Annotated in this window: 44 protein-coding genes and 5 pseudogenes; 17 read left to right on the top strand and 32 right to left on the bottom strand. The window is 71.9% G+C overall.

What is annotated here, in order from left to right; all coding sequences use genetic code 11:
• Positions 1–290: 290 nt before the first annotated feature.
• Positions 291–587 (bottom strand): DUF1330 domain-containing protein, encoded by a 297-nt coding sequence (locus ACFC1R_RS27925; protein WP_375943174.1) that lies wholly within the window; start codon positions 585–587, stop codon positions 291–293.
• A gap of 58 nt (positions 588–645) precedes the next feature.
• Positions 646–1,596 (bottom strand): EamA family transporter, encoded by a 951-nt coding sequence (locus tag ACFC1R_RS27930; RefSeq protein WP_375943176.1) that lies wholly within the window; start codon positions 1,594–1,596, stop codon positions 646–648.
• 94 nt (positions 1,597–1,690) lie between these two features.
• On the opposite strand from ACFC1R_RS27930, the gene ACFC1R_RS27935 reads away from it, so the two are divergent.
• On the top strand, positions 1,691–2,209 hold the full coding sequence (locus tag ACFC1R_RS27935) for a MarR family winged helix-turn-helix transcriptional regulator (protein ID WP_375943178.1): 519 nt from the start codon (positions 1,691–1,693) through the stop codon (positions 2,207–2,209).
• A 106-nt stretch (positions 2,210–2,315) separates the two neighbouring features.
• Here ACFC1R_RS27935 and ACFC1R_RS27940 read toward each other — a convergent pair whose 3' ends face one another.
• Positions 2,316–5,108: a SpoIIE family protein phosphatase gene (locus tag ACFC1R_RS27940; RefSeq protein WP_375943180.1), complete on the bottom strand. Its 2,793-nt coding sequence runs from the start codon at positions 5,106–5,108 to the stop codon at positions 2,316–2,318.
• Between the two features lie 403 nt (positions 5,109–5,511).
• Here ACFC1R_RS27940 and ACFC1R_RS27945 point away from each other — a divergent pair, with 403 nt between their 5' ends.
• Both ACFC1R_RS27945 and ACFC1R_RS27950 read left to right on the top strand, forming a co-directional pair.
• Complete coding sequence (locus ACFC1R_RS27945; protein ID WP_375943182.1) at positions 5,512–6,615, top strand: PP2C family protein-serine/threonine phosphatase; 1,104 nt, start codon at positions 5,512–5,514, stop codon at positions 6,613–6,615.
• 324 nt (positions 6,616–6,939) lie between these two features.
• Positions 6,940–8,655: a GAF domain-containing protein gene (locus ACFC1R_RS27950; protein WP_375943184.1), complete on the top strand. Its 1,716-nt coding sequence runs from the start codon at positions 6,940–6,942 to the stop codon at positions 8,653–8,655.
• Positions 8,656–8,865: 210 nt separating this feature from the next.
• On the opposite strand, the gene ACFC1R_RS27955 is transcribed toward ACFC1R_RS27950, so the two are convergent.
• The 11 genes from ACFC1R_RS27955 to ACFC1R_RS28005 form a co-directional block, all read right to left on the bottom strand.
• Positions 8,866–9,555 carry a response regulator gene (locus ACFC1R_RS27955; RefSeq protein ID WP_375943186.1) on the bottom strand — a complete coding sequence of 230 codons (690 nt, stop codon included), beginning with the start codon at positions 9,553–9,555 and terminating at the stop codon, positions 8,866–8,868.
• Positions 9,556–9,894: 339 nt separating this feature from the next.
• A complete protein-coding gene (locus ACFC1R_RS27960) occupies positions 9,895–10,596 on the bottom strand; it encodes a CBS domain-containing protein (protein WP_375943188.1) in 702 nt (233 codons plus the stop codon).
• Between the two features lie 233 nt (positions 10,597–10,829).
• Complete coding sequence (locus ACFC1R_RS27965; protein ID WP_375943190.1) at positions 10,830–11,315, bottom strand: hydrogenase maturation protease; 486 nt, start codon at positions 11,313–11,315, stop codon at positions 10,830–10,832.
• A complete protein-coding gene (locus ACFC1R_RS27970) occupies positions 11,312–12,673 on the bottom strand; it encodes a Ni/Fe hydrogenase subunit alpha (protein WP_375943192.1) in 1,362 nt (453 codons plus the stop codon). The genes ACFC1R_RS27965 and ACFC1R_RS27970 overlap by 4 nt, the downstream gene beginning before the upstream one ends.
• Positions 12,670–13,509 (bottom strand): oxidoreductase, encoded by an 840-nt coding sequence (locus tag ACFC1R_RS27975; protein WP_375943193.1) that lies wholly within the window; start codon positions 13,507–13,509, stop codon positions 12,670–12,672. Before ACFC1R_RS27975 ends, ACFC1R_RS27970 begins: the two co-directional genes overlap by 4 nt.
• A gap of 1 nt (position 13,510) precedes the next feature.
• The gene (locus tag ACFC1R_RS27980; protein WP_375943195.1) at positions 13,511–14,329 is read right to left on the bottom strand and encodes an FAD/NAD(P)-binding protein; all 819 of its coding nucleotides are present in this window, start codon (positions 14,327–14,329) and stop codon (positions 13,511–13,513) included.
• Positions 14,326–14,778 (bottom strand): cyclic nucleotide-binding domain-containing protein, encoded by a 453-nt coding sequence (locus ACFC1R_RS27985; RefSeq protein ID WP_375943197.1) that lies wholly within the window; start codon positions 14,776–14,778, stop codon positions 14,326–14,328. Before ACFC1R_RS27985 ends, ACFC1R_RS27980 begins: the two co-directional genes overlap by 4 nt.
• A complete protein-coding gene (locus tag ACFC1R_RS27990) occupies positions 14,775–15,902 on the bottom strand; it encodes a 4Fe-4S dicluster domain-containing protein (protein ID WP_375943199.1) in 1,128 nt (375 codons plus the stop codon). The genes ACFC1R_RS27985 and ACFC1R_RS27990 overlap by 4 nt, the downstream gene beginning before the upstream one ends.
• 354 nt (positions 15,903–16,256) lie before the next feature.
• Positions 16,257–17,048, bottom strand: coding sequence for an HAD family hydrolase (locus ACFC1R_RS27995; protein ID WP_375943201.1), 792 nt, complete (start codon positions 17,046–17,048; stop codon positions 16,257–16,259).
• Positions 17,045–17,728: a CBS domain-containing protein gene (locus ACFC1R_RS28000; protein ID WP_375943202.1), complete on the bottom strand. Its 684-nt coding sequence runs from the start codon at positions 17,726–17,728 to the stop codon at positions 17,045–17,047. Before ACFC1R_RS28000 ends, ACFC1R_RS27995 begins: the two co-directional genes overlap by 4 nt.
• The gene (locus tag ACFC1R_RS28005; protein ID WP_375943204.1) at positions 17,725–20,472 is read right to left on the bottom strand and encodes a GNAT family N-acetyltransferase; all 2,748 of its coding nucleotides are present in this window, start codon (positions 20,470–20,472) and stop codon (positions 17,725–17,727) included. The genes ACFC1R_RS28000 and ACFC1R_RS28005 overlap by 4 nt, the downstream gene beginning before the upstream one ends.
• Before the next feature lie 373 nt (positions 20,473–20,845).
• On the opposite strand from ACFC1R_RS28005, the gene ACFC1R_RS28010 reads away from it, so the two are divergent.
• A complete protein-coding gene (locus tag ACFC1R_RS28010) occupies positions 20,846–23,224 on the top strand; it encodes a glycoside hydrolase family 65 protein (protein ID WP_375943206.1) in 2,379 nt (792 codons plus the stop codon).
• A gap of 111 nt (positions 23,225–23,335) precedes the next feature.
• Here ACFC1R_RS28010 and ACFC1R_RS28015 read toward each other — a convergent pair whose 3' ends face one another.
• Complete coding sequence (locus ACFC1R_RS28015; RefSeq protein WP_375943208.1) at positions 23,336–23,965, bottom strand: hypothetical protein; 630 nt, start codon at positions 23,963–23,965, stop codon at positions 23,336–23,338.
• 309 nt (positions 23,966–24,274) lie between these two features.
• Here ACFC1R_RS28015 and ACFC1R_RS28020 point away from each other — a divergent pair, with 309 nt between their 5' ends.
• Both ACFC1R_RS28020 and ACFC1R_RS28025 read left to right on the top strand, forming a co-directional pair.
• Positions 24,275–24,523, top strand: coding sequence for a DUF1918 domain-containing protein (locus tag ACFC1R_RS28020; RefSeq protein ID WP_375943209.1), 249 nt, complete (start codon positions 24,275–24,277; stop codon positions 24,521–24,523).
• Positions 24,524–24,647: 124 nt separating this feature from the next.
• Positions 24,648–25,622, top strand: coding sequence for a universal stress protein (locus ACFC1R_RS28025; protein ID WP_375943211.1), 975 nt, complete (start codon positions 24,648–24,650; stop codon positions 25,620–25,622).
• 44 nt (positions 25,623–25,666) lie between these two features.
• On the opposite strand, the gene ACFC1R_RS28030 is transcribed toward ACFC1R_RS28025, so the two are convergent.
• On the bottom strand, positions 25,667–26,056 hold the full coding sequence (locus ACFC1R_RS28030; RefSeq protein WP_375943213.1) for an avidin/streptavidin family protein: 390 nt from the start codon (positions 26,054–26,056) through the stop codon (positions 25,667–25,669).
• A gap of 387 nt (positions 26,057–26,443) precedes the next feature.
• The gene (locus ACFC1R_RS28035; RefSeq protein ID WP_375943215.1) at positions 26,444–26,947 is read right to left on the bottom strand and encodes a carboxymuconolactone decarboxylase family protein; all 504 of its coding nucleotides are present in this window, start codon (positions 26,945–26,947) and stop codon (positions 26,444–26,446) included.
• A 96-nt stretch (positions 26,948–27,043) separates the two neighbouring features.
• Here ACFC1R_RS28035 and ACFC1R_RS28040 point away from each other — a divergent pair, with 96 nt between their 5' ends.
• Positions 27,044–28,021, top strand: coding sequence for a pirin family protein (locus ACFC1R_RS28040; protein ID WP_375943217.1), 978 nt, complete (start codon positions 27,044–27,046; stop codon positions 28,019–28,021).
• 396 nt (positions 28,022–28,417) lie between these two features.
• On the opposite strand, the gene ACFC1R_RS28045 is transcribed toward ACFC1R_RS28040, so the two are convergent.
• Complete coding sequence (locus tag ACFC1R_RS28045) at positions 28,418–29,146, bottom strand: TetR/AcrR family transcriptional regulator (RefSeq protein ID WP_375943219.1); 729 nt, start codon at positions 29,144–29,146, stop codon at positions 28,418–28,420.
• A gap of 89 nt (positions 29,147–29,235) precedes the next feature.
• On the opposite strand from ACFC1R_RS28045, the gene ACFC1R_RS28050 reads away from it, so the two are divergent.
• Positions 29,236–30,096, top strand: coding sequence for an SDR family oxidoreductase (locus ACFC1R_RS28050; protein WP_375943221.1), 861 nt, complete (start codon positions 29,236–29,238; stop codon positions 30,094–30,096).
• A 150-nt stretch (positions 30,097–30,246) separates the two neighbouring features.
• A pseudogene (locus ACFC1R_RS28055) lies at positions 30,247–30,577 on the top strand (helix-turn-helix domain-containing protein); the annotation flags it as partial.
• 48 nt (positions 30,578–30,625) lie between these two features.
• Here ACFC1R_RS28055 and ACFC1R_RS28060 read toward each other — a convergent pair.
• Positions 30,626–31,276, bottom strand: a pseudogene (locus tag ACFC1R_RS28060) (carboxylesterase family protein); the annotation flags it as partial.
• Positions 31,277–31,595: 319 nt separating this feature from the next.
• Between ACFC1R_RS28060 and ACFC1R_RS28065 the strand changes: the two are divergent.
• Both ACFC1R_RS28065 and ACFC1R_RS28070 read left to right on the top strand, forming a co-directional pair.
• Positions 31,596–32,225 carry a hypothetical protein gene (locus ACFC1R_RS28065; protein WP_375943223.1) on the top strand — a complete coding sequence of 210 codons (630 nt, stop codon included), beginning with the start codon at positions 31,596–31,598 and terminating at the stop codon, positions 32,223–32,225.
• A gap of 1,546 nt (positions 32,226–33,771) precedes the next feature.
• The gene (locus ACFC1R_RS28070; RefSeq protein ID WP_375943225.1) at positions 33,772–34,269 is read left to right on the top strand and encodes an adenosine-specific kinase; all 498 of its coding nucleotides are present in this window, start codon (positions 33,772–33,774) and stop codon (positions 34,267–34,269) included.
• A 189-nt stretch (positions 34,270–34,458) separates the two neighbouring features.
• On the opposite strand, the gene ACFC1R_RS28075 is transcribed toward ACFC1R_RS28070, so the two are convergent.
• Genes ACFC1R_RS28075 through ACFC1R_RS28085 form a run of 3 tightly spaced genes read right to left on the bottom strand, consistent with a single transcriptional unit; the run spans position 34,459 to position 37,766 of the window.
• The gene (locus tag ACFC1R_RS28075; protein WP_375943227.1) at positions 34,459–35,895 is read right to left on the bottom strand and encodes an RtcB family protein; all 1,437 of its coding nucleotides are present in this window, start codon (positions 35,893–35,895) and stop codon (positions 34,459–34,461) included.
• Entirely contained in the window at positions 35,892–36,875 is a 984-nt protein-coding gene (locus ACFC1R_RS28080) for a CapA family protein (protein ID WP_375943229.1), read from the bottom strand. Before ACFC1R_RS28080 ends, ACFC1R_RS28075 begins: the two co-directional genes overlap by 4 nt.
• 27 nt (positions 36,876–36,902) lie before the next feature.
• Complete coding sequence (locus ACFC1R_RS28085) at positions 36,903–37,766, bottom strand: archease (RefSeq protein WP_375943231.1); 864 nt, start codon at positions 37,764–37,766, stop codon at positions 36,903–36,905.
• Between the two features lie 94 nt (positions 37,767–37,860).
• On the opposite strand from ACFC1R_RS28085, the gene ACFC1R_RS28090 reads away from it, so the two are divergent.
• Positions 37,861–38,088 (top strand): hypothetical protein, encoded by a 228-nt coding sequence (locus ACFC1R_RS28090; protein ID WP_375943233.1) that lies wholly within the window; start codon positions 37,861–37,863, stop codon positions 38,086–38,088.
• 335 nt (positions 38,089–38,423) lie between these two features.
• Here the strand turns inward: ACFC1R_RS28090 and ACFC1R_RS28095 are convergent.
• The 6 genes and pseudogenes from ACFC1R_RS28095 to ACFC1R_RS28120 form a co-directional block, all read right to left on the bottom strand.
• Positions 38,424–38,642, bottom strand: a pseudogene (locus ACFC1R_RS28095) (DUF4365 domain-containing protein); the annotation flags it as partial.
• Between the two features lie 66 nt (positions 38,643–38,708).
• A complete protein-coding gene (locus tag ACFC1R_RS28100) occupies positions 38,709–39,242 on the bottom strand; it encodes a hypothetical protein (RefSeq protein ID WP_375943235.1) in 534 nt (177 codons plus the stop codon).
• Complete coding sequence (locus ACFC1R_RS28105; protein ID WP_375943237.1) at positions 39,239–40,549, bottom strand: DUF58 domain-containing protein; 1,311 nt, start codon at positions 40,547–40,549, stop codon at positions 39,239–39,241. The genes ACFC1R_RS28100 and ACFC1R_RS28105 overlap by 4 nt, the downstream gene beginning before the upstream one ends.
• A 116-nt stretch (positions 40,550–40,665) precedes the next feature.
• Entirely contained in the window at positions 40,666–41,682 is a 1,017-nt protein-coding gene (locus ACFC1R_RS28110) for an AAA family ATPase (RefSeq protein WP_375943239.1), read from the bottom strand.
• Positions 41,683–41,707: 25 nt separating this feature from the next.
• Positions 41,708–42,073: a hypothetical protein gene (locus tag ACFC1R_RS28115; protein ID WP_375943241.1), complete on the bottom strand. Its 366-nt coding sequence runs from the start codon at positions 42,071–42,073 to the stop codon at positions 41,708–41,710.
• Positions 42,074–42,192: 119 nt separating this feature from the next.
• Positions 42,193–43,209 (bottom strand): DUF4129 domain-containing protein, encoded by a 1,017-nt coding sequence (locus ACFC1R_RS28120; protein ID WP_375943243.1) that lies wholly within the window; start codon positions 43,207–43,209, stop codon positions 42,193–42,195.
• A 298-nt stretch (positions 43,210–43,507) separates the two neighbouring features.
• Between ACFC1R_RS28120 and ACFC1R_RS28125 the strand changes: the two genes are divergently transcribed.
• Both ACFC1R_RS28125 and ACFC1R_RS28130 read left to right on the top strand, forming a co-directional pair.
• The gene (locus ACFC1R_RS28125; RefSeq protein WP_375943245.1) at positions 43,508–44,005 is read left to right on the top strand and encodes a hypothetical protein; all 498 of its coding nucleotides are present in this window, start codon (positions 43,508–43,510) and stop codon (positions 44,003–44,005) included.
• A 30-nt stretch (positions 44,006–44,035) separates the two neighbouring features.
• Positions 44,036–44,533 carry a hypothetical protein gene (locus ACFC1R_RS28130; RefSeq protein WP_375943247.1) on the top strand — a complete coding sequence of 166 codons (498 nt, stop codon included), beginning with the start codon at positions 44,036–44,038 and terminating at the stop codon, positions 44,531–44,533.
• 367 nt (positions 44,534–44,900) lie between these two features.
• On the opposite strand, the gene ACFC1R_RS28135 is transcribed toward ACFC1R_RS28130, so the two are convergent.
• Positions 44,901–45,350 carry a hypothetical protein gene (locus ACFC1R_RS28135; protein WP_375943249.1) on the bottom strand — a complete coding sequence of 150 codons (450 nt, stop codon included), beginning with the start codon at positions 45,348–45,350 and terminating at the stop codon, positions 44,901–44,903.
• A 386-nt stretch (positions 45,351–45,736) separates the two neighbouring features.
• Here ACFC1R_RS28135 and ACFC1R_RS28140 point away from each other — a divergent pair, with 386 nt between their 5' ends.
• Both ACFC1R_RS28140 and ACFC1R_RS28145 read left to right on the top strand, forming a co-directional pair.
• Positions 45,737–48,202 (top strand): helix-turn-helix domain-containing protein, encoded by a 2,466-nt coding sequence (locus ACFC1R_RS28140; RefSeq protein ID WP_375943250.1) that lies wholly within the window; start codon positions 45,737–45,739, stop codon positions 48,200–48,202.
• Positions 48,203–48,468: 266 nt separating this feature from the next.
• Positions 48,469–48,669 (top strand): annotated as a pseudogene (locus ACFC1R_RS28145) (hydroxymethylbilane synthase); the annotation flags it as partial.
• A gap of 29 nt (positions 48,670–48,698) precedes the next feature.
• On the opposite strand, the gene ACFC1R_RS28150 reads toward ACFC1R_RS28145, so the two are convergent.
• The 3 genes and pseudogenes from ACFC1R_RS28150 to ACFC1R_RS28160 all read right to left on the bottom strand — a co-directional run bounded on the left by ACFC1R_RS28150 (position 48,699) and on the right by ACFC1R_RS28160 (position 49,807).
• Positions 48,699–49,079, bottom strand: a complete 381-nt coding sequence (locus ACFC1R_RS28150) for a transposase (RefSeq protein WP_375943252.1) — start codon at positions 49,077–49,079, stop codon at positions 48,699–48,701.
• Positions 49,010–49,342, bottom strand: a pseudogene (locus ACFC1R_RS28155) (hypothetical protein); the annotation flags it as partial. The pseudogene ACFC1R_RS28155 and the gene ACFC1R_RS28150, both read right to left, overlap by 70 nt.
• A gap of 99 nt (positions 49,343–49,441) precedes the next feature.
• Entirely contained in the window at positions 49,442–49,807 is a 366-nt protein-coding gene (locus ACFC1R_RS28160; protein WP_375943254.1) for a hypothetical protein, read from the bottom strand.
• 628 nt (positions 49,808–50,435) lie between these two features.
• On the opposite strand from ACFC1R_RS28160, the gene ACFC1R_RS28165 reads away from it, so the two are divergent.
• The coding region (locus ACFC1R_RS28165; RefSeq protein WP_375943256.1) for an FG-GAP-like repeat-containing protein at positions 50,436–51,302 on the top strand (867 nt) is incomplete at its 3' end.

Here is a 51,302-nt window from a genome sequence, read left to right on the forward strand (position 1 = left end):
CATGGCGTACTGTACGTCAATGTGGGTCCCCGGGCTAGTCTGGGCGTGCGGTTTCGCGCCGGCGTTTGACCGGGGTGCCTCGGGCGGCGCCGGCACCTGGGTCAACGGCTCGGCGCAGCTGAGCAACTACCCCGGTGGAGCCTGGATGACCGCCGACCAGGTCGGCGGTTCGGTCGAGGCCCGAGTCCCTGCCCCAACGGGGCGGCAGGCAACGAGGAAGGCCGGGCGGGCGAACACCCGTGAACGCTCAATGCGGCCTCGGACGTCGCCCGGGGCTCGGCAGCCCCGCCTCATCCGGCCAGGCCCTTGAGGAGGCCGATGTCCACCGGTCGACCGAGGACGCCGGTCCGCCAGGCGACCAGCTCCTGGTAGGCGGGCGAGTGGTACCAGCCGCGGGCGTCCTCCTCGGCGGGGAACTCCAGAATGGCGATCCTGGAGTGCGCCGTCTCGCCCTCCAGTCGGGCCGGGGCGTCGAAGGCGAGCAGCCTGCCGTGGAACGGCTCCAGAGTCGCGCCGACGTTGGCGAGGTAGTGCCCCAGATCGGCGTCGGGGGTGTGGTCGGTCCGGACGAAGATCACGTAGTGCATGGTCTGCTCCTGCTTCCGTTTCGGTGTGACGATGCGTCAATTTCGGTGTGACGATGTGTCAGTGGCGGGCTGCCGCAGGCTGCGGTGCGGGCTCCGGCCGTCGGCCCGCCGTCGGCCGAGGCCGGACCGGCTGATCGGCGGCCTTCCGCACCGGCGCCTGCCCCGCCAGCATGGCGCCGAGGGCGACCAGCAGCCCCAGGAACTGCCAGCCGGTCAGCGTCTGGTCGAGTACGACGATGCCGCCCACCGTCGCGACCACCGGGTTGATCAGGCCCAGGAAGGACGCCGGCCCCGCCCCCAGCCGGTCGACACCGCGGAACCAGAGCACGTACCCGAGCGCGGTGCTGACCAGCCCGAGGTAGGCGAAGCCGGCCAGGTTGGTGCCGCTCAGCGCCGGCGGCGCGCCCTCCACGACGGCTTCGAGCGGGAGGAGGAACAGCGAGCCCGCCAGCAGCTGCCAGGCCGTCAGGTCGCGCAACGTGGCACCGTCCGGCCTCCCCCAGCGGCGGGTGAGTACGGTGCCCATCGCCATGAGCGCGATCGCGGCGGCCATCGCGGCGATCCCGAGGCCGTCCAGTCGTGCACTGCTCTTGAGCACCAGCAGCGCGACGCCGCCGACTCCGGCCAGACCGGCGAGCACGGCGCGCCGCCCGGGCCGTACTCCGAGCACGCCGATCGAGAATCCGGTGACGAGCAGTGGCTGGATCGCCCCGACCGTCGCCGCGACACCGCCCGGCAGGCGGTAGGCGCCGACGAAGGTCAGCGGGAAGAAGAGCCCGATGTTGAGCATCCCGAGCACCGCCGCGCGTCCCCACCAGCGGCCCCTCGGCAGCTTTCTTCCCAGCAGCAGGAGCAGCAGACCGGCCGGGAGCGCGCGCATCACGGCGAGCAGCAGCGGTCGGCCCTCGGGCAGCAGTTGCGTCGTCACCAGGTACGTCGTGCCCCATGCCGCCGGGGCCAGCGCCGTCGTGACGGCCACCCCCGTGCGCCCTGTGAACGTCCCAGCCATGGCATCCACCTCAACGTTGACTATGTGAACGTTGAGATAAGTTCTACGCCCCAAGGTGCGTGAACGTCAAGTATCTGAATGTTAAGATAGTTCCATGAAGGAGCATGACACCGTCGACGACATCGTCGACCAGTGGGCCCGGGTCCGCCCCGACCTGAACCCCGAGGCCATCTCACTGATCGGCCGGCTGAGGCGCCTGAACATCCGTGTGGACAGCGCCCTGCGCGAGTACTTCGCCGAATGCGGCCTGGACTCCTCGGAGTTCGACGTTCTCGCGACCCTCCGCCGCGCGGGCGAGCCCTACGAGCTCAACGCCCGAGCGCTCCTGCAGGCGGCCATGGTCACCTCCGGCGCGATCACCAACCGGGTCGACCGCCTGTCCGCGAAGGGCCTGGTGGAGCGGAACCCCTGCCCGAACGACCGCCGCGCCGTCCTGATCCGCCTGACCCCGGCGGGAAAGTCACTGATCGACACGGCCCTCGCCGGCCACGTCAGCAACGAGGAGCGTCTCATCGAGGCCCTCACCCCCACCGAGCGCACCCAACTCAACACCCTCCTCCGCAAACTCCTCATCGCCCACGGCGACACCGACCCCATCCCCCGAGCCGGCTGACCCTGCGCCGTCCGACCCGGGCGCAGTTCGGGACGAGCGCCCTCTGGGACGGTTCCGTACGACGAGTGCCCGGCTGCGGTGCGCAGCCACTGACGTTTCCACGGGGTCACAGCAGCATCGCCTCGAACTGGAACTCGGGTGCGGCCAGCGGCTGCTCGGACCAGATGACCTTGCCTCGGGCCGTGTACCTGGTCCCCCACCGGTCGGCCAGCTGGGCCACCAGGAACAGGCCCCGGCCGCCCTCGTCCGTGCTGGCAGCGTAGCGCAGGTGCGGGGCGGTGCTGCTGCCGTCGGAGACCTCGAAGACCAGGCTGCGGTCCCGCAGCATGCGGACACGGATCGGCTCGGCGCCGTAGCGGATGGCGTTGGTGATCAGCTCGCTGAGGATCAGCTCGGCGGTGAAGGACAGCTCCTCCAGCCCCCAGGTCGCCAGCTGGTCGACACACTCGCTCCGGATGCGTGAGACGGCGGCGAAGTCGCACGGGACGTCCCAGCCGGCCACCTGGTCGGGCTCGAGCAGCTGCGTGCGTGCGACGAGGAGTGCGACATCGTCACTCGGACGCGACGGGACCAGCGCGCCGAACACGGCCCGGCAGGTGTCCTCCGGGGATCCGTCGGCATCGGCACCCGCCAGGGAACGGCGCAGCGCGGCGAGTCCGTTCTCCAGGTCGCGGTCGCGGCCCGCGACGAGCCCGTCGGTGTAGAGCACCAGCGCGCTGCCGGGCGCCAGCTGCAGCTCGGTGGTCTCGAAGGGCAGGCCGCCCACGCCGAGCGGCGGCCCGGCGGGCAGGTCGACGAACTCCACGCTGCCGTCGGTGTGCACCAGCGCGGGCGGTGGGTGACCCGCCCGTGCCATCGTGCAGTGTCCGGAGACCGGATCGTAGATCGCGTACAGGCAGGTGGCGCCCGTGACGACCGGCCGCTCGCCCTCGCCCTCTCGCTCGCCCCTGCCCTCGGTGCCGCCTTCTCCCGCAGCCGCCTCGCCCTGGTCGAGCCGGGCGACCAGTTCGTCGAGGCGGGCGATCAGTTCGTCCGGGGGCAGGTCGAGGGCGGAGAAGTTGAGGACGGCCGTGCGCAGTCGGCCCATCGTGGCGGCGGCGTGCAGGCCGTGGCCGACGACATCGCCGACGACCAGCGCCACGCGGAAGCCGGGCAGCGGGATGACGTCGAACCAGTCCCCGCCGACCCCTCGCTGCGCCGGCAGATAGCGGTAGGCCACCTCCATGGCACTCTGCTCGGGCAGCCCCCGGGGCAGCAGGCTGCGCTGGAGTGTCTCGGCCATCCGGTGCTCGCGGGTGTAACGACGGGCGTTGTCGACGGTGATCGCCGCGCGGGCGACCAGTTCCTCGGCGAAGGAGACGTCCTCCTCCCCGAACGGCTCGGACTCCCCCGAGCGCCAGAAGTTGACCGTGCCCAGGGTCAGACCGCGCGCCCGCAGCGGCGCGGAGATCAGCGAGTGGATCCCGTACGCGAGTATTCGGTCGGCGGTCTCCGGGTCGCACGCCCGCCAGGCGTCCGCCTGCCCCAGGTCGGCGACGAGCGCGGCGTTCCCGGTCTCCAGGGCGGTCTCCTCCGGTGTGCCGGGCAGCGGGCTGATCTGCGAGCCCACGGGGTAGAACGGCCGGTCGTCGCTGATGCCGCTGGCGGCCGTGCGACGGATCCGCGGGCCCTGTGCGGTGCCCGGGTCCGGGAGCGGCTCGTCACCGCACAGCACCGGGTCGGCCAGCTCGACCGTGGCGAAGTCCGCGAAGCGCGGAACCGCCACGTCGGCCAGCTCCTGGGCGGTCCGCACCACGTCCAGCGTGGTGCCGACCCGCAGCCCCGCCTCGTAGAGCAGCCGCAGCCGGGCCCGGGCCGCCTCGGCCTGCCCGGCCAGCGCCCGCAGCTCGGTGGTGTCCCGGATGGTTGCGACACTGCCGGGCCCTCCGCCGAACGGCGCGGTCGGGCGGTTGTTGACGGCGAGCAACCGGTCTTCGGCCAGGTGCACCTCGTCGGTGGCGGCCCGCCCGGACACCAGCAGCTCGGCCAGCCCGGGATCGAGCCCGAGCCCGGCGACCGGCCGCCCCTCCACCTCGGGCGGCAGCTCCAGCAGCCGCCGGGCCTCGTCGTTCGCCAGCAGTACCCGTCCGTCCCCGCCGACGATCAGCACGCCCTCGCGGACCGCGTGCAGCACCGCGTGATGGTGCTCGTACATCCGCGTCATCTCGGCCGGGCCCAAGCCGCGCGTCTGGCGGCGCAGCCGCCGCCGCACCAGCGCCGCCCCGGCCATGCCAACGGCGAGCGCGGCCGCCGCGCCGCCGAGCAGGACCGGCAGTTGCCGGCTCACCGTGCTGCCCGTGTGTGCGACGGTGTAGCCGACCTCGACCAGCCCGGCGACCGAACCGTCCGGCCTGGTGACCGGCACGTCGGTTTCCACGACCCGTCCGATGGGCGCGGTGAGGCTGGTGGTGGTCGGCCCCTTGAGGCCTTCCTGGTACGGGCCGATGACGTGCTTCCCGATCAGCGCGGGATTGTCGGACGTGTAGCGGATCCCCTCCGGGCTGGCGATCACGACGTAGTCGAAACCGCCCTTCTTCATGATGTCCAGGGCCAGCGGCTGCAGCACCGCGGTCGGATCGGGGCTGTCCAGGGCGTTCACCACCGTGGGGACCTGCGCCAAGGTGACGGCCGCGGCGCGCGTGCGGTGCGCGGCGTCATTCATGGCGAAGCTCCTGGCCTGCAGCAGGAGCGCCGTCAGCGCGGCGCCGACCAGGAGCACCACCGCGACCAGCAGCCACAGGAACACCTGCCCGGCGACACTGTGCACGCACAGCCGCGAGCGCAGCCGGCCCCGAGGGGACCGGTGTTCCCTCGGTCCGCCCTGTGCCCTGTCCCCACGGGCATGACTCACTGCGTGCATCCGGGCCGTCCCCGCGCATACGGGTGTTCCTCTTCCACGCTGCCACCCCGCCCGGAGACGCGCATGCGCGAAGCCGCCGCAGGGCCGAACGGACCAGGCGGACCCGTCGACCGGTAGGCCGACCGGCCCGGCGCGGCCACTGGGCCACCCTCCGACCTGCAGAGGCCGCCTGACCTGTAACAACAGGCTACGAGTGGGGGATTTTCGGACCAGCCGGACTCCCGGTGGTCCCGATCGGCCGGGCCGGAACACCTGGGGCGGCGGTCGGGCTCGGGCGATGTGCGGAGCGACGTCGTCGTGGTCTCGGGATGACCGTGTCCAAAAGATCGTGTAAGTCCGTGATGTGACAGGCTGGCCGGGACCTGCGATCCGGGCCTTGATCAGCCGGGACGGGAGGTGCGCTGTGAACGTCCTGCGACCCACGCTGGCGAAGGTGCCGTGGCTGCTCGCGGCGCTGGCCCTCGTGGCCGGCGTCCTGCTGGACCGTTTCGCGCCCCAGCCGTACACCGGGCTCCCGCTGCTGGCAGCCGCACCGCTCGTCGCGGGTGCCACGCTCTCCTTCCGCTCCGCGCTCGCCGTCGTGTGCGTCACGTGCGTGGTCTCGGTGCTGGTGGATGTCGAACGCGGGCGTCCGGCGACACCGTTGTTCGTCGATCTTGCCGTGGTCGGCTTGATCGGCGTGCTGGCTCTGGCGGTCAACCGGCTGATCGTGCGGCAGAGGCGCGATCTGGCGCTGGCCAGGGATGTCGCGGAGGGGGTCCAGCGGGCGGTGCTCCCGGAGCCGCCGAGGACGATCGGGCCGCTGACCGTGGCTGCGGGGTACACGGCGGCGCAGGCCGAGGCGCGGATCGGCGGTGATTTCTTCTCGGTGCAGGAGACGCCGTTCGGGGTGCGGATGATCATCGGCGACGTGCGGGGCAAAGGTATTGCGGCTGTCGCCGTCGTGTCGGTCGCGATCGGGATCTTCCGCCAGGCGGCCGAGCACGCTCCCACCCTGGTCACCCTGGGACAGCGGATGGACGAGGCGCTGACCAGGGAAGCAGCCCGGAGCGGCACGGTGTACTCCATGGAGGGCTTCATCACCGCCGTGCTGGCCGAGGTCTCCACCGACGGCGAGGTACTGAGCCTGGTGAACCGCGGGCATCCGCCGCCGTACCTGCTTCACGACGGACAGCTCGTGCGGCTCGACCCGACCGTCCCACAGCTGCCCCTCGGCCTGGGGCTGGGCGATCTCACTCCTGCCGGCTCCGTGTCCGCCGATGTGGTGCGGCTGCCCCCGGGGGCCTCGCTGTTGTTGGTCACCGACGGTGTCACCGAGGCCCGGGACACGTGGGGGAACTTCTACGATCCGGTCGCCTCGGAGTGCATGCGCAGGCGGTTCACCGACCCCGACGCAGTGGTGGATGCCCTCACCAAAGACGTCGGCCGCTGGAGCGGGGGCAGACGCGACGACGACATGGCCATCCTGGTGGTCACCCGGCTCCACGGCCCTCCCCGCGTCGCCTGAAGTCCCGGAACCCGAGCCGATGCGCAGGCGCGCCGCCGCCCGGTGGACCCGCGCGCAGTACGTCCCGTGTCACCGGGTCGGGGACCCGCCCCAGGTGCGGCGGCCCGGTCCGTGACGGGTGAGTGCCTTCATGTCCTGGTCACCTCCGTCGGGCACCGGTCGGGCAATGCGTGCCTTTGCACAGCCGGGGTTCTCCGGAGAGCCGGGGTGTGCCAAGGGCCGGGTGGCCCCCGGGCCGGGTCGGCGGGCCCAGGACGTGCGGGGCGCGCCCCGGCCGCCCCTTCTAGGCTGGGGAGTGGTGTCCGGCGAGCTTCGGAGGAACCGGTGGGGAGCGCATCGGAGAATGCGGTACCGCTGCCGCAGCTGCGGCTGGACGACCTGCTGGACGAGTTGCAGACGAGGCTGGACGCCGCCCGGAGCACCCGGGACCGGATCCACAGCCTGCTGGAAGCGGTCCTTGCCGTGGGCCGGGACCTGGAGCTGGCCCAGGCGCTGCGGCACATCGTGGAGGCGGCGGTGAGCCTGGTCGACGCCGAGTACGGCGCGCTCGGGGTGATCGGCGAGGACCAGCGGCTCTCGCAGTTCATCCCGGTCGGCGTGACCGGCGAACAGGTCGAGCGGATCGGGCCGCTGCCGTCCGGCCACGGCCTGCTCGGCGAACTGATCCGACACCCCGTACCGCTGCGGCTCAGCCGGATCTCCGAACACCCGTCCTCGTACGGCTTCCCCGCCGGCCATCCGCCGATGCACAGCTTCCTGGGGGTGCCGATCCGGGTCCGGGACAGGGTGTTCGGCAACCTGTACCTGACCGAGAAGCGCGGCGGCGTCGAGTTCGACGCCGAGGACGAGTCGGTGCTCGCGACACTGGCCGTGGCGGCCGGGGTGGCGATCGACAACGCCCGGCTGTACGCACAGGCCCGGCAGCGCGAGCGCTGGCTGGCGGCCAGCGCCGAGATCACCGGCAGTCTGCTGTCCGGGAGTTGCGAGCAGGAGGTGCTGGATCTGCTGGTCACCCGGGCGAGCGAGATCGCCGGTGCCGATCTCGCCGTGGTGGCGCTGCTGCTGCCCGGCTCCGACGAGTTGCAGGTACGGTTCGCCGTCGGCCTCGGGGAACGGCAGCACAGCGGGCTGGTGTTGCCCCTGGAGGGCTCCTTCATGGGGGCTGCGGCGCGCAGTGGTGAGCCGGTGGTCAGCACGGATGTGCAGACGGACCAGAGGATCACTGCCGGGCCGCCACGCTGGCAGGGACTCGGCCCGGCCGTCGCAGTGCCGATCGGGACCGCGGAGCACGGCGTGCGCGGCGTGCTGATGCTGGCCCGCGCAACGGGTGCACCGTTGTTCGACGGGGACGAGTCCGGGCCGCTGCTGGGTTTCGCCGGGCAGGCGGCGCTCGCGATGGAGCTGGCGGAGCGGCGACGCGAGTCCGAGCAGATCGTCCTGCTGAAGGAGCGGGACCGGATCGCCCGGGACCTGCACGACCTGGCGATCCAGCGGCTGTTCGCCACCGGGATGACGCTGCAGGGCGCGCTCAGGTTCATCGACCATCCGGAGGCCGCCGACCGGGTGCTGCGTGCCATCGACGACCTCGACGAGACCGCGAGAACCATCCGCGCAACCATCTTCGGCCTGCGGATCAGGGAGGCGGGCCCGGCGGCGAAGGGGTTGCGGGCCAGGGTGGTCGAGGTCGTCGAGCGGGCGGCGACCGTACTCGGTTTCACCCCGGGTCTGCGGATGTCCGGTCTGCTGGATGTCACGGTGCCGCCGCGGATCGCGGACGAGACCATTGCCGTGCTCGAGGAGGCACTGTCCAACGTCGCCCGGCACGCCGGTGCGGGCAGGGTCGAGGTGTCGCTGTCGGCGGGCGCCGAACTGGCGGTCACCGTGACGGACGACGGCGTCGGGCTGCCCGAGGGCGGGCGGCGCAGCGGGCTGGCGAACCTCGCCGAACGCGCTGCGGCGCTGGGCGGAAGCTTCGACGCGCACGCGCTGCCGCACGGCGGGACGGAACTGCTCTGGCGGGTTCCGCTGCCGCCCGCGTGAGACCGACCGGCTCGGCTTCCGTCGCCGGTCCGCCGGCGTGTCGCGCTCGGTGGCGGGTGCCGGGGCCGGGTGTGGTGAACGGACGGAGCAGCGACTGCGGCAAGGACGAGCTTCTCCGGTGCGGTGGATGCCCTTCTCCTCACCCATCGTGTGGCCGATCCGGTCGGCGGTGCTCGGGCCGTTCGGCTCCGTGCGGTGGGTCGCGAGGCTTCAGCCCGGATGCCGGTGGTGCTCGGAGTCGGCGTGGGCGGCGAGGACCGCCGCCTGGAGACGGCGTTCGACGCCGAGTTTGGCGAGCATGCGCGAGACGTAGTTCTTGACGGTCTTCTCGGCGAGGTAGAGCTCCTGACCGATCTGCCGATTGGTCTTTCCCTCACCGACCAGCGCGAGGATCTCCCGCTCACGCGGGGTCAGTTGGGCGAGAGCTGCATCGGTTTCGGACTCGTCGTGGTGGCGCAGGCTCTCCATGAGTCTGCGGGTGGTGGCCGGGTCCAGCATCGACTGGCCCGAGGCGACCGTCCGCACCGCGCCGACCAGGTCGGCACCCTTGACCTGCTTCAGGACGTAGCCGGCTGCCCCGGCCATGATCGCGTCCAGCAGGGCGTCGTCGTCATCGAACGAGGTGAGCATCAGGCAGGCCAGCTCGGGCATCCCGGCGCGCAGTTCACGGCAGACCGTGACCCCGTCGCCGTCCGGCAGCCGTACGTCCAGCACGGCCACCTGCGGGTGCAGGGCCGGCACCCGGGCCAGGGCCTGCGCGCAGGTGGCCGCCTCGCCGACCACCTCCAGGTCCGGCTCCGCCTCCAGCAGGTCGCGGACCCCGCGCCGGACCACCTCGTGGTCGTCCAGCAGGAAGACCCGCACGGGCCGCCCGGATTCGCTGGACTCAGTCCCATCCATCGCTGTTCTCCTGACCGGCCGGCGGTTCCCTCCTTCGATTCTGCGCGCCAGGAGCCACCGGCACCGCCCGGCGGCCGACAGGACCACCTGGACGGAAGTACCCGCCCGGCTCCGGGACAGGGGTCGGGCGGCCTGTGTGGCCGGGACTGTCGCCGCTGGACCGTGGAAGGGCGACCACCGACCCGGCGGGCGGGCATCACCGCCCGGCAGGGGGCCGTCATGGCCGGCGCACTGCACCCCGGGCACCGGGCCATCCCGGGCACCGGGTACTGCTGCCGGACCCGACGGAGATGTTCGAACCGGGATCCCGGTCGCGACCCGCCGGACCGTCCTCGGCCGTCACTGCCGCAGTCCGGCGTGGTAGGCGTGGGGGTGTTCGAGCTTGATGTCGGTGTCGTCCTCGGTCCATTCGAGACTCTGATGGACCGCCACCACACCGTCCACGGACCGGCACAACTGCTCGGTGACCTGGACCAGGCTCTTGCGCGGAAGACGCCCGGTGAGCGTCACCACACCCTCGTGAACCGTCACCTGGACGTCGCCGGGGGCGAGCCACAGGGTCTGGCCGAGCACATCGTGGGTGATCTCGTCGCGGATCGCGCCGTCGTGCCGCAGGAAGACCTGGAGCAGGTCGCAGCGGCTCACGATGCCGACCAGCCGGCCGATCTCGTCGACCACGGGCAGCCGCTTGAGGTCGTGCTTGGCCATGGCCCGGGCGGCCTCGGGGATGGACCAGGCGGGACGGGCGGTGACGGCGGGGCTGGTCATCAGGCCACCGGCGGTCTCGGCCTCCGCGCGGGCCCGGTCGTGCGCGTCCAGCCAGCGGCCCGCAGTGCGTCCCTCGGGGTCGGGAAGGACGGCCGTCTTACGGATCAGATCCGCCTCGGAGACCATTCCGAGCGGACTGCCCTGGTCGTCGACGACCGGGAGCGCGGTGATGTCGTTGCGGTGGAACAGCGCCACGATCTCCTTGAACGGCGTGTCCGGCCGGGCGGTGACGACCTCGTGGGTCATCACGTCGTGCACAGTGCGGTGCTGCATGATCCTCACTCCTCCGCGGATGTCCCCTGCCCCACACTCTCCGCCCGGGCCCGCGGCAGGCACAGGGCCGTTCGGTCCCACTGCAGGGGCCGCCCCGGCCCAAAGGGCGGCGGCGGCTTCGAGCTGCACTGCTCGGGTCCGTCGGGCAGCACTGCACCCGGCACGCGCACTGCCCCGTGGTGGTGCCGCGCGGGGCCGAGGACTGGACGCGCGAAAACCCCCTCGCGACCGGCTCAGCCGGTCCGGGAGCTCAGTCGCCGCCGCGTCTCCCGGACGGCCGTGGCCACCCGGTGGACCAGTTCCGGGAGTGCTGCCCGGACCGGTGGGCTGAGTCCGGGACCGAGGCCGAAGTCCGCGCCCTCCACCGCGTGGACCACGAGCGCGCGGGGCATCCGGTCGAGCGCGGCGGCGAGGGCGACGGTCTCGCCGAGGCCCAGGCCGTGGCTGCTGGCCGGGCCGGTCGCGCACCGGGCGGTCTGTTCGGCGTCCAGCGTGTGCAGCCGTCCCGGGTTTCCCGGGTGCGCGTGCACCGTCTCCACCACGATCACGCCGTCCTGGCCGTCCCAGAGGCCGAGCATCCGGCCTGGCTCGCCGTCGCTGACGGTGAGCAGCGTGTCTTCGGGTACTCGGCCGCCCAGTGCCTCGACGACGGCCGGCCCGGCCCCGTCGTCCCGGCGGAACGGGTTGCCCACGCCGATCACGACCACCCGGCCCGTCATGTCCGGTCCACCGTCAGGTCGAGGAAGTGGGTGGAGCAGGAGATGCACGGGTCGTGGTTGCGCACGGCCCGCTCGCACAGGGCGGTCAGCTCCTCGTCGCCGGGAGGATCGCCGGGCCCGTCCAGGCGGGACTGCACCAGCCGCCGCAGGTCCTCCTCGATCGCCCCCTGGTTCTGGGCGGTGGGCGGGATGATCCGGGCGAGGGTGAGGTTGCCGTCCGCGTCCATGGCGTAGCGGTGGTAGAGCAGACCGCGCGGCGCCTCGGTGGTCGCGAAGCCCTCGGCCGCGCGCGGCGGGACGTCGGTGTGCGGTCGGGGCGGTGGTTCGTAGTCCTCGATGATCCGCAGTGCCTCCTCCACCGCGTGCACCACCTCGACGGCGCGGACGATGATGCTGCGGAACGGGTTGCGGCACACCGCGCCGGTGGCCGGGTCGCCGAGTCCCGCCGCCCGTGCGGCCTCGGCGGCCGTCGGGTGCAGCCAGCGGCCGCTGACGGCGTACCGGGCCAGCGAGCCGGTGAGGTGGCGTCGACCGTCCAGGGTCGATCGCAGGGCGGTGGTGTACGGCACGTGTTCCTCGACCACGTGCTGTTCGAACTCTTCCGCGGGGAAGGAGCGTTGCACGGACGTCCGGTCCGGGTGGGTGCGGTCGGGCGGTGTGAGGGCGGTGGGTACGCCGGAGTCGATGGCATACCGGCCGGGATCCTGCACGGCCAGCAACGGGTGGTCAAACTCCACGTCGGGGAAGTCGAAGCCTGCGACCCAGCGCACGGCCTCCAGAGCGTCGTCGCGCACCCGGCGCAACTGATCGGCCAGCGGTGCGAGTTCGCTCCGCGTCGGCACCCGGTAGAAGCCGCCGAGCCGGACGTTGACCGGGTGGATGGCACGGCCGCCGAGCAGCTCCATGACGGCGTTTCCTGCCTGTTTGATCCGCAACCCCCGTTCCACGGGCTCGCGTTGCTCACGGGCGAGCTCGACGGCGCTTCGGTGGCCGTGGAAGTCGGGGGCGTGCAGCAGGTGGATGTGCAGGGACTGACTCTCGATCCACTCACCGTAGTAGAGCAGGCGCCGCAGCTCGGCGAGTTGGCCGTCGACGACCGCCCCGCAGGCGGCCTCGACGGCCTGGCAGGCGGTCATCTGGTAGGCGACGGGGCAGATGCCGCAGATCCTGGCGGTGATGTCGGGCGGCTCGGTGTGCCCCCGGCCGATCAGGAAGGCCTCGAAGAAGCGCGGCGGCTCGTAGATCCGCAGCCGGGTGTCGGTGACCTCGCCGTCGCTGATCGTCAGGTGCAGGGCGCCTTCGCCCTCCACCCGGGCGAGGGCGTCCAGGCGCAGGACCCTGGATCCCCGGTGGCTCATCGGGCTTCCTCCTCGGCGGCGGTGTCCTGGTCGGCGGGTTCGGGCAGGGCGGCGAACTCGGGGGAGGCCGCGTTGAAGGTGCGGAAGACCCGTGTGACGTCCCGGTCGTTCATGCCGTCGTGGTGGAGCAGGCGCACCATCGCCGGCATGTTCGGGCTGTTGGACGGGCCGAAGCAGCCGTAGCACCCGCGGTCGTAGGCCGGGCAGATGGCACCGCAGCCCGCGTGGGTGACCGGCCCGAGGCACGGGGTGCCGTGGGCGACGGTGACGCAGGTGGTACCGCGCGCCTTGCATTCGAAGCAGACGCTGTGTGCCGGGATGTTCGGCTTGCGCTCGGCCAGGTAGGCGGTGATCACCTCCAGCAGCTGGCGGCGGTCGATCGGGCAGCCCCGCAGCTCGAAGTCGACCGGCACGTGGGCCGAGATCGGGGTGGAAGTCGCCAGGGTGGCGATGTACTCCGGGTGGGCGTAGACGGCGGCGCGGAACTCCGCGACGTCCGCGAAGTTGCGCAGTGCCTGGACCCCGCCCGCGGTGGCGCAGGCCCCGATGGTGACCAGGCGGCGGGAGATCTGCCGGATGCGGCGGATCCGCCGGGCGTCCTCGGCCGTGGTGACGGATCCCTCGACCAGGGAGAGGTCGTACGGTCCGACCCCGGCGAGGGTGGCTGTTCCTCCTTCGCCCGAGCCCTCCGCGCCGGACATCTCCAGGAAGTGTGAGATCCGCACCCGCTCGGCCAGGCCGAGCAGTTCGTCCTCGCAGTCGAGCAGGGTCAGCTGGCAGCCGTCGCAGGATGCGAACTTCCAGACCGCGAGGCTGGGGAGCCCGTCGTCGCCCACGTCACAACTCCCTTACCGCGAGCAGGGACTGTGATCCGGCCCAGTCGACCACCGGTCCGTCCAGGCACAGCAGGAGCGGGCCGAGCTGGCAGTGACCGCAGTGGCCCGTGCCGCACTTCATGTTCCGTTCCAGCGACACCTGGATGCGATGCGCGGGCAGGCCGCGTGCGGTCAGTGCCTGCGCGGTGTGCCGGATCATCACTTCCGGCCCGCAGAGCAGTGCGCAGGTGTTCTCTTCCCGTAGTTCGACCCGGTCGAGCAGTCCGGTGACCACACCGACGGCGCCCTGCCAGCCGGGAGTGGGGCGATCGACCGTCACCTCGACCCGGGCCGAGGCCCGCCAGTGCCGCAGTTCGTCCCGGTAGAGGAGGTCCTCGGCGGCGCGGGCACCCACCAGAACACCGAGGCGGCCGTGCTCCCCTGGACGCTCCAGCACATGGTGCACCACCGGGCGCAGTGGGGCGAGCCCGATACCGCCCGCGATCACCAGCACGTCGGCCCCGGCCGCCGAGTCCAGGTCCCAGCCGGTGCCGTACGGTCCGCGCAGCCCCACGACGTCGCCCGGCCGCAGCCGGCAGAGCGCCCCGGAGACCGCTCCGACCGCGCGTACGGTGTGCACCAGAGCGCTGTCCGAGTCTCGGATCGCGCTGACCGAGATCGGCACCTCACCGACGCCGAAGGCGTACACCATCGCGAACTGCCCGGGCTGGAAGCGGGGCAACGCCGCTGCGACGGGCAGCAGTTCGAGCGAGACGGTGTCGGCGGTCTCCGGGCGGGCGGCGGCCACCCGGTACGGCAGGGGCGGTGTGACGGTACTCATGACGCGGCCGTGCGGGGTGCGTAGAGGTCGAGCAGGCGGATCCGGGTGGCCTGGAGTCGTTCGGCGATCACCTCGGCGCAGCGCAGCGTCAGCCGGTATCCGAGCTCCGGGTCCGCCGTGCACAGTGCCCGGACCTGGTCGGCGGGGAATTCCCAGGCGTCCACCGGTGCGAGTGCCTGCGCGCCCAGGTGCCAGCGGTACGGCGGGAAGAGCCAGGACCAGCCGAGGAGTTGACCCGGCCCGACGGTCTCCACCACTGGCGGCGGGCGGCCGGGGACGTACAGGTCGAGGGCGACCTCGCCGGAGCGGATCAGCCAGAAGCGGTCGGCCGCCCCGCCCTCGTCGAACAGCCGCTCCCCTCCGGGGAAGGAGCGGTCGCGGGCGATGGCGAGCAGCTGGTCCCGGTGCGTCTGTGGAAGGCCACCGAGCAGCGCGGGCAGGCCGGTCATGCGGGTGCCCCACCGTCGTCGGCCGGCCGGTTGGCCCAGTCGTGCAGGGCGGCCGCTTCCTCGGTGATGTCGATGGCGACCGGGCACCACACGATGCACCGGCCGCAGCCGACGCATCCCGACGAGCCGAACTGGTCGTACCAGGTGCCCAGTTTGTGGGTGAGCCACTGCCGGTACCGGCTGCGTGACGAGGCGCGCACGGTGCCCCCGTGCAGATGGGAGAAGTCCAGGTCGAAGCAGGAGTCCCAGAGCCGCCAGCGCTCGGCGTGGTCGCCGGTCAGGTCGGTGACGTCCTCGGTCGTGGTGCAGAAGCAGGTGGGGCAGACCATGGTGCAGTTGCCGCAGGTCAGGCAGCGTGATGCCACGTCGTCCCAGCGCGGGGCGTCGAGAGTGCCCGCCATCAGCCGGTGCAGGTCGGTCTCGGGCATGGTGCGGCCCATCCGGTCGGCGGCCGCCGCGACCTGTTCGCGGGCGGCCTCCCGGGTGGCGTCGTCGGCGCTCCGGCCGGGGAGTTCGGCGAGGACCTCGGCGCCCTCCGGGCTGCCGCTGCGGATCCAGAACCGGTGGCCGCTCCCGTCGGCCAGCTCGGTCAGCACCAGGTCGTATCCGGGACCGGCGGACGGCCCGGTACCCATCGACACGCAGAAGCAGGTGGCTCCGGGTTCGGTGCACTCCACCGACACCAGGAACGCCCCCGAGCGCCGCCCCTGGTAGACGGGGTCGGTGTGCGGGCCTGTGGTGAGCACCCGGTCCTGGATGGCGATGGCACGCAGGTCGCACGGGCGGACACCGAGGAAGGCGTAGCGGGGCGGTGGGGTGTCGTCCGCCTCGAAGGTCGGCTGTCCGCCGGAGCGTTCGGCACGCCACTGCCGCACCCGGGCCGGGTGCAGGAACGTCTTCCACGACTGCGGGCCGGCCGCGTTGGCGAAGGCCGCTCCGTCCGTCCGTTCCCGCAGCCGGTACTTCCCGGCTTCCAGTTCCACGCCCCAGCCGTGGGGCAGGCTCTCGGCGGACTCCAGCTCGTCCAGGACGATGGCGCCGCCGCGCACGGTCGGACCGATCACCGTGAAGCCGCGTGCCCGCAGGACACCGACCAGGGCGGCCAGGCCCTCCCTGTCGATCACGGCTTCGTCAGCCGGGGGAACCGTCGGGACGCTCACGACGGCGACCGCCCGTCACGGATGCCCGGGCCTGTGCCTGCCGGCACCGGGCCCCCGCCGACCGGGTCGGATTCGAGCCACTTCATTCCGGCGTACCTCCTCGTACCACTGCCGCGCACCGCTGCGGCCGTGCCCGGCCGCCTTCGGCCCATCTCTTGCACAGAACCGCCCGGATGAGCAGGATTTCGGCCCCGACACAGCGTCGATGGGGCCATCCGGGCAACACGCCGGAAGCCGCCCTCCGAGGACCGTCCGGGGTCCGGCGCCCGCAACGGACGTCGTCGGCCGGACCGTTGACCGACGGTGGGCACGGCCTGCTCACCTCCGGACCGGCGTCGGGCGGCCCGTCCGCACCTGGACCTGGTGCAGAGCGTGCACCAGCGGCTCGCGGCCGGTCAGCAGGCGGGTCCGCTCCTGGTCGTGGTGGTCGACGGCGACGATCAGGCCGAATCCGCTCCGCTCCCCCGCCTCCAGGACGGCGGGCGTGTCCGCGAACAGCGCCGCGCGGTCGGGCGGGGAGTGCAGCAGCCGTAGCGCGAGCTGGAGCAGTGCCGGGCTGGGCGGTCCGGCGAGCCCGTAGTGCTCGGTGTCCTGTGCGTCCACACAGAGCTCGACCGACTGGTCGAGCCCGGCCCGGTGCAGTATCCGGCGGCAGTGCCTGCTGCTGGAGGACGCTGCCGCAGTGATGCCCGCGGTCTGCAGGTCGAGCAGGAACCGGTGGACGCCCGCCCGGGCCACCAGGTCGGCGGCGTCCAGGAGTTCGGCGAAGCGCTGGTCCTCGTGGCGGGCCAGGATCCGGTGCAGGTCCGCCTCGGCCGGGCCGAGGTGGTCGGCCGCGAGGTCGACCCGGCGGGCAGGCGGTCGGAGCAGCACCGCCGCGATGTCCTCGTCCAGGAGGCCGGCCAGGTGTGCGGGCAGGTCCGCCGAGCCGTCCAGTGGGGATTGCACCTCGCCGGTGACGCGGGCGTACTGGGCGGTGAAGGCGTGCAGGGTGTCCTGCCAGGCGGCGGCGCGCAGTGGCAGGCAGTCGGTGAGCACACCGTCGGCGTCGAGCACCACGGCGTCGATGCGGCCTGCGTCGAGGAGCGCCACCGCCTCGGAGCCGATCACGGGTCGGCCCGCCCTTCGATGTCGTCGACGTCCCAACGGAGTCGGTCGGTGAGGCCGGCGAGTCCCTCGATGCGGGCGAGTTGGAGGCAGAGTGCGGCGGCGTCGCTCCGGGTGCGGGTGCGGCCGGTCACGGTCAGCCGGGCGCGTTCGCAGCTGATGTGCAGTGAGCTCGGGACGATTCCCGTGCCCGGTGTGAGGGCGGTGGTCAGTGCCTCGGTGCTCATCTTCTCGTCGTCGCGTCGGAGTGCGTCCAGGAGGTCGTGCGGCGAGACGATGCCGGTCAGCCGGCCCTCGCCGTCGACCACCGGCAGGTGGTGCAGCGAGTTCCGGTGTGCGGTGGCCACCGCCTCCGCGACGGTCTGGTCCTCCGTCACGGTGACGGCCGGAGCGGTCATCAGGTCACGGGCGAGGATCTCGGCCGCGTCCTGTCCCGCGTAGCCGGCCAGCAGGTCGGAGGCGGCGACGACACCCGCGACGGCACCGTCCGGTGCGACGACGGGCAGGACGCCGCGCCGGGAGGCGGTGATGGCCGCGACCATGGTGGCGAAGTCGGTGTCGGGCGTGACGGCGACGGCGGGGCGGCTCATGCAGGTACGGATGCGGGAGCGGCCGGGGACACGTGCCTGGCCCGGGTCGGCGAAGCTCGCGGTGGGGGTGCCGTCGAGGACGCTGTGGTTCATGGTTCTCGCACCTCCTCGGCGGCCGCCGGGCGGCGCAGCCGTCGCAGGTAGGGGTCGAAGGACCCTCGGGGCTCCAGACGCACCCGGGCGTCCACGCAGAGCACTCCGTCGGGCCGGGCGATCAGCGGGTTGAGGTCGAGCTCGGCGAGCTGTGGAAGGTCGGTGGCCAGGTGGGAGATCCTGGCGAGCACGTCCTGGACTGCCGCCACGTCCACCGCCGCCGCGCCCTGGTGCCCCAACAGCACCGGGGAGCCGCGCAGTTCGGCGACCATGGTGGCCAGGTCCCGTTCGGTCAGCGGGGCGAGCCGGGCGGTGCGGTCGTCCAGTACGTCGGTGGCAGTACCGCCGAGGCCCAGGACGGCGAGCGGGCCGAAGACCCGGTCCTGGACGACTCCGGCGAGCAGCTCCAGTCCGGGTGCGGCCATCGGCTGGACCACCACGCCGGTGAGCTGCCTGCCGAAGCGTTCGGTGAACTCACGGAAGGTCTCGCGGACTTGGCCGTCCGTGGCCAGGCCGGTGCGCACCGCTCCGAGCGTGCTCTTGTGGACCTGGCCCGGCCAGTACGCCTTGAGCACGACCTCACCCCGGTGCCCCAGCTGTCGCAGCGACTGGGCAGCGACGACGGCTCCGTGTTCGTCCGGCACCCAGATCGAGATGGTCAGCGGCAGGCCGTAGCAGTCGAAGAGCTCGACGGTGAGGGCCGGGTCGAGCCAGCCGCCGTCCGGGTTGGCGGCGAGGAACGCCTCGACCAGGTGTCGGGCCGACCGCGGGTCGCAGCCGGGCGGGGGCGCGGCCTCGGGACTGGGAGGTTCGGTCAGCCAGTGGGCCCGGTCGCGGGCGTGGGCGAGCGCCCGCGCGGCGGCCTGCGGGTCGGAGTACGAAGGGATGCGTCCGCCGTCGGAGCAGGTCAGGTAGCGGACGGGCACCTCCTGGCCGAGCAGGACGGCGGCGACCGGGACGCGGCGGCGGGCCGGGCCGTCGAGCAGGGCACGGACCGGATCATCGTGCGGCCCGGTGGCCAGCGCGGTGGGGACCAGGCAGACCAGCAGGGCGTCCACGGCCCGGCTGCGCGCCAGCGTGTCCAGGCAGGCGGCCAGCTCGACGGGGCGCACGGCCGCGGTGGTGTCCACCGGATTGGCCGTGGCGGAGCCGTCAGGCAGCAGGTCGCGCAGCTCCGCGGTGATGTCGGGGGGCAGTTCGAGCTGGGTCAGCCCGGCATCGGCGCAGGCGTCGGCGGCCAGGATGCCGACGCCGCCCGCGTTGGACACCACGGCCACCGCACACCGCGTCGAGGGCAGCGGCTGGCTGTGCAGCAGGGCTGCGGTGTCGACGAGTTCGGAGAGGCTGCGGGTCGCGGTGATCCCCGCCTGGCGGAACAGGGCCTCGCGGGCGACGGTCGGGGTGGCGGCTGCGGCGGTGTGCGAGGCGGCGCCCCGGCGGCCGGCGGGTGAGCGGCCGGCGTCGACGGTGAGGATCGGGAACCTGCGGGTGACCCGGCGGGCTGTGCGGGAGAAGGCGCGCGGGTTGCCGAAGGACTCCAGGTGCAGCAGGGCGAGGTCGGTGCTGCCGTCGCTCTCCCACCACTGCAGCAGGTCGTTGCCGCTGACGTCGTACTTGTCGCCGAGCGAGACGAAGCTGGAGACGCCGATGCCCAGCCAGGTCAGGCGTTCCAGCAGTGCTATGCCGACACCGCCCGACTGCACCGCCACTCCCGCGCTGCCCGGCAGCGGCCACACCGCGCCGAACTCGGCGTCCAGCCGGATCGCCGGGTCGGTCTGGGCGATGCCCAGACTGTTCGGGCCGACCAGCCGCATCGAGTGGCGACGGCAGGCGTGCATCAACTGCCCTGCGGTGTGGGCGTCGAGGCCGGAGGTGAGGACGACCAGTGCCCGCACCCCGGCCTGGCCGCACTCTTCGGCCGCCCCCGCCACCGCGATCGGCGGCACCGCCAGGACGGCGAGGTCCGGGATGCCGGGCAGGGTGCCGAGCGACGCATGGGCGGGCTCACCCGCGACCTCGGCGGCGTACGGGTTGACCGCCCACAGCTGCCCGGCGAAACCGGCCTGCCGGATCTTCAGCAGGACGGACTGCCCGACCGATCCCGGCCGCCGCGAGGCGCCCACCACCGCGACGGAGGCCGGGCGCAACAGGGCGGCCAGACTGGCGATGTCGGCCCTGCGGCCCCGTTCGTCCACGGCCTCGCGGTAGTGCTCGTCCGTCTCGTCGAGCGGGACCCTGACCCGGACCTCGCCCTGTTCGAGATGGCGGTGGACCGGGAGGCCCAGGTCGGTGAAGACCCGGTGCACGGCCAGGTTGCCCGCCAGGGTGTCGGCCTCGAGGGCGCGGATGCCGTTCTGCCGTGCCGCGTGGACCAGGTGTTCCAGCAGCAGGGTGGCGACGCCCCGGCGGTGCCAGTCGTCGGCGACCACCACGGCCAGCTCGGCCGTGTCCGGGCGCCCTTGGACGCTCTCGCAGTCGGCCTCCCCGACGAGTTCCCCGCCCGCCCAGGCACCCAGGGCGAGAAGCTCCGGCCTCGGCGCGGCACAGAGCCGGTCGGCCGCCAGCTGCGGGGCCTCCCGGCTGGCGCCGAAGAAGCGCATCCTGCGGCTCTCGTCCGACATCCGCTCGGCGTGCAGGTCCAGTACGGCCGCCCGGTCCGCCGGGCCGATCGGCCGGATCGTGACCGTGGTCCCGTCCGCGAGCAGCGCCTCGACGGTGTGCGGCAGGTGTTGGGCGGTGGACATGGCGGCTCCTCTGTCCGTGGCGGCCCTCGCTCTGTGCACCTCCAGCCTCCGCTCACACCACGCGCGCCGCACAGGGCCGACCGGCCCCCGGGTCACCCCGGCCGTACCCGGCGGTGGGGCCGCGCGGCCTCGCGTCACGGCCCGAACGGCCCTCCCCGGCGGCCGCCCCGGCCGCCGACGCCGGAGGTGAGCCCGCGCGCCGCCGGCTCCGGACCGAGGAGTCGCCGCCGACCGGCGACCACCGAGCGGAGCGACCGCGTGCTGCGCACACTGGAAGCAGCCGAGCGGAGGAGGCCAGGTGGACGCGGACGCCCGGGCCCAGTCCCCGACGACCCCGGCACACGGGTCCCCGCGTCCGGCCCCGGAGCCGGCGATGCCCGACCCGTGGACCCTGCGGTACGAGGGATTCGACCCCGCCCAGGAGGGCGTCCGCGAAGTCCTGTGCGCCGTCGGGAACGGCTATCTGGTCACCCGGGGCGCCGCGCCCGAGTCCCGGGCGGACGGCGTCCACTACCCCGGCACCTACCTGGCCGGGTGCTACGACCGCGTCACCTCCAGCGTCGCGGGCCGCATCGTCGACAACGAGGACCTGGTCAACTGCCCCAACTGGCTGCCGCTGACCTTCCGCCGCCAGGGCGGCGACTGGTTCGACGGCCCGCCCGCGCACCAGCGCCTGGAACTGGATCTGCGGCGAGGCGTGCTCACCCGGTACGCCCTGGTGGCGGACCCGCAGGGCCGCCGCACCCGGCTGGTGCAGCGCAGGATCGCCAGCCAGGCGCAGCCCCACCTGGTCGCGCTGGAGACCACCCTGGTGCCGGAGAACTGGTCCGGCCCGCTGGAGGTCCGCTCCGCCATCGACGGCGCGGTGGCCAACACCGGCGTCACGCGTTACGCCGGTCTGGCCGACCGCCACCTCCTCCCGGCCGGGCAGGGCGCGGACCCCGGCGGCCTGCTCTGGTTGGAGGCCGCCGCCAACGGATCCCCGCTGCGCATCGCGCTCGCTGCCCGCACCCGGGCGCGCCACGGGGGCACACCGCTGCCCCTCCTCCACACCGAACGGCTCCTGGACGGCTGGGCGGCCCAGCTCCTCACCCTGGACGCCGCCGAGGGCCGGCCGGTCACCGTGGAGAAGACCGTCGCGGTGTACACCTCCCGCGACCCGGCGACCGCCTCTCCGCTGCAGGCCGCCCGGCTGCTCGCGGCGCAGGCCCCCGACTTCGACCGGCTACTGGACGAACACGCCCTGCGCTGGGCCGAGTTGTGGCGCCGCTGCCACATCGACGCCGACTTCGACGGCATCGGCGCGGTCCACCTGAACCTGTTCCACCTGCTCCAGACGTACTCCGAGCACTCCGTGGACCTCGACGTCGGAATCCCCGCCCGGGGCCTGCACGGCGAGGCCTACCGCGGTCACGTCTTCTGGGACGAGCTCTTCGTCCTCCGGCTGCTCAACCTCCGCTTCCCCGAACTCACCCGGGCCGTCCTGCGGTACCGCCACCGCCGCCTGGACGCCGCCCGCCAGGCCGCCCGCCAGGCGGGCCTGCGCGGGGCCATGTATCCCTGGCAGAGCGCCAGCGACGGCCGCGAGGAGTCCCAACTGCTGCACCTGAACCCGCTCTCCGGCCACTGGCTGCCCGACCACAGCCGTCTCCAGCGGCACGTCGGATCGGCCGTCGCGTACAACGTCTGGCAGTACTACCAGGCCACCGGCGACCTCGACTTCCTCGCCGGCGCCGGCGCCGAGATGCTGCTGGAGATCGCCCGGTTCTGGTCCTCCGCGGCGACCTACCAGCCCGCGCGCGAGCGGTACTCGATCCGCGGCGTGCTCGGCCCCGACGAGTACCACGACGCCTATCCGTGGGCACGCTCCCCCGGACTGGACGACAACGCCTACACCAACGTCCTGGCCTCCTGGGTGCTCTCCCGCGCCCTCGACGCGGTGGACGTCCTCCCGGAGTACCGGCGGACCGAACTGCTGGAGCGCCTGGCTCTCGACCAGGGCGAGCTGGGCCGCTGGCAGGAGGTCAGCCGCCGCCTGCACATCCCCTTCCACGACGGCGTGCCGAGCCAGTTCGACGGCTACGAGCGGCTGGCGGAACTCGACTGGGACTCCTACCGCCGCCGGTACCCGGACCTGCGGCGGCTGGACCGGATCCTGGAGGCCGAGGGCGACACCGTCAATCGCTACAAGGCGTCCAAACAGGCCGACGTCCTGATGCTCTGGTACCTCTTCTCCGCCCGCGAGGTCCGCGACCTGCTGCGCCGGCTCGGCTACCCGGCCGGGCACGAGCTGCTGCGCCGCACAACCGGCTACTACCTGCGCCGCACCGTCCACGGCTCGACCCTCAGCTCGGTGGTGCACGCCTGGGTGCTGACCCGCTCCGACCGCCGGGCCTCCTGGCGCCACTTCCGCGACGCGCTGACCGCCGACCTGCGGGACGTCCAGGGAGGAACCACCGCCGAAGGAATCCACCTCGGCGCCATGGCAGGAGCCGTCGACCTGCTCCAACGCTGCTACACCGGCTTGGAGATCCGCGAGGACGCCCTCTGGCTCGACCCCCACCTGCCATCCGCGCTGGGCCACTTGGAGCTGGACCTGCGCTACCGGGGCCACTGGGGCGTGGGACTCTCACTCGACCACCGGCAGATCACGGTCGGCCTGCACGAGAGCCGCCAGGAGCCGGTCCAGGTCCGCTTCCGGGGCTCACCGGTCACCATCAGGCCCGGCGAGAGCCACCGCTTCACCCTGTGACTCCCCCGGCTGCTGCGCTCCAGGGCAGGCAGGCATCATCCGCCCGGCCCCAACGCCGCCGGGGACGCCGGGCGGCGGACATCCTCACCCGTGGCGGACATCCTCACCCGTTCAGGCGCCGCCCCCGGGGCGACCGTGCATCCGGCCGGACCACAGCGGCTCCACCTGCTCCCACTCCGTCCCCCAGCCGTTCTGCGCCCGGCGGTCGAGCATGTGACGGCGGTACGTGTACAGGGCTTCCACGCTTAGCGACAGTCCGGCCAGCGCCATCAGACCGATGGAGGCGGCGTCCGCGGCAATCTCGTCGTCCGAGCGGACCGGCGCCGCGAGCCGCCCCTGGTCGTTCACCCAGACCGGCACGGTCGCACCGACCCTGACGTCACCCGGGGCATCGACCGGCCCGCGCTGCGGTTCGGACGGCGGACGGACCCAGGTGGCCTCGGCCGTCGTCCCTGCACCGTCCGACAGCGCCGGGCCCACGATGGTCGCGGTGACCAGGTGACGGTGGCGAGCCGTCTGCAGTGCGGCACCCCGCTCGCTGTGCACCACCAGCAGAGACACCGCCGAGGCCAGGGCGAGCGCACCGGCGAAGGCGAACACCAGGGCCAGAACGAGTCGACTGCGTGCCCGGTCGAGACACCGGCACAGCGGGTTGGAGTCCCTGCCCACGGCCCGGCGCACGTGCCGCCACAGCGTCATGCGGGTGGCCGAGCGCCTGCGGGTCGTGGATGCGGCGGACATGGTGCGCCTCCCCGGTGCGGAGGTCCGGCCACCGACCACCGCTCCCGAGCGGGGCCGACGGGCTCATGCGACCCAGTCTTGCCGGTGGGGTGCACCGTCAGTAGGGCCACAAGGACCCGCCACCGCGCCGACCGACCCGGCCCACCGGTCCGCCCCGGGGCCGATGGCCCCGTCCCGAGGGACTCCCGGCCCCTGGCGGGCGGCGCCGCGGCGCGGTGCCATGGGAGACAGGGGCGTACCGCGGGCGCCGGTGGCCCACGGGTCCACCGCCCGAGCCCGGCGTTGCCCCGAAGACGTGAGGAGCACAGCATGAAAGCCGCTGTCGGAGACCGGATCATCGTCGAGGGCACCCGCCCGGGCACCGCACGCCGCGACGGCGAGGTCGTGGCACTTCGCCACGCCGACGGCAGCCCGCCCTACGACGTGCGCTGGTCGGATACCGGACGGGTGTCCGAGTTCTTCCCCGGACCGGACGCCAGGGTCCACCACTACCCGGAACCGAGCCCCGAGGAAGAGACCACCGTGAAGCCCGGAGTCCTGCACCTCTTCGCGGACTGACCGCACGGCGACCAGGCGAGCCCGGTGGGCCCCGTCACTCGCAGCACGCAGGCCACCGTCCCCGACCGGGGCGGGGGCGGTGGACCAGGCCGCCCGGAAACCGGCCGAGTGCGGTCCGAACGAGGTGAGCGTTGCACGCCGGGTACCGCTGTGGGCCCGGGTGGCCGCCCAGCAGACACCAGCCCCGCCTTTGGAGGACATCGTGGACAAGCCGATCGTCGTGGGGTTCGACGGGTCTTCGGAGAGCGTGGCCGCCGCCGACTGGGCGGCCCGGGAGTCGCTGCGGCGCGGGCTGCCGCTGGAACTGCTCCAGGCCTGGCCCTGGCAGCACGGCCAGCCGCTGGGCAGCGATGACGCGAAGCGGTGGGGCAAGGAGCAACTGGCCCGGAAGGAGGTCGAACTCCGCGCCCTGCTCTCCGGCATCGAGGTGACCGTGGCTCACATCCCCGGTGCCGTACCGGCCGACGTGCTGGAAGCGGCCGGGAAGAACGCCACGATGCTCGTGCTCGGCTCACGCGGCCTCGGAGCGCTCCGGGGCTTCCTGGTGGGATCGGTGAGCCAGGAGGTCCTGACACGGGCGACCTGCCCGGTGGTACTCGTACGGGCGGGCACCACCACGGCGGACGAGCACCCTGCGTCACCCCGGGCGGAGCCCGCCGCCGACGTCGGCTATCGCGAGGTCGCACTCGGCCTCGACACCCGGCACCCGTGCGAGGAGGCACTGGCCTTCGCCTTCGAGGCCGCCTCGGTCCGCTCGGCGCCGCTGCGCGTGGTCCATGCCTGGGGCCCTCCCAGTGGCACCGAGTACCTGGCCTTCGGATCCATCGGCGGTCTGGAGAGGGACCTGATGGTGGTCGAGCAGGACGCGGTCACCAGGCTGCTGAAACCGTGGCGCGAGAGGTATCCGGAAGCGGAGGTCGTGACGAAGGTGGTGATGGGCAACGCCGCGAACACCCTGCTGGAGGAGACGCCGCAGGCCGGGCTGCTGGTGATCGGACGCCGCACCCGGCGCGCACCGATCGGACCACGCCTCGGCCCGGTCGCACATGCCGTGATCCACCACGCACGCTGCCCGGTCGCGATCGTTCCGTGCGGCTGACCGCTGGACCGTCGCCGGGTGGCGGTGGGGCCGCACCTACGGGCCTACGGCTCTCCCACCGACCCGGTTGCCGCTGTCGGCCGGTCCCTGGTGAAGACGTCCTGGCCCACCGTGGTCGCCTCCCACACGTCGGGCGCCTGCGAGGGCCTGGTCAGGAGCCAGGTGGCGAAGATCCGTTCCCGGTCCTCGAAGTACTGGCCGCTCCAGCTGGTCACGGAGTCCGGGGCGCTCTGCTGGTTGTGCCACGCCACCGTCCAGCCGACCGCCGCTCCGTGACCGGACTGCCCGGACGCGTGACAGCGCCCGGTGAGCTCGTACTGCCCGGCCACGTGCCCGGCGCCCGAGGTGTAGGTCCCGCTGATGCCACCGGACGGGTCAGCCGTGAGGTGCATGTGTGATCCGAACTCGTTGTACCAGTCTCCGGCGATACTCATCGGTCGCCTCCCTCGGCAGGATCCAGCTTCCAGTTCCATGGTCGGCCTCCCCCTGGGGCTTCGCACTGCGCGGCCCCGGGCTGCTGTCCGGTCGCCGGCACGAACGTCCGCCCTGGTTCGCCACCGCGGGACGAGGTCACCGCGGCCCATGGGCGGGCGAGGGCCGCCCGGACGGCGCGCTCCGAGGAGCCGGAAGGCCGCGTGCTACCGACGATGACAGTGACGACCCGTACGGGAGCCTCTGCCCACGTCCTCTTCCGACCGCCGGAGCCCGCATCCGGAGAGCCGTGGCGTCCGCCGGGCCGGCTGGTTGCGGGCCCCGGTGCTCGGCGCCGACGACGGCCTCGTCTCCGTCGCGAGCCTCGTGGTGGGCCACCGCTCAGGGTGTCACTGTGCCGGGATCGTGCGCACCGGGTGCTTGCTCAGGATGGAGACCCGGTTGAAGGCGTTGATGGCGATGGCCACCCAGATCACCGCGGAGATCTGTCCGTCCGTCAGGACCTCGCGGGCGTCACGGTAGGCGTCCTCCTGCAGGGCGGCGTCCGCCGGGTCGGTGGTCGCCTCGGCCAGGGCGAGGGCGGCGCGTTCCTGGCGGGTGAACAGTTCGGTGTCGCGCCACGCCGGGAGGGTGCCCAGGCGCTGCGCGGTGTCGCCCGCCTGCAGGGCAGCCCTGGTGTGCACGTTGAGGCAGTAGGCGCAGCCGTTGATCTGGGAGACGCGCAGGTTGACCAGTTCCACCAGCCTGCGGTCCAGCCCGGCGCCCATCGCGCCCGCTCGGGCGGATTCGGCCGCCGCGCGCATCGCGCGGAACGTCTCGGGGCTCTGCTTGTCGATGAACACCCGCCGGTTCACCGGGGTCACGGCCACATCCGTCACCGTCGCGTCACTCACAAGAACTCCTCTGGCAGATCACTGTCGGGCGGCACTGCGCCATGACATGGTAGTTGAACATAGAACATTCTTGAAGAGCCGACGAGGGGACCCACCGTGACCACCACCGAGACCGATCCCGTCGAGCCGCGCGGCGAAGCCACGGACCGGAAGGCCGGCCCCCGGGTGCAGGTGCTGCCCGCGCGGGACGTGCCGTTGGGCGGGCCGCGGGCGATGACGGTACGGCGCACGCTGCCGCAGCGGACCCGGACGCTGATCGGCGCCTGGTGCTTCGTGGACCACTACGGTCCCGACGACGTCGCCGGGACCGGCGGGATGGACGTCGCCCCGCATCCCCACACCGGGCTGCAGACGGTGAGCTGGCTGTTCAGCGGCGAGATCGAGCACCGGGACAGTCTCGGCGTCCACGCCCTCGTCCGGCCGGGCGAGTTGAACCTCATGACGGGCGGGCACGGCATCTGCCACTCGGAGGTCTCGACCCCGGCGACCACGATCCTGCACGGCGTCCAGCTGTGGGTGGCGCTGCCGGAACGGCATCGGCACGCCGAGCGCGACTTCCGGCACCACGTACCGCACCCCGTCCCGGTGGACGGCGGCGAAGCGCGGGTCTTCCTCGGCTCCCTCGCGGGCGACACGTCCCCCGTCCCCACCTTCACCCCCCTGCTCGGCGCCGAACTCACGCTCCGACCGCACGCGACCACTACCCTCGCGGTCGACCCCGCCTTCGAGCACGGCCTGCTCGTCGACCGCGGGGACATCCGGATGGCGGACACGCCGCTGCGCCCGGCCGAACTCGGCTACCTCGGTCCCGGAGCCACCACGCTGACCCTCACCAACACCGGCGACGAGACGGCCCGGGCGATCCTGCTCGGCGGCCCGCCCTTCGAGGAGCGGATCGTCATGTGGTGGAACTTCATCGGGCGGTCCCACGAAGACATTTCCCGAGCCCGCGAGGACTGGATGAGCTCCGTGAACTCCGACCGATTCGGCGCCGTCCAGGGCTACCCGGGCGAGCGCCTGCCCGCCCCCGAGCTCCCCGGGATCCCGCTCAAGCCTCGCGGACGAGTACGCTGACCTGGCTGTTCCTCGGCATGGACCAGCCGGATAGACCGGCGGTCCACACCACCCTCACGACGACGGCACGACCTTGATCCGGCCCGTGCGGGCATCATCCTGCGTGGGCCGGCGCCTCACAGACTCTGAGCACCTGTGCCCATGCTCGGTCGGACCAATGCTGACTCAATGCTGACCTGCCGACGGCTCGCCAGTCACGCTCGTTGTCTAGACGCATTGACCACGAGCGTTGTCAACAGGGGCGGCGGAGACGTGATCAAGGTTGGCGGGGCGCTACGGGAAAGGGGAAGCCGGCCGGAGCCGTGTGGTCGCCCACTGTCTCATCTCGTGGAGGCTGCTCCATCGCACGATCCCTCCTCGTGAGGTTCAACCTGAACGAGGGCGCTTGACGCGCGATCAGGCACGCGGAGCGCCACCGTCCGCCGCCAGGCGCGTGAGCCACTCACGCAGCAGGCGCTGCTCCGCGTCGCTCAGGACATCGGAGTCGTCGGGGAGGGCGGCGCGCAGCGCGCGGGCCGCCGCGGCGGGACCGGACTCGGCGGCGGGAATCGCGGGCTCGGCGCGGGTGACGGCCGCGACCATGGACTCACGCAGGACGGTCAGCAGCGCCGGGTTGCGGCGGTCCGCGGGCGTGGAGTGCCAGGTGGTGACTGCGCCCTGGCCGGTTGCCTGGATGATCTGGGCGGCCAGTTCCTCGTCGACCCGCAGCCATCCCCCGGCCGCCAGCCGGCGCACCCGCCCGTGGAGGATCTCCAGGCCTGAGCGGTGTGCTGCGTCCGGTCCCGGGCCGGTGGCCCGGTTCATCACCGCGAACAGCTCGGGGCGGGAGACCCCGAACTCGACCACCGCGTCCCAGCCGCGGCGCAGCTCCTCCACCGGGTCCTGTGGGGCGGGGTCGAGCTGCGCGCGTTTTCTCTCCAGGAACTGCGCGTAGCCGTGCTCGGCGACGGCCTCGAGGAGCCCCTCCTTGTCGCCGAAGAGGCGGTAGATCGCGGGCGGCTGCGTTCCGGCCGCGGCGGCGACCGCGCGGGTGCTCACCGCGTCAGGGCCGCCGTTCTCCAGCAGCTCGACGGCTGCCTCGACGATGCGGCGCCGAGGGTTGTCGGTTGAGTCGCGTGTAGCCATGAACCGATGATACCGGAGATGCGTTTCCATCGGAATTTTCAGTGTTACTGTTTGAGTGATTCCACCGGAAGCAGTGTCGGGAGAACCCAATGATCATCGTTACCGGAGCCACCGGAAAGCTCGGCCGCCGCACCGTCGAGCGCCTCCTGGAGCGCGTCCCCGCCGACCGCGTCGGCGTCAGCGTCCGCGACCCCCGCAAGGCCCAGGACCTCGCCGACCGCGGCGTCCGTGTCCGGCAGGGCAGTTTCGACGACCCCGACACGCTCGTGAACGCCTTCGAAGGAGCCGAGCAGCTGCTCCTCGTCTCCCTCGACCGCACGGGTGAGGAGTGCGTCAGCGGCCACCGCGCCGCCATCGACGCCGCCGTGCAGGCCGGCGTCGGCCGCATCCTCTACACCAGCCAGATGGGCGCCGCCCACGACGCCCGCTTCCAGGCATGCCGCGACCACGCCCAGACCGAGGACCTGCTGCGCGCCACCGGCCTGCCCTGGACCGCGCTGCGCAACGGCTTCTACGCCTCCAGCGCCCTGCAGTTCCTGGAGTCCGCCCGCCACACCGGCGACATCGCCCTCCCCGCCGACGGCCCCGTCGCCTGGACCGGCCACGACGACCTCGCCGAGGCCACCGCGGTGATCCTCGCCGAGGAGGCCCGCTTCGAGGGGCCCACCCCGCCGCTCACCGGCCCGGCGGCGCTCGACTTCGACACCGTCGCCGAGATCGCCTCGCAGACCACCGGACGGCCCTTCACCCGCACCGTCGTCCCCGACGACGCCTTCCGCGAGCAGGTCCTGGCGCACGGCGCCCCGGCCCCGATCGCCGACCTGATGCTGAGCATCTTCGCCGCGGCGCGGAATGGCGAGTTCACCGCTGTCGACTCGACGCTGGCCGAGCTGATCGGGCGAGAGCCCGCCGCCTTCCGCACCCAGCTGGAGCGTGCCTGGGCCGAATAGATCCCGTGGGACGCGCAGACGGCCCCGGCCTGACTCGCCGCCCACGAAGGCTCGTTCTTCGTCGCCCGAGGCAGTCGATCACCAAATCGGCGGCCTCGGGCACAGAACCCAGGCTCCGCATCGGATTCCGCACCATCCCAGAGGTTTCCCGTGCCCCACCCCCATGCCCGGCTGACCATCCACAGCAGACGGCTCCTCGTCGAACGGGTCCGCGCCGGCAGGCCCATCGCCCACGTCGCCGAAGAAATGGGCATCTCCCGCACCACAGCCCACAGATAGGTCCGGCGCTGGCGAGCCGAAGGCGATCCGGGGTTGTATGACCGTTCCAGTCGAGCCCTGACGACACCGCACCGAACCCCTACCGATGTCGAGAATCGCATCTGCGAGCTACAGCGTGACCGCAAGCTCGGCTTTGCACGGCTCGCCCCGATCCTGGATACCCAGCTCGACGGTCCACCGCGTCGTGACCCGCCACGGCCTGATCCTGCACGCCGAGGTTCTCGATACCGAGTTCCGGCAGGTAGAGGTAACCGAGTGGGCCGAGGCGGTAGTTGGCGGTGACGACGATGATCTCGCCGGCGGCAGCCAGGTTGCGGCCGTCGTACCAGTCCCAGCCGCCGGATCCGCTGGTGAACCCGCCGCCGTGGAACCACACCAGGACCGGCAGGGCGCGCGGAGCCGATCCGTCGGCCGGCAGGCGCGGGGTCCACACGTTGAGGGTGAGGGAGCCGTCCTCGTTCCAGTCGGGCGTACGGGGTCCCATGACCGCTTCGAGGCGGGAGGGGCTCTGCGGGACGGATGGGCCGGGGCGGCTGGCGTCGCGCAGGCCCGGCCACTTCGGGTACCGCGCGGGGGCGGCGAAGCGCCGGTCTCCCACCGGCGAAGCCGCTCGTCCACCCTGCCGAGGAAATGGGTCGGCCGCACCGAGCCGGTGGACCTGTTCTCCTCGAAGGACTTGACGACCTCGCGGTTCAAGCCGCGCTCGGAGGCACGGGCGTAGACCTGGCGAGAGTCGAAGTCGGCGGTGTTCCACAAGGCCTTGCCCTCGGCGAGGAGGCTGTCTCACAGGCCGACCGTCCACGGTGGCGGTCACCCGGTCGAAGCCGCCCACGACCCACCTCTCCCGCCCGAAACTGCTGCGGCTGAGTGACAAGGGGTACGACTCCCCGAGGATGTTCACGATGTGACGAGTCGACTCCTCTTAGCTGGGTTTCGGATGTGTCACCAGCAGGCGGTCGCCTGCGTCCGCCACCCATGGAGGTCATCGGATGAGTCTTCGTCCTTGGGTTGCAGCGTCGCTGGCGGGTGCGGCTATCGCCCTTGCTTCTCCGTCGGCAGGCATTGCTGCGCAGGCGTCTGCACGGACTCCCGACTCCTCGTGGTTCGAGGAAGGGGGCGGGGAAGGAGGCGGGGAAGGGGGCAGGGAAGGGGGCGGGGAAGGGGGCGGGGGCCACCATCACCACAATCCCTGGCGTGATTGCTACAGTCCCCGCCGTGTCGTGCTCATCGAGAAGAGCCTCAGGGTGTTTCTACGTAACGGCCGGCGTGGGCCAGAGGCTCTCGTCCTCCGGGAGGACCAGCCGTCCTCGTCCTCGTCGCCGACGGCACCATGGAAGAGCTTTACCGTTTCGACGTATATGGACGTGAGATACCCCACCCAGACAGAACGTCAGTACGAGTTCGAGATCCGTGACTTCTTCAAGGTCCACCCGCTCCTCGTGGTGAGGGCCTTCGACCGCCACGAGCGAGTCTTCCGCTTCCCAGCCACCCACTGCGTCAACGACGAGGACGACCACGGCCGAGACGAACACGGCCGAGACGGCAAGGGCCGAGACGACGGTGACCGCGGTGACCCGGCTCTTCCGCACGATGGTGCATCTGCCGACGGGAACGGCTCGTCCGGCTCCCCGTCACCCAAGGAAGGGGACCACCCGCAGAACGGCCAGAGCAAGCCGGGGACGCCCGGCTCCGGGAGCACCATCCGCCCTCTTCCGTCCGGTAGTGCGGCTGCCGGTAGGAGCACTGGTCTCCTGAGCGCGAGGCACATCGGGATCGCGGCCGGCGGTTTGCTGGTGCTTCTGGGAACGCTGGCCACGGCCTGGCTCCTCCGACGTCGTTCTGGCGCGTGATACTCGGCCGGGAGAGGAATCGGCAGCACCTTCGGCCCCTGACACCACGTCATCTCAGAACCCCGATGTGTCTCCGCCCCAGCCGTACCGATATCGAACGGCCGGCCTCCAGGGGAGGCGGCCGGGCCGGCCGCACCGGGACGGTGCCCCATCCGTGCGGCTCCGTCCAGCGGCCCGCGTGGCCGCCGGTCAGGCGAGGACGTAGTCCTCCGCAGCTGGACCTGCGGCTTGGAGAAGGCCCGCGCCCGATCAACCGCGGTGAGTCGTACCGGTGTTGCAGGGGAGCTTCCAGAGTTTGGCACCGGCGTCTCTGATAGCGGATCGGTCTGCCCGGCTGTCACGGTCGGGTGCCGGCCGGCCGACCCCGGCGTGGAGATCGGTGCGAGAGCCGAGCAGGTCTCTCTCTCCCCTCAGCAGCACCGCGGTTCGACCGTCATCGGCGGGCACGCACAGCCGCTGCCGCTGGTCGCCGGAACCCTCCCCGCGGGACTGGTCAGGAGGAGCCGCCGCTTTCGGTGGAGGACGACGTGGCCGAGGGGCTGGGTGTGGCCGAAGAGCTCGGGCGGGGGTCGAGGCGGCAGATCAAGTCAGGGTTTTTGATTCCAAAACTCAGGCCCCACTCCCTGTCACAGCCGCCCCAGTACGTTGCCACCCAGCCGCAGTAGGGGCCGCCGTAGCTGCGACAGGGGGGCACTGCTACCTGCGGGCCCGGAATCGTGAAGGGCAGCCGGGGCGGTGCGGCTTCGCCCCGCGAGGTGCCGGGAGCGCTGACCATGCGGACCTGCGCGGCACCGGAACTCTGGGACGTCCAGTGCGTGAGGAACAGGGGCAGGCCAATGGCTGAGGCGGAAGCCGCCACCGTTGCAGCAGCGAGAGCACGGCGGGTCAGACGCATGACTGTTCCTCTTGGCTTCGTGGTCTGTGGCAGGTGTGAACGAACTCCGGGCACGGGCGCCGCCGCTGTGAGCGCCGGAGTTGAACGTATGGTTCGGAGACCCACCCGACAGCCAGCGAACCGCCAAACGGGCGGCCTTGCTCCGGTTTTTCACTCGAAGAGTCTCCCCTCGACCTACTGCCATGTGACACCGGACTGCACTCTTCGCGCGGTTCCTGCCCCGGCCCTTGCCGAATACCTCATCCGGGCTGGTGAGGACGGTTTCGGTGTCGGGCACGATCACCCGCGCGCGGCAGAGGCTTGGCCCTCCTCGGATGCGCCCGCCGCCTGAACCTGGGCCTGAACACCGTCAACCGGTACGCACGCGTGCCCGCGCCCGAGGGCCTGCGTCGGGCGCGGGATCCGCCCAGCTCGTACCCCCTCACCGTGCCTACCTCGACACCGAACGCAGCTCGCGGATCGCCGCACGGGCAGGGATGGCCGTTCCGGACGGCGGCGTCGCTTCCGTGGGCCAGGCAGAAGCCCGGCAGACCCCTACCCGGTTGATTGGCAGGGCCCGTCCGCGTGCCGTCCGGGCGCCGCTCCCGGGCAGTGGCCATGATCGGGGCGGCGTGCATCGTCTGATGCCGAGCGAGAACAGGAGGTGGCCTGATGGCCACGACCGGATTGTCCTTCGATGTGGTGAGCATCGAGAAGCCCGATGATGTGAATGTGATCATCGGGCAGTCGCACTTCATCAAGACCGTGGAGGACCTGCACGAGGCGATGGCCGGGGTGGGCCCGCACCTGCGCTTCGGTATCGCCTTCTGCGAGGCCTCCGGCGACTGCCTGGTCCGCCGCTCCGGTAACGACGACGAGCTGGTGTCGCTGGCAGTGCGCAATGCGCAGGCGATCGGGGCCGGCCACTCCTTCGTGATCCTGTTGCGCGAGGGCTATCCGGTCAACGTCCTCAACGCCGTCAAGCTCGTGCCTGAGCTGTGCGGCATCTTCTGCGCCACCGCCAACCCCGTGGACGTCCTGCTCGCCGTCACCGAGCAGGGCCGCGGCGTGATCGGCGTGGTCGACGGCGTACCACCGGTCGGTGTCGAGACCGACGACGACGCCGCGGACCGGCACCGCCTGCTACGGCGGATCGGCTACAAACTCTGAGCTCGTTGTTCCACCTCGGTGATCATCTTCTACTGAACGAGGCTGTGCCGCCGTGCGCGGAGTCACCGCTCCGCGGGCGGCTCGCGCCTCCTTTGCCGCGCCCCCCTTGTGCCGGGCCGCTGCGGCCTTTCACCCGGTTCGCCGCCGCGGCCCGGCTCTGCAAAGGCTCGGTCGGACCTCTCATCGGACTCACCCCTTGACGACACCCAGCGGCACCAGGCGGGCGACGAGCCGGGCGAGCCCGGCGCCCTCGGTGACGGCCGCGACCGCGTCGACGTCCTTGTACGCCTCGGGGGCCTCCTCGGCGAGGCCGCGCCAGGAGGAGGGCCGTACGGCGATGCCCCTGGCCTCGAGTTCGCCGCGCAGCTGCTCGCCGCGCACCATCCGCAGCGCGTGGTGGCGGCTCCAGACCCGGCCGGCGCCGTGGGCGGCCGAGTGGAACGCATCGTTGCCGGGCAGACCGACCATCACGTACGACGCGGTGGCCATGGTCCCGGGGATCAGCACGGGCTGCCCGGCCGCGCCGAGGTCCGGTGGCAGGCTCGGATCCCCTGGCGGCAGGGCCCGGGTGGCTCCCTTGCGGTGCACGCAGAGCCGCCGGGTGGCGCCGTCGACCTCGTGGGTCTCGATCTTGGCCATGTTGTGGGAGATGTCGTAGACCAGTTCGAGCCCGACTCCGGCGGCCGTGGCGAAGGCACGGCGGGCGGCCTCGGACAGCAGCTGGCGGTTGGCGCGGCCGTAGTTGGCGGCGGCCGCCATCGCGCCGAGGTAGGCCCGGCCGGGCGGGGAGTCGACGGGCGTGCAGGCGAGCTGCCGGTCGGGGACGGAGATCCGGTAGCGGTGCAGGGCCTGGTCCATGGTGCGGACGTGGTCGGTGCAGACCTGGTGGCCGAGGCCGCGTGAGCCGCAGTGGATCATGACGCAGACCTGGCCGGTGTGCAGTCCGAAGGCTGCCGCGGTGTCCGGGTCGTAGACGTGATCGACGGCCTGGACTTCCAGGAAGTGGTTGCCGGAGCCGAGGCTGCCGACCTGGTGGAGGCCGCGTTCGACGGCCCTGGTGCTCACCTGTCCGGGGGATGCGCCTTCCAGGACGCCGTAGTCCTCGCAGCGTTGCAGGTCGCCCGGGACGCCGTGGCCGTGCTCGACCGCGTACCGGGCGCCGCCGACCAGCAGGTCGTCCATCTCCTCCTTGCCGGACAGCTTCCACAGCCCGCCGTGTCCCATCCCGCGCGGGGTGGTGTGGCCGAGGATGTCCATCAGGTGCTGCAGCCGGTCGTGGCCCAGTTCCGTGCGGTCGATGCCGGAGGCGAGCAGCCGTACGCCGCAGGAGATGTCGAAACCGACGCCGCCGGGTGAGATCACGCCGCCGTGGTCGATGTCGGTGGCGGCCACGCCGCCGATCGGGAAGCCGTAACCCCAGTGCACGTCGGGCATGGCGAAGGAGGCGCGGACGATGCCGGGCAGGGTCGCCACGTTGGCCACCTGTTCCATCGCCTTGTCTCCCGCCGCCTGGGGCAGCAGTTCCTTGGAGGAGTAGACCACTCCGGGCACCCTCATCTGGTCGGCCTGTTCGATCCGGTACCGGAACTCGCTCTCCTCCACCAGGGTGATCTGCACGTTCCTCATCTCCAGTCGACGGTCAGCCGTTCACCCCGTACCGTCACGGGGGTACCGAACTCGGCGCAGGCGCTGGTGAACCGCTCGCGGATCCACTCCCACTCCTCACCGCGCGCGAGGCGGGTGTGGCAGAAGTCCAGGAACAGCGGCAGCCCCTCCAGGTGGACGGGTGCGAGGTGTGCGGGGTCCGGGCCGTCCAGCGTCACCAGGAAGAGCAGTCCGAGGTCGTTGCGCAGGTCCGGATCGACGGCGTAGTCGTCCACGAAGTCGCCCATGTCGTACAGGATCCGGTCGGCCACCCCGTGGAAGACGTGGGCGGAGTGCCCGGCGATCAGCGTCGCTCCCGGCGCGAGCAGTTTCGGTGCCGCCGCCCGCACGTGCGGCGGCGGGCGGGAGGTCATGTTGGGGCCCCAGTGCGGGGTGACCAGCACGGCATCGGCCTCGGCGGCGACCCGGGCCACCAGCTCGGTGAGCCAGTCGGGAACGCCCGTGTACAGGTCGGCGTACGCGACGCCGGGGTGGTCCTCGCCGGCCGCGTAGTCCTCCGGGTCGTCCGTCACGCCGATGACTGCCAGCCGTACGCCGCGTGCCTCCAGGACGGCGAACTCGCGGGCCGCCGACACATCCGGCCCGGCGCCGACCGCACGGATGCCGACCTGTTCCAACAGGGCGCGGGTGTCGGCCAGGGCGTCGAAGCCGTAGTCCAGCGCATGGTTGTTGGCGAGCGTCACGCAGTCCACCCCCAGCTCGGCCAGGACGGCGGCGGCCGAGGGCGGGGCGCGGAAGAAGAACGGCTTGTACGGGTCGTGCCAGCGCTGTCCGCGGCCGGAGAGGCAGCACTCCAGGTTGAGCACGACCAGGTCGGCCCCTGCCAGCGCCCTGCGGATCGCCGGAGAGACCAGCGTGCCCGCAGTGGGGCAGCTCCGCAGTTCCTCGGCGACACTGCGTCCGAGCATCGTGTCGCCGGCCAGTGCCACCGTGAGCGCCATGCTGCTGATCCGTTCCTCGTGGCGTGCTCAGACGTCGAGGGTCACCTGGCAGGTCCAGCCGCCGGGGTCGCCCTGCAGGCGCAGGTCGTGCAGGGAGACGGCCTTGGGCACCGCGCCGACCAGCGTGGCGGTGTCGGCGTCCGCCATGCGGAGGCGGACCGACACGCTGCGGCCGCCCGCGGCGTCCCGGACCGCCCCCACCTGCGCGTCCAGGGGGATCTCGCCGTCGGCGTCCATCCGGTAGATGACCTCCTCCAGGACGGAGACCAGCAGATCCGCGTCGTTCTCCGTCGTCACCGTGTACTCCCGGTCCCGGACCGGTGTGGCCTCGGAGGTGTCGGCGAAGCCCTCGACCACCGCGCGCACCGCCTCACCGATGCAGCCCTCCACCGTCGGCGACCACGCCTCCACCCGCATGTCCGCCGTGTGCGGCACAGCCCGGTGGCCGCTCCCTGAACTCTGCTGCCCTGCCACCGGCGACTGCTCCCCTCGAACCTCCCGCGCGGCCTGCCCGCGCAGAACCGCAGGAACACCCCACTCCCCCAGGCTCGACCCGCTCACCCGCACAGGCAACCCGGTGTCGGGCCGCGCCCGGTACGCCGGTGTCAGCGAAACCACTCGTGAGCGGCTCGCACACCAGCCTGTGCCGACGCCCGGCGCGTGGCCCGCCACCGCGGCGATCACCGGCTTGCGCAGCCGTCCCAGCTCGTCCCAGGCGGCGAACCAGTCGCCGAGGCGGGCGTCGACGAAGGTGAGCGCCTGCATCTCCCTGATGTCGGCGCCGGCGATGTCGGCGCCGGCCGCGAAGGCCTTCTCCGAGCCGGTGGCGACCAGCGCGCCGATCTCCGGATCCCGGTCGAAGGCCCCGGCGGCATCGACGACCTCGTTCATCACCTCGGTGTCGAGCGCGTTCAGCGCCTTCGGCCGGTTCAGCGTGATCGGTCCACCCGGTCCTTGCGTTCCACCGGGATCGTCTCCGAAGACGGTGGCCGCGCCACAGACGGTATCCGCCGAGGAGTGGATCGCGCTTGTGCGTGCCCGGTGGTCGGCGGGCGAGTGGGACGACATCCTCTACGGTCACGCAGAGGTCGACCTCACTACCGCCATCGCGGAGTTGGAGGCGCAGAGCGTCATGGGAAAGGACCTGCTCCGGATCATGCAAGACGCGATCGAGATGTCCGTGGAGGTTGTCCAGGAAAGTCTCTCCTCGTAGATTCTCCGACCAGCGCAGGCATGCCCGGTGGGTGACTCGGAGAGGGTGCTTCGGTGACGATGAAGCGGCCGTTTTCCGGACAGTGAGAAGAAGTGACCTCGGATGACTTTGTACGCTGCCGCACCCGAGTCGGGGTCGTACCTCTCGGTGGGCCCCGATCCGGCATACGACTTCTGGATCGACGATTTCTCCGTCGCGGCGATGGTCATGATGGAGGCCGGCGGCCCAGTCCTCTCACGCATCGACCAGCAGGGCGGATTCTCGCTGACCGTGTCGTTGTTGAGCACGCCCGCGGTCATCGACCTCGGCGAGGCGCTACTGCAGCAGACCTTGGCCTGCGGCTCGTACAGGACCACGACGACCGGCAGGGAGTGGTTGAGCCAGTACTGGACGTGCTCGGCGTCGGGCCGGAACCACCAACCGCCTGGAGCGGTGTCCCTGAACCAGCTCTCGGCTTCGGTCGCGGGACGTTCCGCGCGCTGCCGCGACGCCCCGTGTCGAACGACTGCACCTACAGTAACCGCGCGCGACCACGACGCCGGAGCCCGGACGATCGTCCCGCGGCGGCGAAGGTCGCCCTGGTCATCGGAAGCCGTAACTCGCCTTCTCGCAGCGCGAGATCAGCCCTGATCCGAACGTCGGGACCAGAGCGCCAGTCCCACCGCGACGGCCGAACAGGACACCGCCAGCGCCGCGATGATCCGCCCCCACCCGCTGGGGGCCACGGGCGCGTAGGACGCGAGCAGTACGAGGGCGCTCGCGGTATAGGCCGCGGCGGGCGCCCAGCGACTGCGCAGCTGTCGCAGCCCCGCCGGACCGGCGGCCGCGTCCACGCACAGCAGGTAGCCGAGCAGCAGCGAGGTGACGCAGGCCGCTGCCCAGATCGGCGGTGTGGACAGGGCGGACAGCAGGACGCAGACGACTGCGAGCGCCGTGTTCCGGTGGCGGGCGAGCTGCGCGCGTCGGGCGAAGGTGACCGCGACGGGCCGCCGTACGACCGCCGGGCTCGCCCACCAGGCCGCCAGTGCGGCACCGGCCGGTACCAGTACTGCGGCGAGCGGGCCTTCGGGCAGAGCCACGGGGGCGCTGGCCGCCACGGCCAGGGCTGTCCCCAGGCTGCGTGCGAGCCGGACCGGGGTCGGCTGGTCGGTCATCGGTTCCTTCCACGGATACGGACGCGCTGCAGCGGTGCGAGGGTGAGGTCCAGACCTTCGCCGGGCCGCAGCCCGAGCACCGGGATTCCGCGGCTGCGCAGTGTGAACCGGACGGCCTCGCAGTTCGCGTGCCACAGCTGGAGGGCGAGGTCGGCGATCGCGTCGCGCGGGTCGAGTTCGGGGTCACCGGTCGGCACCTCGATGACCACCAGTGGGTTGCCACGCTCCGTCAGGTCGTGCAGCACGTCCAGAATGCGCTGGTCACCGAGCGGCGTCAGCACGTACACCAGGGCATCGGCCGGGATCACCGGCCGGGACAGGCCGGGGATGTCGGGGACGTGGTAGCCGAGGTCCCTGCGCACCTCCAGGACCGACTCCACGAGACGGTAGAACTGGGCCGACCCGCTTCCCGGCTTCAGCCAGCGGGTACTGCCGCCGACCGAGACCACACCGACCCGGTCGTGGCTGCGCAGGTACGCGTGGGTGATACCGGCGGCGGCGCGCAGCGTCTCGTCGAGGCTGGAGGTGCCGTCGGCCGGGTCGAGGAAGTCGCCGAACGCGTCGATCAGGACGACGATGTCGGCGGTGCGCTCGGCCGCGAACTGGTTGACCTGGACGGTGCCGCGCCTGCTGGTGGAGGGCCAGTGGATGCGCCGCTGACGTTCCCCCCAGACGTACGGCCGCACCCCGACCACCTCCACGCCCTCGCCGCTCCGCCCGGCGGTGTGCTCGCCGATCCGCTCGGGCAGCCGGACCTGAACGGGAGTGAGCGAGGACTGCGAGGGTGTCGGGAAGATCTGGACCTCACCGAGGTCGATCCGGACGGTACGCCGGGTCAGCCCACCGCGGTCGTGGACGTCCAGGTCCACCGCACCGAGTGACCAGCGGCCCCATCGACGGGCGGTGAGCCGGAGTTCGACCGTCGTGGCGGTCACCTCCAGGCTGCCGAGCTCGATGCCGGGCCCGGTGTAGACACCTGGATCGACCCAGCCAACGACCCCGTCGAAGGAGAGCTCGATCCGGACGTCGATGGTGTCGTTCTCGAAGGCGCGGCGTCGGCCGACCTGGGCCCGGGCGTCGAGCCGGGCCGGGCGGCTTCGGCCTGCCGCGGCCAGGACCAGGAGTACGGCCGGACCTGCGGCGAGGGCCAGCAGCCAGGACCTCCCGGTGAGCAGTGCGAGGGCACCCGCGACCGCCGACACCGTGGCCAGCCGCAGCGCCCGCTCGCTCGCCCGCCAGTGGGGTGAGGGTTCGGCGGGCAGGGCGGCGGGAGTGGAGGCCGGTGCGGGGCCCAGCGCCCGGACCACGCTGCGCCGGTCCGCCCGGCCACTCGGTGTGCCGTACGGGGACCGGTCGATCTGCCCGGTCCGACGGGCGGCCCGCTCCGAAGTCCGCTGTGCCGAGCCGCCTGGCCGACCGGGCCTCACCGGTGAACAGCCAGGCCGGGCACCGTGTTCGGGGCGGCGACCGTCTCGGTCAGTTCGGCGATCACGTCGTCGGCGTCGATCTGGCGCACCCACAGTTCGGGGCGCAGCGTGACGCGGTGGGCGAGCGCGGGGACCGCCAGGCTCTTGATGTCCTCCGGGATCAGGTAGTCGCGGCCGTCCAGCACGGCGCGGGCACGGGCGAGCTGGATCAGCGCCAGGCCGCCGCGAGGGGAGGCTCCGACCTGGATCTGCGGGTGCGAGCGGGTGGCGTCGATCAACGCCACCGTATAGGCGACCAGGTCGTCGTCCACCTCCACCTGCTCCAGCGCGGCCCGCATGGCCATCACCTCGGCGGGATCGGCGAGCGTCCGCAGCACCGTTTCGGGTGTGGCGCGGTCCAGCCTCGCGCGCAGCATCGCGGCCTCCGCGGCCACCGGGAGGTAGCCCATCCGCACCCGCAGCAGGAACCGGTCCAGCTGAGCCTCGGGGAGGGAGTAGGTACCCTCGTACTCGATGGGGTTCGCGGTGGCGATCACCACGAACGGGTTCGGCAGCAGCCGGGTGACGCCGTCGACCGACACCTGGGATTCGGCCATCGCCTCCAGCAGGGCGGCCTGGGTCTTGGGCGGGGTGCGGTTGATCTCGTCGGCCAGCAGGAGGTGGGTGAAGAGCGGGCCGGGCCGGAAGACCATCTCGCCGCTGCGCTGGTCGTAGAAGGGGGCGCCGGACACGTCGGAGGGCAGGAGGTCAGGCGTGAACTGGATCCGCCGGAAGTCCAGGCCCAGCACCGTGGCGAAGGAGCGGGCCAGCAGGGTCTTGCCGAGACCGGGCAGGTCCTCGATGAGGACGTGGCCGCCTGCCAGCACGCCGGACATCACCAGTTCGAGCGTCTCGGCCTTGCCGACCACGGCGCGGCCGACCTCGTCGAGGATCCGTCGGGCACGCTCCCCCGCCTGGCGGGGAGTCAGGGCCGGGGTCGACGGTCCGACGTCGGCCGGATGGGTGCTGCTCACTGCGCTCCTAGGGTGCTGTCGTCGGTCAGAGACTGGAGAGGCGGTCCACGGCGGCGCGGAGCACCGGCGCGGGTACGGGTGTGACGGGGCGCGCGGGGTCGATCAGCGGCCAGACCTCGGGGCCGACCAGGGCGGCAGCGGCCTGAGGCCGGTCGTGGAGGGAGACGGCGTGCCGCTCGGCCAACCGGGCCGCATACAGCCACTGCAACCGCCGTCGGAGCACCTCGGCGCCGTCACCTCGGCCCGTCAGTCCGTTCTCGACCACCCGGCGCCAGTCACCGAGTCCGGCCCGCTGCTCCTCGATCAGCCGCAGTGAGCCACGCAGCGCGCTGTCCTGGGAGTGGAAGCCCGTCGTGTAGCGGGCGGTGACCAGGGCGACGGCAGTGATCACTGCGGCTCCGGCGGCGGCCCCGCGGAGCCCGCCGACCAGGGCGAGCGCCGTCTCGGCAACGCCGGCCGCTGTGCAGAGCGCCGCGAGAATCCGTCGGGTTCCCGGAGGAAGGATCTGCCTCACCGGGCTCCCACCCCCGCCCGGTGCCCAGTACGACGCTCCGTACGGCTTCTCGCCGTACCCTGGCCCGTCCGGGAGTCGTGCTCGGCGAGTTGGGCTGCGATGGCGTCGAGCGCCGCTCGGGCCGATTCCAGTTGGCCCGGGTCCAGTGGATGGCTGGAGTAGCGCGCCTCACGGAACAGCGCGGTGAGCACCAGGGCGTGCGGACCGGAAAGGAGGCCCGTCGCTTTTGCCCGCTGCAGCAGATCGGCCGGGCTGTCCGAGGCCCGGCGGACGATTCCGGAGTCGGCCAGCGACGTCTCCATGGCGGCGTAGCAGGCGATCACCGCAGCGCGGACGTCAGCGCCGTGCAGGGCCCGGCGGCCCTCGTCGACGGCATCGGCGAGGGCGTGGCCGGTGAGCGGCTCAGTGCTGTCAAGGTCCAGCGACTCCGGCTCGCGGCGGCGGTGGCCGAACCGCCGCCACAGCAGCACGGCGCCGACCACGATCGCGAGCACCACGAGCAACAGGCCGACCACGGCCAGCAGTTGGCTCAGGTCGAACCGGGTGGAGGACTGCCTGTCAGGCGCTGGTCCGGGAGCCTGCGAGGGACCTTGCGACGGCGCGGGGCCGGGAAGCTGGTGTGCTCCGGGATCGATTGCTTTCGGTTTGTCGTCCTGCCCGGCGGGCGGCGCCGGGAGCCACATCAGTGTGATCGGTACGATGACCGCCGCGAGCGGGAGGAGCACTGTCCCGGCCGAGGCCAGGCGCCACGCCACCGGGCTCACCGCGTCCGCCCCGCGGGCAGAACTTCGGTGGTGGACTGTCAGCGCACCACCGCCGACGGCGCAACCCAGGGACAGCAGCAGGACTATCGCCCGGTGCCCGGCGAGCGGCCCCGGCCTGGGCGCGGGATCCTGACCGGAGGCGGACTGCAGTGCCAGCGCCGCCAGGACCAGCACACCCGCTACCAGCGCCGCCGCCACGAGCCGTGGCCATGCCTGTCGAGCCGGTATTCGGCCCGTACCTGTGCTCATGCCGCTCTGTTCCCCCGTTGTGCCGGCACGGCACTCACTACCGAACCGGTCTTCAGGGGGGAGTCTCGCACAACGATCGAATATTTGTCAGCGCCCGACCGATCTCGTCTGACCTAACGTCACATGACTGTCGGTAGCGGGGCATACGGGCCGCGAGGACGGCGCCACGAGTTCGGATTCCGCCGCCCCGGCCCGTCGGCACCGGGGGATCGCAGGGCGGGGCGCAGCGCTCCGGTTGGGCGACTGGTCGTCGGTGAAGATGGCGCGCAGCAGCCGGTAGGTGGGCGGCCGCGGTGCCGTGGAGCATGCGCAGCAGGGCCCGGAACTCGGCGGTGGGCAGGTGCGGGACTGCAAGTACGGCGGGAACACCAAGGCGATGGTCGCGGCCTACGGCGTCTCGCCGCGCATGGTGCAGCGCTGGATCGACGGCTCCCGCCACCCCACCGAACACGTCGACAAGCTGCAGCGCGAGGCGGTCGAGCTGCAGACCACCGAGCGGGGCCGGGAGCGCAAGGCCAAGCAGCTCGCGCAGCGCGGCACGGTCTCCGGGATCGGGGCGCGGGTCGGCCGCACCGTGACGTTCGAGATCCGCGGCTCGGACGCGGTCCGGGCCCGCGACATCCACCTGAACCTCTCGGGCGAGCTGGCCGCCGCCCTGGCCGTCGCTGAGGACGAGGACGAGGTACGGCGAGTGATCGGCCAGGCCCTCGCGGACTGCTTCAACGGCGGCGCCGGCTACGGCGGGTTCTCGGCCGACGACTTCGACTTCGACCCCGACGACCTCGACCTGAACTGACCATCACTCCTGCTCAACTGGCCGACCACGGTGCCTGATTCGTTCCAGTACCGGGACGAGATCGGCGTCTCGCTCGCCCTCGGGCGCTGGCAGACCCGACCCCGGGAACAGGCTGCGGCCGTACGGGAGTTCCTGCACGCATTACGGGCCTACAGCCTCGTCATCCCCGCCCCCGCCGCGCACGCGCACGCGCACCAAACCCTCGTCCTGTGCGTCGAGGCGTCCGGCGAACTGGGTCCTTGGCTCGATGTCCAGGAGACGCTGGGGCACCCGATGGCCGACCGGAACCTCGCGGAGGCCGTCGAGGCGTGGGACTACGACCTACTCGCCGACGAGCTTCCCTGGAGCACTTGGCACAACAACCAGGACGACATGGTGGCCATGCTCAGCGATTGGCTCACCCGCCACGCCCCCACGCGACTGAGAGCCAACAACGCACCGGACGACCTGCTCCAACGCCTGAGGCTGATCGGCCTCACCGGGCCCGCCCGCTGGCACAATCCGCACTGGCCCAACTACACCTACTGACCACAGGCCAGAGAAGGCAGGCGCGCACCGGGCCGACAGAGCTGTCGCAAGATCAGTACCGGCGCAGGTCACTTGTCCGGGCGTGTGGCAGGCGCAGATCGGTGCCGAAGAGCGCCCGCGCTGGGGTCTGTACACCTGGCCTCGCTTGTGGGCCAGGCCGCACCGCCCTGTTCGGGCTGGCGCGCGACCCGACCGGCCCTGCCGCTCCGCCTGCGACCGGGCCGTACGGGTTGACCGTAGGGTTCCCGTGGACTTGGGGCGGCGGCCGTGGCATCGCTGCGGCCGCCGCCGGTGTGCCGGGTAGCCTCTTGTGGCAGGTGCGCTCTGGGCGTCTAGTTCCGGCCGAGGTCTTCGGCGTGGGTGGCCGTCAGGAGTTCCACACCCATGAGCCGTTGGCGTCATAGATAAACACGTGGCCGGTCTTGAAGTCCATGCGAGCGTTCGGGTGGCCGTAGGTGCCGCTGTTCCACAGCGGGTTGTTGGGGGATGCGTAGACGACGAGGTTGCCGTCGGTCTGGAACTTCGTGTAGGCGCCGTTGTGGCCGTAGGTGCCGGTGTTCCAGATCGCGCCGTGCTCGCTGTAGATGACGAGGTTGCCGTCGTACTGCTGCACCAGTTCGTAGCCGTCGCTGGTGCAGTAGCCGACACCGGGGTCGATCTGGTGACCGCCGTCGAACCAGAAATCGCTGACGGGGCCGCCTTGGCAGCCGGGCGGCAAGTCGGCCGGCTTCGCGGGCGCCGCGTTCGCGGCCGGGGCGGCGACAGTCGCGAGCGCCGCGGCGATACCGGCCGCGGCCATCAGGTTCCTGAACTTCATCGATTCCCTCCCAGGGGTTTCCGGTGCTGGCAGTGCGTCAGTACCGGGCGTGCTGTCGATCGCGTTGCTGGTGTCAGGCTGGCGTGTCGGTGGCCGCCGCACCACGCAACGAACCCGCCGTATGCGGCGGGCGGCCCGCAACGGCGCGTATGGCGAAGGGGAGGGCGACGACCGCGGACTGTGTCCGACGGACAGGACGTGCAGCCGGCCCGTCGGCCGCGCACCGGATGCCGCCGGTCGCAGTTCCTGGTGATCACGCTTGTGTCGTGGCTGATCAGCGTGCCGTGCGACGGACCGCCAGTTACGGCTGGCGACCCGCAACAACCGCCCGGCTACAGTGGTGATCATTTGTAAACCAACATCAGCAACGGAAGCGAGCACGTCGAATGAGCAGTCGGTTCGGGTCCCTGCTTCGTACGTTACGACTGGAGGTGGAACTGACGCAGGAGCAACTGGCGGAGCGGGCCGGGCTGGGAGTGCGTACGGTTCAGCGGCTCGAGGCCGGCAAGCCGCCGGACGCCCGGCTGGGCACAGTGCGGCAGCTCGCTCACGTCCTGGCCGACATATCGGGACGCGAGCGCGAGCAGGTGTGGCAGGAACTGCTTTCCGCCCACCGCGCCCAGAGCCCGGCCGACGAAGTCCCCGGCCCGGTGCCCCGCCGGCCCGACCCCGACCCGAAACAGCTCCGGGCCGGAGCACTGCGCGATCCGGCCCACCCCAGCGGGCTGGCGGCCGAAGGCGTCATGGCCGAGGCTGCCGACGCACTGGCCCGTGACGTGCACAGCCGCTGGATCCGGGAGGAGGAGCAGCGCCGGATCCACGATCCGTTCCCGCTGCCGGTGCGGTGGCGGCCGGCCTCTGAGGGTGTGTTGGATCACTGGGGCAATGTCAGCGGTGCGTCCGCGGGGATGACTGCCGGGCCACTGTCGTTGGAGGGCGGCCTGGCCGACATCGCGGACGTCTACCGGCGGATACCGTCGGGGCGGCTGGTGGTGCTCGGCGGCGCCGGTTCCGGCAAGAGCGTCCTGATGATGCGGTTCGTCCTGGACTACCTGGGGGAGCGCTCCAGCGGTGATCGGGTGCCGGTCGTCTTCAGCATCGGATCGTGGGACCCGACCGCCACCGCGCTGCGCGACTGGCTGGTGGACCGGCTGCTGCGCGACCACCCGAACCTCGCCGCGCGTGCCCCCGGCCGCCGCTCGACCATGGCAGCCGCCCTGGTTGACGCCGGCTGGATCCTGCCGGTCCTCGACGGCTTCGACGAGATCGCCGCAGGACTCCACCGGGCCGCCCTGCGCGACCTCAACGCGCTCTCGCTGCCCCTACTGCTGACCAGCCGCACCGAGCAGTTCGCCGACGCCGCACGGAGCGACCTGCTGGGCAGGGCCGCCGGCATCGAGCTGACCGACCTGACCACGACCGACCTGGCCCACTACCTCCCGCTCGCCGCCCGCCCCACCGCACCGGCCGAACGCCTCGAACGCCCGTCGACCGTGTGGGACCCGGTCCTGGACGAGCTCTGCGACCGGCCCGACAGCGCGTCAAGCGTCCGCCTCGCCGCGGTGCTGCGCACCCCGTTGATGGTGATGCTCGCCCGGACCCTCTACAGCGACACACCGGGACAGGACCCGGCCGCCCTGCTCGACGCCGCCCGCTTCCCGACCCCGCAGTCCCTCGAGGAGCACCTGCTGGCCGGCTTCGTCCCGAGCGTGTACCAGCAGCGCCAGCCGACCGTGCCCGAAGCCGCACACCCGCGCACCTGGGACCCGGACCGGGCCCGCCGGTACCTGGGCCACCTCGCCCGCCACCTCGACCGGCCCGGGCAGCGCAATCACCAGGACCTGGCCTGGTGGCAGCTGTCCGGTTCGCTGAGCCTGCCCGCGCGCGTCCTCGCCATCGTGCTCGCCTGCACCCTGGTCACGGCGGTCGTGGAGTCCGCCTTCGCGGCCCTGTACACGCTCGAACCCGGTGAGCACGTCGGCCAGGTCGGCGGTCTGGCGGACGGGCTCGCCACTGGTCCGGTGGTCGGCGTGTGCTTCGGGCTGGCCTACGCGATCGCCGTTCGGACCGGCAGAACGGTGTTCGAGCCGTCGCCCATGCGCCTGCGGCTCCTGGCACGCGGCCGCCGGACGGGCGGCGCTCCGGCCCGCAGCATCTGGGCGGCGTCCCGCACCGGACTGCTGGTCGGCGGTCCCGTGGGGCTGGTGACCGGGGGCATTACCCGACTGTTGGGCCTCTTCCCCCCGGCCAAGGTGCACGGGGTACTTCTCGTGCCGTCGGTGGAGAAGGCAGCGGCGTTCGACTCCCTGCTCTACGGGATCAACTTCGCCCTGGCGGCCGGTCTGGCGCTGGGGTTGATGACCGCCCTGGAGACACCGCTCGACCTCCGCTCCGCCACCACTCCCGCGGACCTGTTGGCTGTCAACCGCACCACTGTCGCTCACCAGGCCCTGCTCGTCACCCCGGTGGTCGTGATCACCATCACGTTCTTGTGGCGCACGATGGTCAGCTCCTGGACCGGTGCCCACGTCTCGCTCTGGATGTCCTTCCTGATCGGGTGCCAGTGCGGGATCGTCGCCACCTTCGCCTACGTCCTGGCCTTCACCGCCTGGGGCCACTGGGTGTTCTTCGGCCGCGTCCTGCTGCCGCTGGCCGGACGGCTCCCATGGGCGCCCATGGCCTTCCTCGACGACGCCTACCGCAAGGGTGTCCTGCGCCAGGTCGGCGCCGTCTACCAGTTCCGCCACGACCGGCTCCAGCATCACCTCAGCCATGTCCATCGCGACTCGGAGCACGACGGGTGCCCTGCGGCGGTGCAGGCGGCCGGCGGAACTCCACCCATGGCGAGATGACATCTCTTCACCTGACCGAGGCCGGCCAGAGCCGAGAAGCCGTCATCGATCCGGGAGCACGGCCGCGGGTACTCCGGAGCGGAATGAATAGGGCAGTGATCACACCACGCTGCGGATCGCGGCCATCATCATCGACCCCACACGGGCACGGCCGCGGCATCAGCGGGATTGGTCTCACGAGAACCGCCGCTCGTTCAGCTCGTCGCGGGTGGCCAAGGCGGCAACTGATGGCCGGGAACGAGGCCCCGACGCCACACCACCCCGTCATGGCCTCCCCCGAGCTGATCCGCATCGTCTCCTGCTCCTCGCCCATGGCTCTCGCCCGGGTCGAGCGGGCCCGCACCGATGTGCTGCCCATCACCGCCTCCGGCGACCGCTGGCCGGCCTCGCGCGGCTCGGCGGCAAGTGCGCATTCACCAAGGAGGTCGAGGTCGCTGCTGGCCGGCGAGGCCGACCTCGCGGCGCACAACTCTATTGGCCAATTCGATTGTGTCGATCAGGCGGCGAGCCGGGACAGGCGGCTCATGCGGGTCCTGGGGCGGTGGGGCCGCTGGCTGGTCCGGTAGGCGTCGAGCCTGATGATGTTGATCGCGGTGGCGGAGAAGGCATGCCGGAGGATGACCTTGGGCAGGCCGCGGTAGCGGGCCTGGCGCATTCCGGTGGTGTCGAGGGCCTGGTCGATCGTGCCCTCGACGCCGGCGCGCAGAGCGTACGTGGCCTGCCAGGTGTCGGTGGATGCTCCCGGGCGAGCTGCCCCGCACGGGACCAGTGAGTGGTCCCCCGGCAGCCCTCGACTAGGCCGGCGGCTGCCAGTAGGAAGACCCCGCTGCACACCGAGGTGACGCGGCGGGCGGAAGCCCCGGCCGCGGCGATCCACCCGGTCACCGCGCTGTCCTGGGCCGCGTGTCGCCGCCCACCGCCACCAGGGTGTCGATTCCGCGCGGGCCGAGATCGGCCACGCCGTGTCCGGCGTACACGGGCAGGCCACTGGTCGAGCGGGCTCTTCCACCATCGCCGGGCGATCAGCGAGGTCCGACCGCCCGTCCGCCCTTCGGGTGCGTTCGCCGCTGTGTTCTTGGCACCCCGCGCGCCACCTTGTTCCACCGGCTCGGCCAGGTTCCGCCCCGCCCCTGTCAGCACTTCCGGTGATCACCGCAGGGGTCCACGACAGAACGCCCGGCAGCCTCTCGGCCAGTGCCTACCGCAGGATCAGCACCCTGGAGCCGACAGTTCGGACCGTCATACGGCTGGTAGCCGGGTCGCCGCCCGGACGGTGCAGGGCGCGACGGCGGCGGCCGTGATGCTGCCGGCATCGAACTCCGGAATGTCACTCGCCGAGAACAGGTCGAACAGCATCTCCGAGCGCGGCTTCCAATACTGCCCGAGCTGCTCATGCCACTTCCCGAGCCTGCTTTCCGGCCGGCGGGTCGCCAACAGGTGGAGACTCAACGACAGTTCGAAGGACATGTCGGCGGCCGGTGCGATCCGGGTGAGCGCCAGGTCCTGGTCGGTGAAGCAGATCCTCAGCACCTCCCGATCCTGGGCCCGACCGCCGGTCGACGGCAAGGGATTCGCCCAGAACCGAATCCCTTCCCCCAGGGCCATGACTGACGCATCGTCATTGGCGGCGAAGCCAAGACGGCCACACGGCGGACACAAGAAATCCGCCGCAAGGCCGACACCTGTGCAAACTCAAGGAGGAACACCAACCACTGCCTCACCGCACCCAGCCGGGCGTCCGGCGGCTTGCCGGCCTCCAGCCGCTGCACCGTGCGCACCCCAATCCGGCCTGGTAGGCCAGCTGCTCCTGCGTCAGGCCCACTTCCGACCAAAACTTACGAAGTAGGGGAACGAGCCGGCTGCTCACTTCGACGCACTCACTCCCGCTACTGATCTTGTCCACAGCTGATCACCACTCTGCTGGGGGCTGTTGCGGGTCGCCCGCCGTATGCGGCGGATCCGTTGCGTGGTGCGCCAACCGGACAACACACCAGCATGGTCGTCCCGAGCACCTGGCGCCGCCGGCCTGGAACACCTGGCAGGAGTTTTCCGGTGGTGTCGACTCCATCGGAGCCACCGCCGCCTTCACCAACTGACAGACACCCACATCACCCACTCGGAACCGGTTTCGCAGGAGCGCGCCAGGCTGGCTCCTGGCGGACGGATCGGTCAGGCACACCCTTCAGCTCTGTCAGTTTCATGTCCCAAACCCAATCTTCCGAGGAGCATTCCCTTGTCCGTTCACCTCGCCAAGATCACCCGCATCGCGCTCGCCGCCGCAATCGCCATCGGCGGCGCGGTCGGCACCGCGGCCATCTCCCAGCCCGCCGCCTACGCCGCCTCGGCCAGCCACTCGGTGATCGGCGATCAGATCACCCGCTCGGAAGTGATCACCCGAGCACAGTCCTGGATCGGCCAGAACATCCCCTACGACAAGGGCGGTTCCTACCCGGACGCACAAGGCACGTCCTACCGGACCGACTGCTCGGGCTACATATCGATGGCCTGGCACCTCGGGACCAGCGCCACCACCCAGTCACTGGCGGACTCCTACACCAATCCCATCTCCCGAAGCGACCTGAAGCCCGGCGACATCCTCAACAGCTACTACAACCACGTGATCCTGTTCGAGAAGTGGGACGACGCAGCCCACAGCACCTTCTCCTACTACTCGTTCGGCTCCACGCCGGTCAAGCACATCACCGGCGTCTCGATCGACGCCCCGACCTTCGACAGCCACCCCAATAGCGAGTACGTCGCGCTCCGCTACAAGAACATCGTCGACGGCAGCGCCGGTACGGAGTCGGGGTCGGGGCGGGTTCGGTTCGCTGATTGGGACGGTGATGGCCGGGCGGACTACATCGTGGTGAACGATGACGGTTCGGTGCACGTGTACCTGAACCGTGGTGGCGACGGTCACGGGGGCTGGGTGGATGACGGTGTGGTCGCGACCGGGATGACGACGGACAAGTCCCGGGTCCGGTTCGCGGACTGGGACGGCGACAGCCGCGCGGACTACATCGTGATCAACCCTGACGGCAAGGTCCATGTGATGCTGAACCGTGGCGGGGACGGCCATGGTGGGTGGCAGGACGCCGGA

It is taken from the genome of Kitasatospora sp. NPDC056138, from assembly GCF_042264695.1.
Taxonomy (GTDB): domain Bacteria; phylum Actinomycetota; class Actinomycetes; order Streptomycetales; family Streptomycetaceae; genus Kitasatospora.

Excerpts from the sequence above, each read along its gene's own strand:
- ACFC1R_RS27925 (WP_375943174.1), bottom strand. The coding sequence starts at position 587 with ATGCACTACGTGATCTTCGTCCGGACCGACCACACCCCCGACGCCGAT.
- ACFC1R_RS27930 (WP_375943176.1), bottom strand. The coding sequence starts at position 1,596 with ATGGCTGGGACGTTCACAGGGCGCACGGGGGTGGCCGTCACGACGGCG.
- ACFC1R_RS27935 (WP_375943178.1), top strand. The coding sequence starts at position 1,691 with ATGAAGGAGCATGACACCGTCGACGACATCGTCGACCAGTGGGCCCGG.
- ACFC1R_RS27940 (WP_375943180.1), bottom strand. The coding sequence starts at position 5,108 with ATGCACGCAGTGAGTCATGCCCGTGGGGACAGGGCACAGGGCGGACCG.
- ACFC1R_RS27955 (WP_375943186.1), bottom strand. The coding sequence starts at position 9,555 with ATGGATGGGACTGAGTCCAGCGAATCCGGGCGGCCCGTGCGGGTCTTC.
- ACFC1R_RS27960 (WP_375943188.1), bottom strand. The coding sequence starts at position 10,596 with ATGCAGCACCGCACTGTGCACGACGTGATGACCCACGAGGTCGTCACC.
- ACFC1R_RS27965 (WP_375943190.1), bottom strand. The coding sequence starts at position 11,315 with ATGACGGGCCGGGTGGTCGTGATCGGCGTGGGCAACCCGTTCCGCCGG.
- ACFC1R_RS27970 (WP_375943192.1), bottom strand. The coding sequence starts at position 12,673 with ATGAGCCACCGGGGATCCAGGGTCCTGCGCCTGGACGCCCTCGCCCGG.
- ACFC1R_RS27980 (WP_375943195.1), bottom strand. The coding sequence starts at position 14,329 with ATGAGTACCGTCACACCGCCCCTGCCGTACCGGGTGGCCGCCGCCCGC.
- ACFC1R_RS27985 (WP_375943197.1), bottom strand. The coding sequence starts at position 14,778 with ATGACCGGCCTGCCCGCGCTGCTCGGTGGCCTTCCACAGACGCACCGG.
- ACFC1R_RS28000 (WP_375943202.1), bottom strand. The coding sequence starts at position 17,728 with ATGAACCACAGCGTCCTCGACGGCACCCCCACCGCGAGCTTCGCCGAC.
- ACFC1R_RS28005 (WP_375943204.1), bottom strand. The coding sequence starts at position 20,472 with ATGTCCACCGCCCAACACCTGCCGCACACCGTCGAGGCGCTGCTCGCG.
- ACFC1R_RS28010 (WP_375943206.1), top strand. The coding sequence starts at position 20,846 with ATGCCCGACCCGTGGACCCTGCGGTACGAGGGATTCGACCCCGCCCAG.
- ACFC1R_RS28015 (WP_375943208.1), bottom strand. The coding sequence starts at position 23,965 with ATGTCCGCCGCATCCACGACCCGCAGGCGCTCGGCCACCCGCATGACG.
- ACFC1R_RS28020 (WP_375943209.1), top strand. The coding sequence starts at position 24,275 with ATGAAAGCCGCTGTCGGAGACCGGATCATCGTCGAGGGCACCCGCCCG.
- ACFC1R_RS28030 (WP_375943213.1), bottom strand. The coding sequence starts at position 26,056 with ATGAGTATCGCCGGAGACTGGTACAACGAGTTCGGATCACACATGCAC.
- ACFC1R_RS28045 (WP_375943219.1), bottom strand. The coding sequence starts at position 29,146 with ATGGCTACACGCGACTCAACCGACAACCCTCGGCGCCGCATCGTCGAG.
- ACFC1R_RS28050 (WP_375943221.1), top strand. The coding sequence starts at position 29,236 with ATGATCATCGTTACCGGAGCCACCGGAAAGCTCGGCCGCCGCACCGTC.
- ACFC1R_RS28070 (WP_375943225.1), top strand. The coding sequence starts at position 33,772 with ATGGCCACGACCGGATTGTCCTTCGATGTGGTGAGCATCGAGAAGCCC.
- ACFC1R_RS28075 (WP_375943227.1), bottom strand. The coding sequence starts at position 35,895 with ATGAGGAACGTGCAGATCACCCTGGTGGAGGAGAGCGAGTTCCGGTAC.
- ACFC1R_RS28080 (WP_375943229.1), bottom strand. The coding sequence starts at position 36,875 with ATGGCGCTCACGGTGGCACTGGCCGGCGACACGATGCTCGGACGCAGT.
- ACFC1R_RS28085 (WP_375943231.1), bottom strand. The coding sequence starts at position 37,766 with ATGAACGAGGTCGTCGATGCCGCCGGGGCCTTCGACCGGGATCCGGAG.
- ACFC1R_RS28100 (WP_375943235.1), bottom strand. The coding sequence starts at position 39,242 with ATGACCGACCAGCCGACCCCGGTCCGGCTCGCACGCAGCCTGGGGACA.
- ACFC1R_RS28120 (WP_375943243.1), bottom strand. The coding sequence starts at position 43,209 with ATGAGCACAGGTACGGGCCGAATACCGGCTCGACAGGCATGGCCACGG.
- ACFC1R_RS28135 (WP_375943249.1), bottom strand. The coding sequence starts at position 45,350 with ATGAAGTTCAGGAACCTGATGGCCGCGGCCGGTATCGCCGCGGCGCTC.
- ACFC1R_RS28140 (WP_375943250.1), top strand. The coding sequence starts at position 45,737 with ATGAGCAGTCGGTTCGGGTCCCTGCTTCGTACGTTACGACTGGAGGTG.
- ACFC1R_RS28160 (WP_375943254.1), bottom strand. The coding sequence starts at position 49,807 with ATGGCCCTGGGGGAAGGGATTCGGTTCTGGGCGAATCCCTTGCCGTCG.